Source organism: Paenibacillus sp. VTT E-133280, from assembly GCF_002264385.1.
GTDB lineage: Bacteria > Bacillota > Bacilli > Paenibacillales > Paenibacillaceae > Paenibacillus_AQ > Paenibacillus_AQ nitricinens.
The window spans coordinates 57,672-115,342 of the sequence record NZ_NFUX01000009.1 but is presented as its reverse complement, the minus strand read 5'-3'; the positions used below and the strand labels follow the sequence as shown (position 1 = coordinate 115,342).

Below are 57,671 nucleotides of genomic sequence, written 5' to 3'. Positions count from 1 at the left end.
GTAGCAGCCATTGGAATGATCGGATTTGTCGGTCTAGTTGTACCTCATATGGCGAGATTGCTTGTGGGTTCAGATTACAAATATCTTTTGCCGATGAGTATGGCTCTTGGTGCTTTGGTTCTGTTAATTGCGGATACAGGTGGACGTACCCTGTTTGCACCCCTAGATATCCCTGCGGGTATCCTTATGGCTGTGATTGGCGGACCCTATTTTCTATACCTGATGAGAAAGAAGGCGTTCTAACATGTTTACTGTCGATTCCATTTCGATTCGGTATGAGCAGAAAAGCGTGATTAACAACTTCTCTTTTTCCGTAAAAAAAGGTGAGATCGTCTCCATTATAGGACCGAACGGCTCCGGTAAATCCACTTTGCTCAAAGCGATATCACGGCTAATTCCTTATCACACGGGTACGGTCATACTCGATGGTACGGATCTGAAGACCATGAGCGCCAAACAAGTCGCACGAAAAATGTGCATGCTGAGCCAGAAAAATCAAGCACCGAGTGATATGACTGTGATCGATCTGGTCTCGTATGGCAGATATCCACACAAAAAGTGGTTTGAAAGATTAAACCAAGAGGATATGGACATTGTTCATTGGGCCCTTGAAAAGACACATTTGATAGAGTATAAGGACCGAGCAGTGGCTTCATTGTCAGGTGGAGAATCACAGCGAGCCTGGATTGCAATGGCTTTAGCACAACGCCCTTTGATCATGTTGCTTGATGAACCCACCACGTACTTGGATATCTCGCATCAGCATGAAGTGCTTGAGCTTGTTCGCGAGTTAAATCAAGATATGGGCATGACCGTAGTGATGGTGCTGCATGATCTCAATCAAGCTTCTGCTTATAGCGATAGTATTGTTGTAGTGCAGGCGGGTGAGAAGGCGATGTATGGCACACCCAATGAAGTCATGACAACCGATATGATAAGGGATATATACCGGATGGATGCGGAAGTCCAGTATGTGCCTACAGAGAAGAAACCTCGTATTCATTTGTTGAGTACCGTTCGATAGATTCATAGTGTCATTACACAACCTATTCATGGAGGGATTTTTGTATGAAGAAGCCAGTAGATGTAGAAAAAAATAAAGAAAACTACTTACAATTTATTAATAAACGCAAGAATCTGATTCTGAGTTTAATTGATGATGAAGGAAAGCCCTTTATTAGCTATGCGCCTTTCGTAAAGAAAGACGGCAAGCTGTATATTTATATTAGTAAGATTGCAGAGCACTATGGCTATATGGAAAATAATGATTTTGTGGATGCTTTTCTAATTGCGGATGAGTCTGAAACAAACAATAAATTTGCAACTGAGCGTGTGCGCTGGAGCTGTACCTCAAACAATATCGGCAATGATGGACATGAGGATATCTTTGAATTGTTCAATGCTGATCATGGTGAAGCTATGCTGAAATTGCTGCGCGGACTGGATTTTTCCCTTTTCGAACTGAATCCGTTAAAGGGGCGTTATGTTGTTGGTTTTGGATTGGCCTTCGATATTGATGTAGATGCAAATATATTTAATCACGTTGTTATTGATAAGAAGAAAGATGAAGAAGCAACAGTACAAGGGAGCAAATAGCCGATGACTATAACTTCAATACTGCCCATCTGGCAAGCGGTTCAAGAGCGGTTTCATAAAATGGTGAAGGCATTGCCGGAAGAAGATTTAAATCTTAAATTAGGGAATTCATCCATCGGAGGATTGATTTCTCATAATGCCGAGGTAGAATTTATGTTTGCAGAGTGGTTCTTTGGCAGACCTAAACCTCAAGCCGACGATGCAGCATATACTACATTAAGTGAGCTGGTGGACCTGCTGACGTCTTCTAATGAGAATCTAATTGCAGCGATGCGGGAGCTTCCGGAAGATGCTTGGCATGAAAGCGTAGAGTCGTCTTTTGGCACATCAACTCCGCTTGAAGCAATAAGCAGACTTATGTATCACACAGGTATTCATGCCGGACAGATTTCTATGATTCAGAAAAATGCGGTTCGAAGTGAAGTGCTGTAAGGTAAAAGAGTAGAGTAGACATCGGGAAACGGCAGAAATGCCGTTTTTTTGTGTGTGATACCCTCTGTATGATCTGGATTATCTGGATTTTGGTATAATATAGGCAATCCAAGGGGGCGTAGATCATGACGGAGTACTTGCGAGGCCAAATGGCCAAGATGGCAAATGTGAATATGGAAACACTGAGGTATTATGAGGAACTCGGACTAATTAGATCACCTTTGCGTTCAGAAGCTGGATACCGTCTTTATTCTGAAGAGGCGCTAAACCGACTAACGTTTATCCAAAATGCAAAGCTATGCGGGTTCACCCTAAAGGAAATTAAAAAGGCACTGTTAAAATCGGAAAGCAGTGGCATTAGCATAGATGATTTTGTAAACGTTGTAGATAAAAAAATGGAGCGAGTCCGTAGTGAAATTGCAAAACAGGAAATAAAGCTCACCGCACTTGCAGATTTGAGGAAAAATTTATTAGCCACGGATAAGCATCCAGGCGTGCAATCGACGCTAGAAATACTAAAAATGGAATCTTAACTTGACCTTGTAGTCTCCTACAGGCTTTACAATTCGAGAGGAAGAGATCTGTAGGAGGGATAATGAATATGGACAAAACGAGTATAGAACAGCTTGCAGCGATCAAAGACTATTTAAAACAAACAAACCGCTTTGAAAGTAAATCTGTAGCGCAAATTCGGCAAGAAATGATTGAGGCGGCTGCGAGTCTGCCTAGCCATTCTGATGTTACAGTCGAGCGGGTCAGGATTGGGACATTAAGTGGGGAGTGGATCATTCCTGTGGAATCAGCCCCAACTGATGATAAAGTGATACTTTATTTTCATGGTGGTGGTTTTATTGCAGGCACTTGTGAATTTTATCGGGATCTGGTATCACGAATTGCAAAAGCTAGTGGTATGAAAGTACTAATGATTGAGTATCGTCTTGCACCCGAGTATATCTATCCCGCTGCTAATGAAGATTGTATAGGGGCTTACCGGTGGTTGCTTGCGAATGGATATTCTGCCCGTGACATCCTGTTTGGGGGAGATTCTGTGGGAGCCAGCCTTGCGCTGATGACTCTGATTTCGTTGAGGGATGAGGGGAGGGAGTTACCAGCGGGTGCTTTTTTAATCTCACCTCATACGGATCTTGTCCATCTAGACGGAGAATCGTATCAGAGTCGTGCATCGCTTGATCCGACAGGTAGCTTAGAGGGAAATAAACGTATACTCGATGCATATGTAGGTAGTCGAACCGAGAGGGCTTCAATATTATCGCCGTTAAGAATGAATTTGCAGGGATTGCCTGATTTACTCGTCCAAGTAGGCGACCATGAGGTGCTTTTAAGTGATTCAACGAGATTGGCTGAAGAGGCGAGAGTAGCGGGGGTTCATGTGGAACTGGAAATATGGGAGAAGATGTGGAGTGTTTTTCATTTCTTAGCGTACATGCTCCCAGAAGCAGAGCAGGCGATTTCGAAGATTGGCAAGTTTGTTAGGGCGAAGCTGGACGAGTGAGAAAGTAGATGAAAGTAATGAACCTTCTTGAGAAATCAGGGAGGTTTTTTGTTGTTGGGATATGGTAGGTACTCAGCGGCTGATGAGAATTGGATTGATTCAACAAATGACAAAGTAACGTTATTGTCAGTTCATTTTTGAATATTATATGCTATGATAAGTACCATCAGAAATAGAGCGAGGGGAAATACCAATGTCGAATGATCTTCCATTATCTAAAGAAAACATTTTGGATGCGGCTGAACAAGTGCTCCGGCGTTTTGGCCCGGATAAGACTTCAGTTGTTGATGTAGCGAGGGTACTGAAGGTTAGTCATGGTACGCTATATAGACATTTTTCCAGTAAAGCAGCTTTGCGCGAATCGGTAACCGAAAGATGGTTGCATCAAAATATTTTAGCCCCATTGAAGGACGTTACGGAGCAATTTGATGGGAATGCCAAAGTGCAGCTACGTCTGTGGTTAGATACTCTAGTTCGCAGTAAACGAAGCTATGCTGTAGATGATTCCGAAATGTTTGCTATGTACGCCTCTGTAACTTTAGAAGCCGTAGATATGATTACCCAACACGTAGATCAATTAATTGGACAACTCGCACGCATTCTTGAAAAAGGTATACAAACCGGGGAGTTTAAAGCATTGGAATCAGAGGTTACGGCAAGAGCTATTTTTAATGCAACATCAAGATTTCATCATCCTGCTCACGCGAAAGAGTGGCAGTCGGGTTCGATTGATCAGGAGTTTGCCTCCGTTTGGGATTTGATGCTTTCCGGAATTTCGTCATAAATTGTTATAGCATATTTCATAATAGAAAAATGATGGACTAAACCTTTTGATGAAGATCGGAAGGTTTTTTTGCGTCTGGAGAACAATTATATTGAATGACAAAAAATAATAATTGTCACTTGTTATTTGCGGGTGTTCGATTTATAATCAGACCAACAAGAAAGACAAACGAATAGGGGGAATAAATGATGGAACAAAATTTGGTTGGAAAAGTTGCATTAGTGACTGGAGCTTCAAGAGGTATGGGACGAGAAATTGCGGAGAACTTGGCGTTGCATGGTGCGAAGGTTGTTGTTAATTATGCAAGCAGTTCAGGTAAGGCAGAGGAAGTTGTGAACGAAATTAAGCAAAAGGGTGGAGAAGCTATCGCTATCCGGGCGGATATCAGCCAAGTGACAGAGCTGGAACAATTATTCCAAGCCACATTGGAAGCTTATGGACAAATCGATATTCTCGTTAACAACGCAGGCATTATGATCACAAAGCCGATTGCGAGTATGACGGAAGAAGACTTCGACAAACAGTTCGCCATCAATGTGAAGGGTACCTTTTTTGCTTGCCAGCAAGCGGCTAAACATATGGGTGAGAACGGACGGATCATTAATTTCTCGACATCAGTGACAGGTCAGATGTTCCCAACCTACAGCGTTTATGCGGGAACAAAGGGAGCTGTGGAACAATTCACTCGTCAGTTAGCTAAAGAATTTGGACGAAAAGGAATTACGATTAATGCGGTCTCTCCGGGTCCAGTGAATACTGAGCTATTTACCGTGGGAAAGTCAGCTGAAGAGATTGCGAATGTTGGGAGTATGAATTCTTTTGGACGGTTGGGTGAGCCTGAGGATATCTCGAGTGTAGTGCTGTTTCTAGCCAGTAAGGAATCACAGTGGGTTACGGGCCAGACGATTCGAGTGAACGGGGGATTTATTTAAGACAAAAGTCGATAGCATCTTTATTTATAGCCAGTCTGATGCAACACTCCTTAGAATAAAAGAATATACAAAAAGAGGAGTGAAACCATGACGCAGATCTTATGTTCACCGACTAAATATATTCAGGGGCATGGCGAAATCCGTAAGCTGGCAGATTATTGTTTACAGCTAGGCGTGAAAAGAGCTTTTGCGATTATAGATCCTTATATTTTGTCCATGTACAAGGAGGATATCTTACACAGCTTTGAAATGAACGATATTCCCCTTATGATGCGCGAACTCAAGGGTGAGTGCAGCCGGAATCAGGTGGATGAGATAGTGCTGGAACTTGGCCTGGAGGACGTTGAAGTTGTCTTAGGAATCGGTGGAGGCAAGACCCTAGATACGGCAAAAGCAGTAAGCCACATGGAGGATCTCCCGGTAGTTATTGTACCCACAGTGGCCTCGACGGATGCACCTTGCAGCGCTTTATCAGTGTTGTATACGGACGAAGGTGACTTCGACTGTTACCTTCCATTAAAAAGAAATCCTGAGATGGTGATCGCAGATATCGATATCATCGCTAAAGCCCCTGCAAGATTGCTGGCGGCTGGAATGGGTGATGCTTTATCCACCTATTACGAAGCAAGAGCTTGCCGTGAATCTGGAGCGGTTACTCATGCAGGCGGGACTGGCACAATCGCAGCGTTCTCTTTAGCACGTGCTTGTCTGGACACACTTCTTGCTGGAGGTGAATCCGCACTCCTGGATGTTAAACAGGGGATCACCTCTTCTGCAGTGGAACATATTGTTGAAGCAAATATTTATTTGAGCGGCGTTGGGTTTGAGAGCGGTGGGCTTGCTGCAGCCCATGCTATTCATAACGGACTGACCCTGCATGAGGGATGCAGGAATGTGCTACATGGTGAGAAGGTTGCCTTTGCTACGATCGTGCAGTTGGTCTTGGAGAAGGCTTCAGAAGATGAGATCGCTCAGGTCATTGCTTTCTGCAAAAAAGTCGGCCTTCCCGTTACACTTAAGGAGCTTGGGATTACCAGTAGCGAGATCGATAAATTAATGGTGGTGGCAGAAGCTAGCTGCTCCCAGGATAGCCCAATGAAGAATATGCCATTTGAAGTTCAATCTGTGGATGTGCTGGAAGCAATCCTTGCCACAGACGAGCGCGGGCATTAGCAACAGCTCGATTGTAAATTATTGCGAACCCTCCTCGTACATATTTAACCTTCGTGAACCAAACAATGAGAACAATTGTTTAAGACGAAGGAGGCGTTCCTCTTGATGAAGGACAGTCGAAAGGTTAAACGTTACTTACTGAATTGGCTTGCTGTTGCTGCAGTATTGATTACCACAATTGTTCCGGCTACGCCGGCTGTCTCTGCTGCCACGTCTAAAGACAACGCTACAACTACGCAGCTTGAAGAGAGTGCACCAAAACGTGATAAGGTCGCTATCATTATTGACGATTTCGGCAATGGCATGAAGGGGACAGATGAAATGTTCTCGTTACCGATAAAGCTTACTGTAGCCGTCATGCCTTTTTTACCTACATCGGTAAAGGATGCGACCCGCGCCCATGAACGCGGAGATGATGTTCTGGTTCATTTGCCGATGGAGCCGCGCCAAGGTAATCCTAAATGGCTTGGACCGGGAGCCATATTGGCCAAAATGTCCGATGAGGAAGTGCGACAAAAGGTTGAGGCAGCACTCGATAATGTTCCTTATGCGATCGGGATAAATAACCATATGGGCTCGAAAATTACCGGGGATGAGCGGATTATGGCGGTGATCTTATCTGTATGCAAAGAACGAGGATTATTTTTTGTAGACAGCAAGACCAACTACCGTTCTGTTGCTGGTAATATGGCTTATCGAATGGGTCTCCCACGCGTAGAGAACCATATCTTTTTAGATGACACACATACAGCAAGTCATGTTCTGAAACAAATGGGTCTCGTCAAAGACATGGCAAAGGATCAACGATTTTGTGTAACGATCGGTCATGTTGGTGTATTTGGGAAAGAGACCGCCGCAGGAATCCGCAGCGGTATTGAACAGATGAAAGACAATGTTGAGTTTATAGGGATCTCTGATCTGGTTAAAAACGAGATGAAATGGAGCTCCCAACTTAAACTTCCATAAGATAAGCTACAATACCATCAGCGATGGCTTCAGCGATTTGTTGCTGCCCTTTAGGGGTGCATAACTTTGCTCGGTCAGTCGGACTGCTTACAAAACCCGCCTCAACGATAACCGTTGTGGCGGTTATTTTGTTGAGTAAATAAAAGGGCTTACCTGGTCGTGGATGAGCTTCGACATCATAAAGATTATTTAGCTGATGCTGAATGGACTTAGCAAGGATGAAGCTACGGCCCTCTTGACGGTACAATACAAGTGGACCATGTTTGGATGGGGAAGGCGCCCAGTTAATATGGATGCTTACCACTACAGTAGCAGGTAATGTCTCAGCAAGTTCTTTACGCTGTGCAAGATCCCGCAGATGTCGAGATTTACTACGCAGCCAGCGGTTCTCATCACTTGGGGCATAATCTCCATTGCGGTTTAAAGCAACGTCAAAGCCATCGCTACCCAGAAGTAGAAATAATCGACGTGAGATATCTAACGTGATATCTTTTTCAAGAATATTACCGTAGGAAGTTCCACCATCGATGCCTCCGTGTCCCGCATCAATTAGAATCATACGGTGACCGTGACCTAATAAATGCTGACGGTCATCCTTCATCACGGGTTTCTCTGGTGTCGCAGAGGCTAAGGAGCTGCCCATAAACAACATTAGTAGTCCTAGGGTAGTTAAAGTGATTCGAAAGCCAAATATAGCAGCTGCTGTTCTGGGAAAGGGTTGTTTTCTCCAGTTGTTCAAGTGAAACGCCTCCTTGCAAGTGAATAACGTCTTCTGGATTCTTTGTTAGATTGTGCTTTAATAGGTAAACCTATTCGACAAATCAGAAGTCTGTAGTTTAGATCCAAGTGGAGTGGTGCACACTAAGACCATGGAACGGATGCTGATAATCTGAATTTACGTACATTTTAGGAGGTGTTAAAATGGCTTCCGGTGGCGATGAGCTTGTAAAGTATATAACGGAGAAGGTAGTCGTATATATCGAGGATCCGCGTGCCATTCATGCTCGCAGAGCGGCTACGAAGCAGCCGTGGTCACAGAAATGGTTCGGCATGCTCCCGCTTGGGTGGTCTATCTGGCGAAGCAAGTGGAGTCATGGCAAAAAAGAATAAACGTTTAAATAGCAAATAACCTTCCAGTGCCATTATTCATGGGTGGCAGTGGAAGGTTATTTGCGTTTGTTTAAATATAAGAATTTATATGCTTACGTTATAAATTATCCTTCTATTTCTCGCATAAACACTTACCGTCCTCATAAGGACGCCGAAGGCATTTATGCTTGTGTTAACGATTATATCCGAGTGCTTTGGTCGTTCTGGTTGGGAGCTTATGCAGTGTTCCATTATTTTGTAGTGAAGCGAGTGGCAAGTATCGTTTTCCTTCAGGGCCTGAGGCCGCATATACGGTAGTTTTATTGTTCTCAGCTTGACCTTGAGAAGACTGCCAGCTCTGATAGCCTGTAATCATAAACGGTCCTCCGACTAGGTCATTTCGTCCGGCAGCCTGATAAGCGATGCTTTCCTTGGGTCTAATCAGAAGCGCGATATTGTCGCCGCTCACTGTAGTTAGTTTAGGAGCCGTCAGCCATAGGATATCTTCGTAAGGATCATCTGACCCTCCACTATTGAAGGCCGATAGCGGTGATACGTCAGGATTAAGATTAGTAATTACATCTGTTGCAGGAGGCTGCTCTTTAAGAACTTCTTCCGCCTTGCTTAGTGTCCAAGGTAAAATTTGCGGCACGGAAGCATTAATGTAAACCGTCTTTTCGTCAATGGTTATTTTCCAGACCGGTAGAAGCGGTGCATATAAAGCAGTAAGTTTTATTTGTCCTGAAAAAGATGATGTAATGAGACCCTTCTGCACCAAAAACTGGCGCAGATCATTTAAACTGTATGGGAGTCCATAAGTGCCGGCTCCATATTCACTTAGCATATATCCGCCTGTATCGGTGGCGGAAATGATCATGTATCCGATCCGCTCTTCGCCCTTCATCACATTTACAAGCCAGCCATGAGTACCTGGACCAAGGGGATAATATTCTATCCCTGCATCCTTCCAGGCTGTAAATGGAGCATCTGCAGCGAGCTTGTTCAGTGTAGCCTTAGCGAATTCTTGGACCGTACTGGGAGAAGGTAAGGTACTCATCTTCAATACAGGAATTACATCCTGTGTGACTGACTGGATCACACTTACTCTGGCCAGCGCCAGCGCTGAAGGGGAACCAGAACTGGATACAAACAGTCCAAAGCTTAGAAGCAGGAGGAGGCATCCTTGTCCCGCAAGTTTCAGCCTCCGCCGCAAACTTATTTTCATGGCGTCGATCACCTTTCTTTGTTAAGAAATGTCAGGAAAGTTAAGCTTTACTCTATTGTAGTGGACAGGCTATAAAAAGGCTGTTGCTTGCTGTCGCGCCTCAAGGCAAAAGTTCTCTTGTTTTTTTGCCTGCTTTTAGCGAGTAGGGTCGCATTCTATAGGCTTCGCAGATGAAACAGTCCGTAGGTTATCGCAGAAACTGCAATTTGGGGCTCATATTGCCAGATGGTCTCCTGCCGACGACGGTTATACTGCTCCTGAGTGCCTAAACGCTTTTCTTCATCAGGCTCTTTCAGCAGCTCTCCGTAATAAATATCAATGATAGCCAGCTCGATTCTAAGACGCTCACGTGCCTGTTCTGCCCAAGTGTAATCGAGTTCGGCCAGATGTGAGGTAAGATGAGCCTCTAATAAATCTGTAGCGACTGTCACTGTTAATTCATAAGGCTGAATATGGACGTTTTCTGGTAAACGGGGGATCATCTCCAGAGAGGCTATCTTAGCGTTGAAGTCATCAATGATGGTCCCTTTTGTCAGAGAGATTCCAAGATAATGCAGTTCTTCCCGTTTCAAATCGCAGCTCATCTCCACTTTATAGCAGACGCCGAGCCATGGTTCATAGGCTGCAGAGAAGAGTGTATTCCGCTGCCTGCTACCGGGATCTTCAAATAAGTAAAGGCATTTCCCTTCATCTTGGGCCGCACTCCAAATTTGCTGCAGGCGCTTGCTACCATAGATGATATCTTCACGTCTTATCATGCCAGGTCCAATGCGAGGCAGCGCTGGTACAATACCGAAGTAGCGGGCTAGGATGCTATCCTCTGGATTTGAGGAAGGGACATGAACCACATTATTTTCAGGTGTTGCTGAATCTAATAGATCCGCGCTGGCCTCAATATCGGTTGACGCATCTACCACTGGACTTCCGGTAATTGGCGGGTTCAATGCTCCGATGCTGCGATTTACCGCTGGCGGAACTTCTATAGCTGCCTGATTATCGTATTTTTCCGGATCAAAAACAAAGGTGAAAGAGAGTGTCTCCGGATCAACACCAGTACGCTCCACGAATCCCCAATAATAAGGTCGATCTGTAAGCATTTTGTCAGCTCTTGGTGATAGCTTTACAGTTACGTGAATGGGCGATACTTCAATAATGGAACATTCTGTAGCCTCCAGATAATCCATTACATGTTTACGTACTTCCTGTGAGTTGAGGGTCATGTCGCAGTCTCACTTTCCTTTTTGATACCCTGAGTCAACTCACTTAGGGATTCACCGATATGATCAAGCTCATTTCGCAGCTCTTCATCGGAGCGGGATTCGAGCATGATTTTGTATAAACTTTTCTCCAGCGATTCTTTCTTCTCAAAACGCTCCAGAATCACATCCAGCCCGCCAATGACCATTTCGAACATATTGATCTTCTCGTGTAGCAGATGAAGGATATGTTCTTCAATCGTACCTTGTGTGGATAAATTATAGATAACCACGTCATTTTCCTGACCTAACCGGTGCACCCGCCCAATCCGTTGTTCTACTCTCATGGGATTCCAAGGCAGATCGAAGTTGATCATATGGTGACAGAACTGCAGGTTAATGCCCTCACCACCAGCCTCAGTAGCGATCATGACTTGAGCACGACCGCGGAAGAGGTCCATCATCCAGTCCTTTTTACCACGATTCATCCCGCCGGAATAAGAAACACACATTAGCCCATGTTCGCGGAAATACTGAAGCAAATATTCTTGAGTCGCGCGATACTCCGTAAAAACGATGACCTTTTCATTCATTTCTTGAATGAGAGATAGTGTTGTTTCGGCTTTAGTATTGGTCTTAACCGTACGAAGTGTCTGCAATAGCTCCATCATCCGATCGCGTTTCGGCGAATCAGCGGGCAGCTTCTTGATCAGATTAACTAAAGTGATGAAGACGGCATCCCTACTGCTGCACACCTCACGCTGAAGCGTTACCAAGGAAAGCATGCTGCTAAGATTGCCGCCTGATTCCTGATACTGATCTTTAACAAAAGAAGTGACAGCGTCATATAATACTCTCTCTTCCTGTGAAAGAACTAGCGGGATATTACGGACTTTTCGTTTCGTAAAGTTAACTGGACCTTCGCCACGCCGATTACGGATCATCACCTTCGATAGCTCGTCCCTTAGCTGACCTTCATTCTTAGGTTGACGTTTATCAACGACGAAATTCGAAGCAAAATCACCCTGATTTCCTAATTGCCCCGGTTTCAGTAAAGTGATCAAATTAAATAGCTCGCCCAGATCATTCTGAACGGGAGTAGCGGTTAGGAGCAGGCAATATTTTTTACGTAATTGCTGCACAAATAGATAATTGGTCGATTTCTTATTCTTCAGCTTATGCGCTTCATCAATAATCAACATGTCATATTCATTTTCCAGCAGCATTTCTTTATGAGGATCGCGCTTCGCGGTATCCATAGATGCGACGACAATCGCATTCCCCCAGGAATATGCCTTTTTCTGTGCAACAGCAGAGATGCCAAACTTGGCATTCAGCTCGCGGACCCACTGCAATACGAGGGAAGCGGGTACCAGAATAAGCACTTTAGAGACTAGACCGCGGACAAGATATTCCTTGAGTACAAGTCCTGCTTCAATCGTCTTTCCTAGTCCAACCTCGTCTGCAAGAATCGCGCGGCCCGACATCTCAAACAGAACCTTATGCGCGGTATCGAGCTGATGAGGAAGCGGGGATAATCCGGATAAATGCTTCATGCATTGCAGCTCATCGAAGCTTGTTACTAGACCCGTTTGTTCACCCTGCAAGGCAAGCTTGGACAGACGGTAGTCTCCCCACGGACCACCTTTATCTAGTTTAAGTTCAAGATCCTGTAGCCAATTCCGGTCAAAAGAAAGAGGAACAGGCAGTATAGGCGCTGACTTTCCACCTTTGTGAGGTAGAGAATTACGGAATAATTGCGTCATGGTACAGCCTCCTCAGGTGCTAATTTATATCATCATTCGTAGGAGTAGTATGCTCTTAAACAAGAGAATTCATAACCTTCTATTTTTCTTGATAGCCTTTAAAAAAGAGAGTAAAAGCGAGAAAACGCGGCAAGGTTTGCGATATTTCGGCTGCTTGACTCTATTTTCGAAAAAGACCTTCGATACAATATGTGGTATAGTTTAAAAGCTGACGCACACAATATATTGTGACAAAAGCATGAAAATGTGATTTTTTAAAGTGCGTAGCTGCTATTTGTTATTGACAAGATGAACTTCCTACATACACCCGTAAGACGGAAGATAAGTGTAAGGAAGTTTTTGTTGTGGGTCACAAAATGTACGCCCACACCTGAACTGGAACTAATATTTACTACATTGCGGGAGGTTTTTCTATTGGGTAAAGTGGAACGGAAGCAACGCCTTGAAGGGCTAAGTGAAAAAATATTTTTGGATCGTTATGCTTGGAAGGATGCCGACAGCAATAATGCTAAAGTGGGCGATGTTGTACTCGTTCTAACAAAAGATGATCCGAAGTTTCCCACGAAGGAAGTCGGAGAGATCGTAGAACGTAACGGCAGAATCGTAACCGTGAAGACGCGCAGCGGCGAACTTGTGAAATCAGATGTTGAAAAGCTGACGCTTAATATAGAAAAAACACCAGAGGAAATGTGGGATCGTCTGTCTACAGCTATGGCTTCTGTGGAGAAGACGCCTGAGCTTCAAAAAGAATGGGCGGGTAAATTCCGTTCGATTCTGGATGATTGGAAGCTCGTACCGGGTGGGCGGATTGCGGCTGGTGCAGGCGCTAGTGAAGAATTAACATTGTTCAACTGTTATGTAATTCCTTCTCCAAAAGATAGCCGTGGCGGCATTATGCAGACGTTGGCTGAAATGACAGAAATTATGGCTCGTGGCGGCGGTGTAGGGATTAACCTATCCTCTCTACGTCCACGCCGGGCAATTGTGAGAGGTGTTAATGGTTCTTCTAGTGGTTCTGTATCTTGGGGCGGTCTGTTTAGCTATACGACTGGACTAATTGAACAAGGCGGTAGCCGCCGTGGTGCACTTATGCTCATGATTAATGACTGGCATCCAGATGTGGAGGACTTCATTACCGTAAAGCAAACGATGGGTCAAGTTACGAATGCGAACCTTTCGGTATGTGTGAGCAATAGCTTTATGAAGGCTGTAAAAGAAAATCTGGATTGGGATCTCGTATTCCCGGATACTACAGATCCAGAGTACAACGATGTGTGGGATGGCGATCTAGACAAGTGGAAGGCTGCGGGCAAAAACGTTATTCATTATCGCACCGTTAAAGCGCGTGATGTGTGGCGCACCATTATTGAATCCGCTTGGAAATCCGCTGAGCCAGGCGTTGTGTTCATGGAATACTACAATCAGATGTCCAACAGCTGGTATTTTAATCCGATCATTTGTACGAACCCATGTGGGGAGCAAGGACTGCCAGGCTGGGGAGTCTGCAATTTGTCCGCTGTGAACCTGTCCAAATTCTACGATGAGAAGAATCATGATGTAGACTGGGAAGATCTCGCGACTACGACGCGTTATTCCGTACGTTTCTTGGACAATGTCATTGATAAGACGCCTTATCATTTCCCGGAAAATGAAGCGAATCAGAAAAACGAACGCCGTGTGGGTCTCGGAACGATGGGTCTTGCTGAGCTGATGATCAAATTGAACATCCGTTACGGTAGCCCGGAATCTCTGGCGTTTCTGGACAAGCTTTACGGCTTTATGGCTCGTGAAGCGTACCTTGCTTCTGCAGAGATTGCTGGTGAGAAGGGATCCTTTCTAGCTTTTGACACAGAGAAATACTTGATGAGCGGATTTATGAAAAATATGCTCGAATCGTATCCAGAGGTTGGTGAAGCGATTCGTAACCATGGCATGCGTAACGTTACAGTGATAACACAAGCACCTACAGGTAGCACAGGTACGATGGTAGGCACCTCGACAGGTATTGAGCCTTATTTCGCCTTTAAATATTTCCGTCAAAGTCGCCTTGGCTACGATGAACAGTTCGTTCCAATCGCCCAAGAATGGCTTGAAGCTCATCCAGGTGAAGAGCTGCCAGATTATTTCGTGACTTCGATGGATTTGTCAGCTAAGGATCATATCCGTGCCCAAGCAGCGATTCAACGCTGGGTAGATAGCTCGATTTCCAAGACAGCCAACTGCCCGTCTGACTTCACAGTAGAAGAGACGGCTGAGCTATATGAAATGGCCTTCGATCTGGGCTGTAAAGGGGTTACGATCTACCGTGATGGTAGCCGTGATGTGCAAGTTCTGCAAACCTCGAAGAAGGAAGATGCAGCAGAAGAGGTTGCTCCAGCTGTTGAAGTTGCAGCTGCACCTGAAGCAAATGTTGTAACGGCAAGCCCAGCACTTCAAGCTCCTACTAAAGAACTGGATAAACAATACAAAAAACGTCCTCAGGTTCTGCGCGGAGCGACCTATAAAATCAACACACCTTTTGGTATGGCGTATATTACGATAAATGATCTAGATGGCACACCAGCAGAAATCTTCCTGAATGTAGGTAAAGCAGGTTCTGACGTCTTTGCGATGGCAGAAGCACTCGGTCGTGTCTGCTCCTTGTTCCTCCGTTATGGAGATCATGGTGAGAAGGTAGAGCTGTTGATCAAACATCTGAAGGGCATCGGCGGATCTGGCGCTATTGGCTTCGGTGCGAACCGAGTAGAATCCATTGCAGATGCAGTAGCTAAGGCATTGGAGACTCATGTACTGAATAACGCTCATGATGATCATTTACCTGCACCAATTGCAGCAACTTTGGAGCTGGAGGATTTCAATGAAGCTTTAAATGCGGAGTTGAAAGCGAGTGTTCCTGCGGCAACATCTACCGATGATGGTCATGGCGGACATGGCGCGCATAACCACACTAGCGCTTCACGTGATCTTTGCCCATCTTGCGGCGGCGCTTCGCTGATTAATATTGAGGGTTGTAAGACTTGTGGCAATTGCGGGTATAGTCGCTGCGGGTAAACGGTAGAGCCAATAAATGTTTTATGGGAAAATGTGATGTGCCACCAAAAACGGGATATCGCCATAAAAAACGGGATATCCACAGGCAAAAACCTTGGATCTGTAAACAAATGTTAAAATACAGCCCTATTTTAGCCTAAAATCGGCTATTTCAGACCAATCTTAAGTAAAACATCATTCTTGCACAGATTTTACAGATGTAACTCTATTCTTAAAAAATCCGTATTTTCCTTATGCAATAATAAACATTGTGAGGAGGAATTTCAATGCGTGATCGTAACAAGGATGGGCAATATCGTCAGAAGCGTGCAGACACAAAGGTTGGGAATATCGAAGCTAAGTATGGGGTTGATTTTGGGGTTCGAAGTGATATGGAGCTTGGGACCTTAAGAAAACGTCTTGGCGACAAATCTCTAACTCAAATTCTTAAAGATCAAAACAAGTAACCGATTAGGGGGAGCATCGCTTGGCTCCCCCTATACTTATATAAAGGCAGCAAGAAACGCATAAGGTTTCCCGTAACAACCAACAAGGGGAGGTCATAATGTATGCCGTCAGATAATAAATCAAGTAAACTGCTCCACGTTCAAAATGGAGCAATTCGTAAATTGCTGTATACCCATGTAAGAGAAGAAGACTTAAAAAATCGATACCGCGCAGTGATCGGAAGAGAAGCAAAGAAGAGTATTAAAGAAGCGCTCCAACGTGTTGAAAAAGCTAAATTGATTGAATTTATTAATAAGAGTCCTGAAATCACTGAAGAACACATTGAATTATGCTTTGAAGAAAATCGCTATAGTAATCGCCCTAACTTTCGTCTTTTTCATCTCCAGTCCTTAGACCCGCAAACCACTTCCGCATCATTTTTACAAGCCCACAGAGAAGATAAAGCCATCAAGAAATTAAACCAACGCCTTAGAGATGTCCCCTATTCGAACGACAATGTAACTTCATTATTTGCTGTTGATCAGACACTTATTGATCCTCAAACTTTGGAGATAGCGTTCAAATATAACGAAAAATATAATTTCATTGATCCTGAGACTGAACAGAATGAATTTATTTATGAGTTAAAGTACGGATTTATGTGGATCAATTTTGACCAACGGTATGTAAATATTAATCTTCCCAGTGATCTGTTAGTTGGGACCCTTTCTAGTGTGGCTGAAGAAGCTTTTGCCTGCTTATTAATTCCCGTGAATATTACAAAGTCTGTTGTTGAACGTGTGTTTCCTAAAGACTCCATGAAAAGAACGACTTTCAGTACTAATTCCTCTGATGCTTCGGGAAAAATTGAAAAAATTACGTTAGCAGATAAGGAATTAGGGAATAAAATTAGTCAAAATCCTGAGTATGAGGGATATGACTCGCCAAGTTCTGTTTACCAAGAGGCCATTGATGAGGATGGAGAGTTGTTTTCTACCTTGGGAGTAAACTGTGAAAAGGGCAAAATTTATTTGACACGACAATTGAAGGCGACGGATATGAGACGATGGGGACTGTGGCGAATTGGCCAGATCATGAACCACATGAATACCATCCATGCTAATGGTGACATTGAAGAAAAATTCAATTCATTTGGTATTGCCGATGACAGTGAAGTTAAAACATTCGCATATGGCCAAGACGAAAAGAAAGCCATTGTAGAACTGATGAAAGCTATAGTTATCTGCAAAAAGAAGGGTATCGAAAGCTATAAGTTACTGAGCGAAAAGCCAGGAAAACTAGTAGCAGCACTAAAGAAACATATGAACTTACGGTTTAGACCTTATTGTGAGGGCTGCCAGGAACATGCGGATCTGGTATGCCCATCCTGCGGTAAATTTGAGATTATGGTATTGAGCAGAAAGGGACAAGTCACAACCGTAAAGTATGGATTCTGCTTGGAAAACTTAGAACTGGATCAACTAACATGTCTGATGAGCCATAAAGTAAGGGTTAACTCTTGGTATGACGGTGTGTTGATGTATCCTAATACAGCTCTGACATCTTTGATGCAGCGTATGATTAAGAAATACTTCCCTGAGGTTGATTTTATGGCTGAGGAGGAGCAATTCCATCTCTCTAATAACGTTGTACACTATTCTGCTAATAAAGCCTCCAGAGTCATGTACCGCGTGGAGGATATCCCTGAATTTGAAAAAGTATGGGGGCGTAGAATTTCAAAACAGCGGAGAGAAGAGTTACAAGAAGTTATGGAGCTCCTAAAGGAAAAGTGTTCAAAGCAAAGCTCAGATGGTTGTAAGGCTTGTCAAAAAGAACATAGCGTTCGCTGTGTAATGAAACCGTTTGTTACCTTTACAAATCATCAGCTACATCCCCATCATGGTCAAGAATATGGTGATATTAGCTTCAAGATGAAGATGTTAAATATGGATGATGCTGTTTTTGTAGGCATTGCGAAGAGCTATGAGAAGAAAGAAATTACAAGCGCAAGTGATAAGGGGCGGGAGATGCTTGAGCAATTCCATGGCAAGTGTACAGATACGATGACACATGTTATTGGTATTGTGGTTGCGGGTGAACTTGAGCAAGGCTTTACCGCTAAACTACAGGATTTAGCTAGAAGGTATAATAAAAAAGTTGTTATGTGGACTTATAATGAACTGTTAATGGCAGTTGATTATTCAATTCATAAATATGGCCTGGGCATTCCAGATGTTATACGTGACTTAAAAGCTGATGTTCCTAAAAGGGGCAGGCGCAGGCCCGATAAAAGCGCAAGTTGATATAAATAAATTAAAAATCATAAAGGATGAATATTAAATGCCTTCGGAAAATTACTCTTTTCAAGCTGGTAATATTGGGGATGTTATTAAGCATACAGTCTTACTTGACATACTTGAAATTTTAACAAAAGACAAAAACAATTTCTTTTATTTGGAGACTCATGGTTCTACTTATATTCACAAATTGAAACCTTTTTATAAATATAGAACTGGGGTTGGTAAGCTTTGGAAAAATAATATTATCGATAAATCACATATTTATTTTGACTTTCAAAGTGAAAATGGAAGCAACAACTATTACTAGTCTTGGGCAATAGTCTCACAATACTTAGAAAGTAAAAAATTAAATTGCTATGTAGAAGTTTATGAGAAAAATGAAAATGTGTACAATGAAGCTAAAGCTCAATTGCCGTCAAATAACACTAATATAAAATTAAATAATGATAGTGGGTGGTTAAGTATAAAGGATGAGAGGATAAATTATCCTGATTTAGTACTCATTGATCCATTTAATAAAGAAGGAATCGATCATTCAGATATAGTTTCATTTTGTAATCAATTAATTGCTAGAAATATTCCATTCCTGCTTTGGTATGGACAAACGCATGGGAAACTTGAAAGAAGAAATAAAATTATTGAAGATCTTAACCTACCATACATTGAACTTACTGACAATGTGGGTGGCTCAAGAAATCTTGCCAATACAGGTGTTTTCATAAGTGGAAGTGAGATAGAAAGATATATTGATGTAATTGTAAATAAATTAAGTTTCCTTAATCAGATTTCAGGCTGGAAAATAGAGGGGTATTATAGTAGGCCCAAAATGGAGGTAGTTATGAACTCAATTCAAGAAACATATATTATTAACAGTATTAAAGAATATATCAATTGGAAAAAAAGCGATTATGCTGTATTAATCAATGGCGCATGGGGGAGCGGAAAAACATTTTTTTGGAATAATGTAATAGTTCCAGAAATAGAAAAGTTGTGGATAGATGAGTCTAAGGATAAAAAATATAAGACTATTTACATATCTTTATATGGTATAAACAGCATAGAAGAGCTTAATAAAAAGCTTTCATATGAAATTTTTGCTTCAATGTTACCGAAAAGAAATAATCTTAATAAATCAAATGAGAATGAATCAAATGGGAACAAATATACTGAGATAATTAAAACAATTTTTAGCACTGGCTTAGAAGTTACAAAGGGGTTATCAATCTTTGGACTTGAAATAGAAAATTTGAAAAGCGGTGCCCAAGAAGCTATATCAAATTTTGATTCAGTTAGAGGAGGCTATGTATATTGTTTTGATGATATGGAAAGATCAAATATTCCTTTTAACGAAATAATGGGATATTTAAATAATTTTGTTGAACATGATAATGCTAAAATAATTATACTTTGTAATGAAGAAGAAATTACAAAAAGATCTACAACACACAATAAAGAATTAAAGGTATTAGCTGCAACAAATTTGATAGATAAACATGGCGACCAAACAAAAGAAAAGTATTACGAAGAAGTTGAAAATTATATACAAAATTTTGATGACGTAAATTATGGCGTTATCAAAGAAAAATTAGTTGGTAAAACATTGAAATTTGAATCTAGCTTGCAAATTATTTTTGAAAAAATAGCAAACAACATAAAAGATGACGAGTTTAAAAAGATTCTTGCAAACAAAGACTCTTTTATATTTAAAATAGTAGAAATTTCGAAATTAACTAATATTCGAATCTTCAAACAAGCTTTAATTGATGTCGAGAACTTATACATAAAGATAAAGAATAAATATATAGATCTTTCTTTTGAACCTATGTTAATTTTTTGTTTTGCATACTCTATTGAATACAAATTATATCCTAAAAAATATACTACTTTTAAAGAGATAGAAGACGATAAAGAGTTTGAATCTTTACTCTTGCAGAATGATCAACAATGTTGCCAATTTAGAAATAAGTATTTTAAGAACTTTAATTATGGTTATAATAATATTTTCTTTAAATTTATTGAAAAGTATGTACGTGAAGGAATCTTGGATGAAGTGAAGTATTCCGTAGAAATGGATAAATATATTGAGAGGATTAAAAGCAAAGAAATTAATGCTTATGAAAAAATTTTAAGTGATACATTTATTAACTTACAAGATGAAGAATTTTCGAGTATGGTAAATGCAACTTTTACAATTGTTAAATCAGGAAGACTTCCATTATACAGATATCTTCACGCTTTTTTAATGTATAATGATTTTAGAACTTTGAATCTGATTAGCATGAGCGAAAATGAAATTTATGATGGATTTATGTTGGGATTAAAAGGTATAGAATCATCAGATATACCTTCTGATATTAATATTATGATGAGTAATGAGTTAAAAGCTCGGTTAAATAAGTTCGATTCTGAGTCCTCTCATTGTAATAGTGACCATTATAAAAAAATAAAATTGGAAATAATTAGAATATCGGAAGTCCAATTTCACAAACGGGCACGTAAAAAAAGTATAAAGTTTTTTGAAAAGTTATTTAATGTAAGCGATATTTCATTTGATATATTTTACAATGAATATGGAAATGTACCTTTCCTGGAAAATGATGACATTAAGGTTTTTTTTAATTATATAATTAATTTAAAAAATATAAGAATTAATGAATTAATCTCTGCACTACGTATTCGTTATCAGGAGAATGAAAAGTTACTTGAGGTGGAGAGAGAACCACTTAAATACTTAAATGACCTAATTACTCGATACACTTTTGATAAAGAAACGACGTTGAGTATATACTTGCTTAATAATTTTAAAAAGATGCTTACCGAGCTCTCTATTAAGGATTTATAGTGTTTAGATACACCGTTTATTTGCAGTCTGCATTTAAACGGTGTTTTTTTAAGGGTTACTTTAACCTTAGAAACATAATTATCAATAGCTTGTTTTATAGGAGTGTGATCATGAAAAAACAAAAATAATAGAATTGAAAACTCATATTCAATTGCAATATTGTATAGACATTTCAGTAGAAGTGGAGATGGGTGGATAAAAAACAAATTGTTAATGAGAAGCTTGTGGAATTTAGTTCCATATCTATTAAATTACTTCATGATCGATACTTACGTTCGAATATTAGATGATTTTCAAGAAGCAATTGTCTAACAAGAAATAAATGAAAATGTTTTTTAGAGATTAAAGTGGCTTTTGTTTTGCAATGATAATTTCAGAGATATTTCTTAGGAGTGAGTGAACAAAATGAATGGTGCAGAACTGGCGCAAATAATTCTTAAAGAAGAAGGGATCGGAGAGAATCATTATGAAATAAAAGTAGGACGAAGTAGGGTTGTTTATAATAAAATAAATTCTCAAATACATTTAAAAACTGAGGTCTTAGAAGGAACTGGATTGGAACATTTGCTTATTTCGGCTCATGAAGTGAGTCATTTATTAAATAATGAAACAAACTTTAAAACGTATCATTTTTTTAAGATTATCAAATATATGTATGGAACCGCTTTAGTTTTCGTAGGGCTAAATATAGTTCTGTATTTTTTTGGTTTGTTTTCATTGAGCTTAACGATCTTTTTGAATATACTTCTCATATTAATTACACCAATAATGGTAGGGTTGTATAAAAAAGATGAAAGGGATGCTGATAAAAGGGCAATTAATTATATACAAAAATATAGTAATCATAAAAATGATCTAGCCACGTTAATGAAAGAAAGAGAAGCAAATCTAATATTGGTATTGATGATGGAGTATTAAAGAAACTTCTACAAACCTCTATAGAACTTATTCGCAAACCCAAAGAAGAGGAAAGGAAGTTAGCATTAGATAAACTATGGGATGCATTTGAAAGAATGAAAACAATTTATATCCCTGAAAACAAGAAAGATTCACTAAAAGAACTGATATCTAATGTTAAAGAAGAGTAACGTACAGATTGTCCGTAAGGATGTTCTTCAATAAGTTAAGCTGGGGCTGATTCATCAAAAGAAGAAACGGCGTTTAAGACTTTACTGCCTAAGTCTTGGGCGCCTATTTCCATTAAACTAATGTTTCTCGTTAGCGCAACCTTGAACATACTTTGTTATTTTCCTCCAACATGAAACACACCAATTATAGTTTCACCATCTACGTCATAAAGCGGAATATCGCGACCACTTGGTGATCTACTGTTCTGTATCGCATTGGCTTCTTCGGGCGTTTTGGGTTGTTCACCGTCCAAGTATTTTTTATCACATATCCCTCAATGCCATCCTTACATGTAGCACTGATTAATTCAGGTCCCGTTTCTGGGGAGGTAGCATATGCGTCAGAACCGTATGTCTGTCCATTTTCATTTAGAGAATAGGTTTTCGGACTAACGCTACTTTGAGTAGTTGCACTTTTTGCATATACATTCTGGTATGCTACTGCACCACTCACTCCGACATAAACGAAAACCACAGCACCAATCAAATTTCAAGCCTCTAGAGTAGCTCATTTTCTTTGTTCACTCCCTAAAAGCTTCTCACTCAAAATTCACCACATTTTACCACATAACCTTAAAACGTAAATACTAATGAGTTTGTTGCATTTAACTGACCGTTAGGCTTAATGATCGCAGCCGTACATAACTTATCTTATGTATTGAAAAAACAGACTCTCTCATCGAGGTCAGTTGGGATGGGTAAATTGGACAGGATTGTTCCGACTCCCATCAAAAAAGGAACTTCCCAAGTCCAAATACTAACATTTATTTACAAACGTTGTACCTAGTGTCAGTTACGCTGGTACAGGGCCAAAACGCGGATTTACGCATGGAGAATCGTCACTTTAATTGTCGCCCCACTCTAAGAGTTGCCACCCTTTCCAATGGTACGACTTATTCTTCCGTTTGCCCTGCAAGGAGTATTTGATCTTTCTTATACCGTCCGAGGCTTGAGTGACTGTACCATCAAGCAAATGTTCGTGCTCACGCAGCCAGTGCTTAAGATTGCTGCAACGATAGGTCTTGCCGTCTGGAGACACGATAACCCACTCCTTGGCATGCATGTGGGTCTCAACCCTTTCGAGGGGCGAATGAACACCTACAACATAAGTAGCTACCTCTTTTATCAAGGAAGAATCAATCTTTGAATTTTCTAACAAATAGGCTATGTTAAGCCTTGGATTGTAGATGCCTAATTTTTTTATATTTTGGAACTCCAAATGAATTGAGCAAAGACCCAAAATATAGTAGACTAACAATTGCAAAGTATGCGTACTTGTTGGAGAATTCTTAGACACCTTTAAATCCCACAAAGTATCTTCTGTCAGATAATCCCCGTCGCCGCACGTAATCGTCGGTGTATAAGCTAATTCAAAAGTGAAACCTTCCTTAATAATTGGTCCTGAATGTTCCCAGAAAGAAAGGCTCCTATTCACCATTGTACGAATGTTAGACACAGTATTTTCATCTGGATTAATGTCTTCTACTGGCTTATACCTGAATGTGCCCACTCTAGCGCACACGTCATAACCTACGAGTTTACAGGTATAAATTATGGATTGATCATCCAAGCCCTTTATGTGCTTTATGAATTCTTTTGCTTTATTTTCTTGTTCCATGTATTGAGAACCAATCAGCGAAATCTTAAATGCCTCTTCCGCAGAGGTTCCAGTCATGAAGCGAATCAGATAATCTACCGCTATCCCGACTAAACCAGCATATATATTCTCCTCTGAGTACAACTCGATCCCGTCATCGAAAACTGTTTTAGTAAAATCGTTTGGTCTTAAAAAGCCTCCATAAGGCTGCTTGAATTTCTCTACTCTTTGTGTGACGGATGCCATGAGACACACTCCTTAGTACATTTTCCGCTACCCCTTATTATTGTAAGTTAACATTAACACATATTGTAAGTGTCAGTCCGTTAACTCAATTCTGGTTCATCATTTCTATAGTGTAAACCAAGTGCAGTGTTTTTCATTATATAGAGGGCAGAACGTGTTATGATGCACTATTTAAAGTTAGAGGTCGATCCTTAGCGACAAGCCCCTGCTGATATGCAGGGGCTTGTCTACTGTCAAACTAAAATCCTAATTTTTTGTAAACCACTTCGGCAAGGGCAGCCTGGGACATTTCATGAAACGTTGAAAATTTCGTCGTAGAACGAACATAACTCTCTAAGTCCTCCTGGGGAAGGGCCGCAAAGTCTTCTTTTGATTTAACGCCAACGCCTTCTAGAAAATCAGAGATATTTTCAGACTGGGTGTGTTTCTGAATAAAGGAATCTGGGAAGAGCTCATCAAAGGACATTTGTTTTTGATCACCAAGTTCCTTGGCACCTTTACTTATTTGATTCAACCTGTTGTTTAATTCTTTTAATCCAGTTACTTTTACCATCTGGATCACACCTTTACAAGTATTTTTGTATGATAAACCTTATGTGTAGAAGCTATGGTTATTTTCGAAAAGAAGAGTATGAATATATGATTAAGAACCACTCTTGGAGATGGGGGATATGTGATTCGGGAGAGGATTAACTCGACAGAAATGATCGAGAATTTATTACCTGGGAGTTAAGAGTTCTCCTTCAGATGTACCCGCATCTGAAGGAGGAGAAATTAAGGTCATGACGCTTACTTAATTTTTTTTATTAATTTATCAACTTGCTTGTTCATTTCACGCGAGACTTCTCGTTCAAACTTTTTTAGATCATTTTTGGTTTGTGACTTCGATCCGCCGACTAATGTTTTACTCATAGATTCCTCCTTGATTTGGTATTTAACATTATTTGGATTGAGAGAGTACCCTGGCAGCTAAAGACTTGGTTAGTTTGCTTGTTTGTTTGCTTTGCAGAGCTTTCGAAGCAACAGTAGACATCTTGGGACTAGAAGTTTTTTGATAACTAGGTTTAGCCATAATGCAGACCTCCTTTTCTGTATATTGTGATTACATATATAAAGTACCCCAATATATTGTGTTTGTAAACATATTTTTCTATTAACAGTTTGTCCACAGGATATTAACGGAAAGTACACATGTTCTCATGTATTTATCCACAAAAAGGAACAAAATTCAATGTGGAAATAACAAGAAGTAAACGAACGTATGATTTGATTTGGGGAGATGAAGATAGATATTTTTAACTCTCTCTATGAAGTAGGGGAGACAAAGATGTTTTGTTATGTTAAGGGTGAAGTAGAGGGGCTTATACACGGGCTTAGAATAGGGGGAACTGTAAGACTAAAGGAATCTTCGCAACAGAGGCGAATTGGTATCGCTATAGACATATGGATAGGAGATCAAAAAATCGAATGATAGCAGTTTCAGCTTATCAGCGATTCAAAGTAATAGTAGTTCTTATTTGCGTTTGAAGTTACAGAATGTTCGGAAGGATATTTATTAAGAAAAGAAGAAGCGGGGATCAAGGCTTTATTACCCAAGCCTTGGTCCCCGCTGTTGCCATTGAATTAATTTTTGTCGTTAGATTAACAACCGAACTTCTCGATAATCTAATTCAGGTGTTCTTCTTCATTTGATCCATCATTGCTTGAATTTCTTCTCTACTAGCAATACCTGTTCCGTCAAAAGAACACATCAAGCATGAACGCAGCTCAAATTCTTTTCTATTTTCATCAATATCGGTAACGGGTTCGGTCCAATCTACCTCTTTACCACAAAAATCACATATTCTTTTTCCGTAATCACCTTCATGAAATTCGTCTTCTTCTTCAAATTCATGCATTGAAAATAGCCTCCTCAAGTTCTCTTAGTTTTATGGCTTTGCCCAATAATCAGTATGAAGTAAGGGCTGTTGAAGATTCCCCTTTAAATAAGGCTGAATCCAAATGAGCTTGCGAAGCAAGAGCTTTTCGCCGTGCGCTTGGTTACGCCAGTGACCTCGAACGAGCCATTGCTTATCAAGAATTTTATCTGTTTCTTTCTGAATCATGTTGTTTTCAGAAGTAGGCTTTCCGCCTTGTTTTGAAATCACAATGGTTTTCCCAACGGCATAATAGGGAATCTTGGAAACTCTAGTTGAACGATTCTCGTCTGTTTTCCCTTGCTCCACTTCATGCTTCAGTTCGATGTAATCGACCTCTTGTGATGACGAATTCAAATAAAAAATAGCGTTTATGACAAATGAAAAGATTTCAGTTGCTTGATCTGCAAAATCCGTCAGTCCTGCTCGCTTAAAGTTCTCCTCCAACTGTTCAAATACGTTGCCACGCTTAAATCGTAAATTGAGAGTGATGTAGTTGTAGTCCTCAATTGAAGGTTGCTCTTCACAATCTACAGGGGTGAGTATAGTCAAGATTCGTATAAATTTAGTAATCCCTTTACCAAGTTCTTTAATTACTTGATCCCTTTCAAAAGTAGCCAGGTTTACTTCGTGAATATAGAATCCTTCTACATAGTATTGCTCCTGTTCAGCGGTTAATTTAAAGCTGTTTGTAGGTACGGAAATATAGATGCTTTGAAACGGCAAACGGATGAAAGAAGAATCGACATTTTGTAAATCGGTCTTAAGCAGCATAGCCGTCAGATTTTCTTCAAAACGGAAATGTTTTTTATGATGTTTATGAAAGTTGTAAGTATGAAAGAGTACATTGTTTAATATTTCATGCTGTTCTGTGCTTTGATCTGAAAAAAAGGAAGCATAAGACTTCCCATATTGTTTATAAATGAAACTGTTGATTTGCTCTTCTACGACATCTAAATGCTCCACTTGATGCTGAATTTCATATTCTAATATCCGCTCGAACACATTGTCACTGTAAGATATTGCAAGACTTTTCTTTACGATTTCATAATGAATGGAGTTCACGTACAACCAATCCTGTCCGTTAGATTTGATATTCATGGGAGTTCAACATCATCTGAAGCTAATCAACGCTTCTTTTTTAATAACTTATAGATAAACACAATGGAAATAATTAAAATACCAATAATAATTATTGGTAACCAAGGGTTCCCAGCAATAAAGTAACTTTTATGATATTGGTAGTCTTCACTTAATGAAAACACATCCATCCTCCTTGTGGCAATGTTAAACTACCCCTTAGTCTAATCAACTATTTCTGTGAAATCCTGAATTAACCCTGTTGCGTTACCGATGTTTTCGAGTCCCCAACGGGCGAAATTGGCAGCTTCTACAGCATTTCTGAGAAAAGCATGTGTACGTGCGATTAACAAGGCTAATCTTAAATCGAAAGGTGCTCCATAGCTATCTAGTATCTTCGTACGTTGAGATAACTCGTTCGTTGTTATTGAGGTTATTACATGAGGGAAATCATTGAATTGAGCGAAGTACATTGTCCCTTGACGAACAATCATTTCTTTCATTTTATGTACTACAGCGATTGACTCATCTTCTGTATCGCCATATCGAAACCAAGCTTCACTTTTCATTTTGCGAAGAATATTTGACTGAAACCAGGTTAACTCATGAACTATGCGGGTTCTAAATTCACAGTCATAGACGGTTAGTTTGTTGGCAGGAACAAAGTCCCCCAAAGGGTTTGGGAGGAAATCAAAATGAACCCCTAGTTCAGCAACGCAAGAGCCACCATATTTATCAGCCTGGATAACAATAGCGTGTATTACATGGTTCATATCAACTTTAAAAAAATGATGATCTGTTCCTGAAAAACCAAGTTCATGTAATACAGGCGCTAGATATTTCTTGATTAACTTTCTAAATTCACTTGTTTTCATTTGTGATTACCCTCTTAGTAATAATTCCCCACATAGGGGAGACTTTCAACTATATAAGTCAAAGGATTTAAAAACTATTCTCTCCACATCCCATCAGAATTTGCATTTTCTCTCACACGATCAGGGGAGTAGTTAGGTCCTCTTTTTAATGTTTGAGGTACCATCATGAAATAAGTAAATCCCTTCCTGATGGTTAGTTCTAATAGGCCGTGTTCTAATAATTCTGTAACAGCGGCAACTGCTTCATTGACTTCACAGTTAATAAGAATGGTTATTTCATTTATCCAGTTCCAATAGGGAATTTCCTTGTCTGGCTTTACATTGTCCCGTTCACATTTATAGAGGTAGATATCCATACTTGAGAGGTCTGAATACGCGTCACCATGTATTGCAAGCTCCAGAAAAAGTCTTGATGAATGTATATATTTCAGTTGATATTGATGGTAAGTCACAAAGGGGAAGATGTAATCCCGATACAAATTGGCGAGTTCTATATTTGATCCATGTAAGAATATTCCTTCGGTATTTGTTAAATCGCGACTAGATACACTGTCTAAGCGAAGTCGTATGTTTGAATCTAACTGAGATCTGAATGATTGAAATGACTTATCACAAACCGATATACACGCGCTGCAATATAAGTCAGATCCTTTGTTTTTTGTTGTGAGCTCCATTGAACAATTACGGCAAAAGGATAACGAATGGTGAGACATAAGTGAACCTTCTTTCTATAAGATTTATCCAAATAAAAAACAAAGATCATAGAGAAAAAGTGAATACAGAAATTTTCTAATGAATACGTTGGTTGGAATAAGTTTTGTCTCAATATATAGTTGATAAGACTTCTATAATCTTCTTTATACAGGCTAGTTTATCATGCTAAATAAGCTTTATTGCAAGTTTTGAATAAATAGCGAGAAAATGTCTTTTTTCTATGTAAATGAAGGAATTATGTGGAAGAATATGATTTTGCGTAGTAAAATAGTACTAAGCGATTTGCTATTTTTTGATAATGTAAAGGAGTAAAAAAATGTCGTTAACCGTGGCAATCCTAAGTATAATAATTAGCTTTATAATCGGTTTAATTAGTTCTACTTATATTAAAGCGTTTGCAATGAAAAGGAATCCACTTAAAAATAAGGGACCTGAAGAGATCAAAGCACTTATGGAAATTGAATATCGAAAAGGAGTGGAAGAAGGAGAGAAGAAGGCTTTTGCTAAGTTTACACTCATTTATGAGCCATTTGTGGATATATCTGATTCTCTACTAAAAAAACAGCAGAAGCAGGCTATATCATGCAAATGTTCTATAATGGCCTTCCGCTAGGTGATCCAATGAAAAGAGTTACTCATCATGAAGAGAAGTACAAAGAAGAGAATATGAAATACATACTGGATACAATTAATAGAACAATAAATAATTTAATGTTAGTAGCTGATCCACTTGGTATTCCCGTCATAATGAATGAGAACCCGAAGATTGAGAAAAAAAAGACAAAGACAGGGTGAATATTGAGACCAAACGAGAAGTCGGTTTAATATATATCTTTAATTGAAATATAAACATCTGCCAAACGACATCAAGATGTATAGCTTGATGTTTCGGTTGGCTTTTTCATTAATTTCAATAAATCCTTGTTTTTATAATAAATTCATACAAAAACTTGGCAGAGGGTGTATTCTAATGATGCTTCCAGAACCACAATCGAAGGCATTCTCTTCGATCATTGCAGAGATTGAGAGCGGGCAAATAAAAATCCCACAATTTCAACGTGATTTTGTTTGGGATATTCAAAAATCAGCACAATTAATGGACAGTATTGTTAAAGGTTATCCTATTGGAACATTCATTTTTTGGAGAACTAAAGAGAGACTTAGATCTGTTCGGAATTTGGGGAACATTATTCTTCCAGAACCAGTCGAAGGAGAATACGTTAATTTTGTATTAGATGGACAACAACGAATGACAAGTCTCTTTGCAAGCTTAAAGGGGGCGAAGATTCAACGTGATGCTAACAAAGTTGATGATTATTCGGCGATATACTTAGACTTGACAGCGTCCAAGGATGACCAGATTGTGACCTTAGATGTTACAGATAAGGAATCTGGCTCATACATAAAGTTAGCTGATTTGCTTTATGGCGGCTTGACCTTATTAGCTGAGTATCCTTCTCAATATTTACGTCTTCTTGAAGAATATAAAAGACGGATTGAAGCATATAGTTATTCCATTGTTCTGATCAAAGATGCACCTATAGATGTTGCAACAGAGATCTTCACTAGAATTAATGTTGGTGGCAAGCCCTTGTCTGTATTTGAAATTATGATTGCAAAAACTTTTGATGTAGAAAAAAACTTTGATTTATCTGAAAAATTCAAAGAGCTTATTGAAGAACTACGCCCACTTGATTATGAAACAATCTCAGATGCCATCGTCCTTCAGACGGTTTCAGTGATTCTTGAGAAGGAATGCCAAAAAAAGGTTATACTAAAACTCAATAAAGATCAATTTATTTCAGTTTGGGATAAAGCTATAGATGCTATTCATAGAGCCGTTGAATATTTTAGATCATTCTATCGCATACCTGTTTCTCAGCTTTTGCCCTATAATGCGTTGATTGTTCCTTTTGCTTACTTTTTTTATATTCATCCTGATAAACCAACGGGTGATACTCAAAAGCAGCTTCAAGATTTCTTCTGGCGGGTGTCCCTTTCAGGGAGATATTCGTCAGGGGTGGAAAGCAAACTCGCGCAGGACATAAAAAAAATAGACCAAATTATTAGCGGCGAATTACCAAAATATGATTGGCCTATCAATACATCTGAAAAGTTTCTTATCGATAATGGATCATTTAGTGCTGGACGTAGTTTTATTAAAGCGATTCTTTGCTTGTATGCGTATTACAATCCAGAGTCTTTCGTGGATCGTTCGATGGTAAACATCAGTAATTATTGGCTTAAGCAAGCCAACAGTAAGAATTATCATCATTTCTTCCCAAGGGCATATTTGAAAAAGAAGAGTGAGGATGAATTCTACATCAACCACATTCTTAACATAACAATTGTTGATGACTATTTAAATAAGAGGGAAATTGGCGCATTGGCGCCTTCACGTTATATGACCAAATTTAAAAAGACCAACCCTGAACTTCAAGAGACAATGCAGACTCATTTAATTGGGGATCTAGACGAATTTGGAGTATGGGATAATAATTACGATAAGTTTTTTGAGGAGCGAGCAAAGCTCGTTAGTAAGATGTTGAAGAAGCGTATAATTCATCAGGAAATTGATAACAACAATTTTGCTATTTTACCAGATGAACAAGTAGAAGATATTGAATAACTTGGTATGAATCCTAAGAAGCCAAACTGATGTTTGGCTTCTCAATTTGTCGAGAAGAGGTGTTTCCATGGATGATAGAGAAAGATGGCGTTTAGAATTAATTGATCAATTGAACTCAATGCTTGTACTTGCAAAGGGGATTTTTAATAGACCCAATTATCGCTTTAATAGGGGAACTTATTTCGGAAAGACATGGTATGAGACGATGGAAGTTCTTCAGGCAGATGGACAAGCAACAGAAGAATTAGTAAAAGGATTAGCAAAAATTCTTATTCCTCTTGAATCAATACAAAATTTAAGAGGTATAAAGGCATATTTTGATCAAAATAATTCTAAGGCATGGGATGAGAAAGTTCAAAACTTAATTTCAGCTAAAAATGAAGAAGAATACGACAGTTTATGTTATGAGTTTTATATTGGCTCTAGTCTTTCTCAAAATAAAACAATATATTTTTGTAATATGGATGCAAAAGGAGTCACACAAGAAAGCTTGTGCGAATATTTTGTCGAGCCTCGGTTATTTATAGAATGCAAAAATCTTTTTGGTACAACTAGGACGGCCGTTGAAAATAATATAAGAAAGGCAAACGCTCAAATCAGGAGTTCAATTGAGCAAATACCTACTCCCGATCAAGCTATTGGCGCAGCATTTATTGATTTGCCTGAGAAAATTAATATTGAGTCGGCTGATGAGATAAGAAATAAAATGGCAGAAGTAATCTCTCGATTAAGACAATGCAATTACATACACTTTTTAGGCGTTTCATTTATGAATATAATTGATAGTCCTAATGATGCAGGGATTGATGTAATAAGTGAAATGAAACTTATAGTAAATCCTCAGTTTGCTGATTTAATCTTCGATGATTCAATAGTCAGTTTATTTATTCCAACATTTAGATATGTAGCTATTCCTCATGATGGTGTATTTGATGTATTCGATTTTATTGATAAAAGGACTGTTAGTTCTTTGAATTTTGATGAGTTCTTTGGAGTCAGAGATGATATTCCAAGTAGTGAACGAAATGATTAGGAGTGGCCATGATGTTAAAAAAATGTTATTGATTGTTGTCCTTGCTATTACACTGGCTGGTTGTCAGTCTAACGAACCTGAAGAGATTTCTGACTCAACAGCACCGACAGTCCCCTCTGGAGTAATCGCCATAGTAACACCTGAACCTACGCCTATACCACAAGAAAATGCTCTAAAGGGTTATTTATTTACAGAAGAGACAGGCTTGCTTTTTATTAGCTGGACCGAACAGGATCAAGAGTTAAACGGTACGATGCAGCGGACATCAAAAAGTAAAGAGAAAATCGAAACGGAATCGTATCCCTTTACAGGGGTGGTTAGTGACAAAAACATCAGTCTGAATTTTCAAGGGGGGATTTTCAACAGTCTAAACGGGACAACGATATCTGGCACTTTGATAAGGGTTCGTTAACTCTGTACTTTCCAAGTCAAAAAGACGGGAGTTTGTTGCCTGCTTCGTTCACTTCTGCAACAGTTGATGATTATAACCAGGCTGTGAGTATCATACGAAACGAAATAAAGCAGAGCAAAGCCTTGGCGGCAAAACAGAAGGAAGCTGAAGAGCACGAACTTGCTAATAAAAAACAACAAATTGCTGTGGAACATGCGAATCAACGCTTATCCGAAGCTATTCAACTATTAATAAAAAATATGGAATCCAATAAGAATATTGCCAAGGAATTTGAGGCCGTATTTCAGAGTTATGAACAGCACTGGGGAGAAATGAAAAAGCATAAGCAGGATCTCCTCAACGCAGCTAAAGTTACGCCGCTCAATTTTGATCAGCTTTATATTGTTCAGGACAAGATCTACATCCTTGGAAATGATGAATATCAAATTCAGAATGATGCTTATCAAATTGGAAATGTGGAATATGACTTTAATAATTATTTGGATGCTTTGAAGAGCCAAGAAGAGGGAATTAGGGTGGGTTGGGAGCAGCTTCAAACAGCAGCAGCCCAAAATAGCTTAGGGACTCCGCTACCTAAATACACAGAGGTTGAGGTGAAAGGGTATCTAGAGGATGTAGAACAAGAACTGACTGAGGTAGAATCCACTTTGCTGGCTAAAAAGAAATCAGCTAGTGTGTATGATGATAAAGCGAAGGGCTTGCTTCAAGAGATGACGGACTATGTGGATGGGTTAGTCGCTATGGAGGATGAATAGCTAGGATAAATTGGAGGGTGAAGCGTGCTTACGATTGAAGAGAATATGGCTCGTAGGAAGAAAGAAGATCAGATAAATGAATTCAGTTTAAAAGATCGAACCGCTAACATGAAAATATGTGTCGATTATGTATTTGAGTATTCTAATCAGTACCTCGACATCACGAAAATGGACGAACAAACCGTATTAAATGATGAGCGTCTGTTCAAGAGTGGTTAGTGCAAATTTATGATGATCATAACAAGCAAATCGATCGTTCGATAGGACGCTTACTGAAAAAAGATGATGAAAGAATGTTATATCCATACGCAGATAAGTTGAAATGTTTTCAGGACGATAGGAAAAGAAAGCCTAGACATCCTCGTGATTATTCTGAAAGCTGGTCTTTAGTTGATTATGATTTTATGTATTTATAGCAAATAAGGTGGAGGCATTAAATTTGAGTATACCTAATATTCCTATAGAAACTGTAAGTCGTATTTTAGAACGGAATTTAAGCAAAATTGAGAAAATGGAGTCAAATGTAAAGATAGGAAGGATGATCAGTTCTGTAACTATTCTTCCATTGATAATAGGTCTACTTAGTCTAGGAGCTTATTATACTTACAATGTATCAGGAGTTCAGTATACTCCTTGGCTATTTATTATTTTGCTGATTCCATTATTACTATTTATTTTCTTTTCATATAGAAAAAATCGTAAGCTGACAATGATTAGCCTCGCTATTTTTATTATGTTGCTTTTTTTCACCTCAGCAGTGAATGCCATTAGGGTTTTCAATTTAATATTTCCTTTTAACATAAAAACAGTCGATCCATCACTTCCTGGTTTCTTATGTTTGCTCATAGGTTTTTGCGGTATTTCATGTGTGCTTTTGTGGATTATTGTTCAATTTACGGTTGATTTAATACAATCAAGATTCTTTAAGAAGGTTGTTTTAGAGATTCAGTTGGTGGGAGAAATACCTCAATTATATAAATTAATAAATATTACGCATCGTGGAGATTATATTGTTAATTCTATTAGTAATAAAAATTATCAAACGAGGGAGTCTCTGCTCAATCGAAAGAACATAATGAAAATAACATACATAAGCGAGATAGAGGATACTGATAAATAGTAGAGATTTAAAACGACCTTCGTACATTGAGCAAAGGTCGTTTTAACAATTCTTATTGAAATTAAATAAATAACACTCATACTAACTTAATTGGCATTCAATCCGAATGCGCGTGATCCTAATTTTTGTTTATAAATATTTTCAAATGCAAATATTTGTACAGGTGTCATAGATCTCGGTAAAGTATGTAAAATAGAAAATTTAAAAGATTTGTATCGTTCAGGGTCATCTTTCAATAGCTGAATTAAGCGAAGATTGTTTCCATGTAAAGTCTCTACATAGCTTTTCCATCTTCCTAAGATACCATATTGTCCACTAGCTGACCCGACATATTGATTTCCTGTTTCTGAATCTAAAATAAGATATACTCCCGCAACAGAGGAGAGCATAGTGTGCCATATCCGATGTGGATCGGGGTAGAGGATGATTTTACTTAATTCATCAAATGATAAATAAATCTCTACAAAACCTGGAAATTCTTTTGTATAACCAGTGGGTAAAATTTCTACGACAGGCTTTGGGCGATCTTTAACTAACCATTGGTGCCAGCTTCGGTTTGACGGTCCCCAGTCTATTACCAAGCGTTCAATTAAATCGTTTAGCAAATCAAGTGTTTTGAACTCATAATGAAAGAGGGGCTGGCTTAAAATATCCATATACGGATATCCAGAGGGGACTTTTGTGATAGCTAAATCAAAGATTGAATTACTCAATTTTTCGTAAGCGCCGATAAAGATTGCTTTACCTCTTTCATCGCCCAAAAAGGAGAAGATATAATTGCAGTCTCGAAAAATATCATTACTTTGAACACTTTGATAAAAATCAAGCATTCCAATTTTATATAGAAGTTTAGTATCATAATTTGAGTCTTGATGGCGTACTAATTTTATTTTCTTGTTGGATATATCGAATCCGCGCATTTTAATCAATTCATTAAGATTCATCTTCGTCCCCCTTAATTCAGAATGTGAATTGTATTAATAGCAATTTACCTAATCATTTTAACAGTAATATACAAGCATTGACATGAGATATTAACAATGTAATGAGCATAGCACAAAGCGGATCATTCATAGGTGAATGTCCGCTTTATCTGTATATATTTATTTTTATGGCGCATTTGTCCTAAAAGGACAAATGCGCCGATTGATTATGGACTCAAGATTATGCCTGAATTTAAGGCGGTATTAATCTTTACTTCTAGAATGATTATCAAATTCAAAATTGAACTTTATTCGAAACAAAAAACTCAGGTTTTTATTGAAAAGCATAACGATGATCGTAATGATCAACAGAACTTTACTTCCTATAATAATCATGTATATCCTCTCCTTATAAAAGAGGCCATGAATCAATGCGGCGTATTTCAATTATATGCCCAACGGAGTTAAGTATGTACGATTATGAACGCATATATCGAATAATTCAAATTTAATAAGTATGAAATTGGGATAATTGACCATAATGATAATGAGGTGATCGTTATGTTTAAATTGTTGTTTAAACCTCTTATCCACATGGAAGAAAGTTTGTCCAGCTATGTCTACCGAATTGCTGCCTCTAATGGTTGTTCAGTAACTCAAGATTTCTTAAGTCTCTTTTCAAGTAATATGAGGAACTGTGATAACAATATCTTCTCTTTAAAATCCATCCAAGCCATTGTTGCTTCGTCAGATCAACCGCATCAACTCATCGAAAATATGTCGCTGTATTTATACCAAACAAGAAATATGGAAAAGGGTCTGCTGCTTAAGAATGGCATTAAATACTGCCCTGACTGCTTAAAAGAGGGGAAGTACCACAGATATCACTGGTGTTTTCATCCAGTTACCGTTTGCCTAAAACATCACTGCTATTTACTTGATGAATGCCCAAGTTGTAAACGAAAAATAAGCATGAGATCGTTTATGGAAACCCATTCATGCCCTAATTGTAATCAATCGTTTTTGAAAGTGAAATCAGAGGAGGTTACCGAAAATCAAATCCTTTTTCAATCACAAGTATACATTCAACAATTGTTAGTTTCTGAACAAAGTAAGGATGGACCAGCTTCAGGAGTACCCTTTACTGATGCAATGCAAATTGCTTCGTACAGTTTTTACTTGTTAGAAGGTCTCAAAAGTTTTGTTCATGAAGATTCGTTGATTCATATTTTTACGAATAAAATAGGAACATCATTTCAGAATAAAGTAAACAGTCTGGTTTATACCAATGTGTACTGGATGTATCAAAACTTCCCAGCAAATTTTCACCGCGTATTATCACGTTTCAAAGAAAAACCATCAGCCACTATGTATGAGCAAAAGAAAATGTTTGAAAAATTGTTTGTGCAGAAAGATCGTTCAAAGATTCAAAGTGCATATACCGATTTTTGGATTCAAGAAGCAGATGCTGGCAACATCAGACGTGACTTCTCCGTATTTAAGCAAGAAAAGGCCCTTCTAAAAAAACGAGGTTATGCTTCAAAAGAAGAAGTGAAAAAAAGTACAAGTTTAACATATCAAGCAGTCGAAAGAATATTGCAAATGGTTGATTATAAAACAATTGAAAAAGGCAGAATCACTCGGAAAAGAATTAATGTAAATGATTTCCGAAAAAAAGTAAAGGAAAAAGCCCAGCAAGTCAGCAGAGATGAGGCAGCCAAACAGTTAGGCTTACAGCGTGATACCGTATCCAAATTAGTCAGGGAAGGTGTTTTGCACGCAGACTTTTCTTTCGACAAAAGTGGCCTGATTAAAAGGAAGCAGATTGAAGAAATTATTGGCTTATGCCAAAAGGCTTGGATAAAAAACACAGAAGGAAAACTTTCGCTACATGCTGCCATAACTAAGTATTCAGTGACTGGATTTTCAATAAAATATATTATTCGCTTTATAAAGGAAGGGGAATTAATTCCTTATACTAAAGTTAAAAATCCAAACCTGAGTAATCTTCATTTCGATGTCCAAGATATTCAAGCATGTGTAGAGATCATCAAGAATGAAAGTCGTCAGACCCGTGGTTACTATTTATCAGACGTAATAGAGATCTTGGGGGTAGGTGAAAAAACAATGCATTTATTTATGAAGGCACGGGTACTCGAACCTTCGAAGGTATTGGTACTTAAGAATGGAAGAAAACAGTATTTGTTTGAGAAGAAAATGGTCGATGAATTTAAAAGAAGGTTCATTCCCATCGAACAAGCTGCTCAACAATTTCAAATATCGACATATAAACTTCGCAAGTGGGTCAGTGAGGGGACATTGAACGATGTAGCCAAAGATCTCTCACGAACATGTCTCTTAGATGTTCACCAAATTAAGAAGATGCGTGCGTATATGAAAGAAAATAAGTAATCTATCAATCCCCCTGTTATTCCCAAAGAAAATTTTAGAAGTTTTGTATATTCTGAAAATCTCGGGACATTGTTAATAATAGAGGTGATTATATGACATTGTTTAAACCAAAGCCTTTACCTGAAGAAAGCTTATATAGCTATTTGTATCGATTTGCAAAGGGAAACAATATTGACAGTTTAGCATTGCTTGCTGGTGGAGAAATCATAAGTAACTTAAATTACGTAATTGATAACAAACAATTTAGGGAAATTAAAGACATCGTAGAAGATGAACATATGTTTGAGAGTATGCTCTTGAACAAGTATAACTTTAACTTTTTGAGATTTGAAAAAAATGCTCAAAGTAAAAAGGTTAGAGATTATTACCTTAATAACACCACCAGGTTTTGCCCTGTTTGTTTGGAAGAAAAAAATTATCATCGCATGTTTTGGGATGTTCGCATCATTACTACATGTTCGAAACATAAGCGTTATTTAATTGATAAATGCTCTAAATGCCATTCAAAGGTAAAAATAAAGGATTTACTCTCTGGAACATGTGAATGTGGTAAAGCGTATCAAATGATAGAAGCAACTCATGTAGAAACCGAAGTCATGCGGTCACAAGAAATAATATTTCATTCATTGATATCAAATACACCAATAAAAACTGCACATGGTGAATCATATAAATCAGATGACTTCTTTTCTTTATTTCATTCAATTTGCTGGTTACTTGATGGTGTGGCGGGGAGTAAGAACAATAACGCAAAATTATTATATGGATATCAGGCAAATAATACTGATGTTATAACCAACCTTTCGGAGCTGACCACCTATGTATTTTCAATTATTGATTCATTGAATTTGGAGAAGTTATTTTCTATCTATGATCATTTAAGAATAACAAACTCACGTTTGAAAAATAAACAAATGCGGACCATCTTAAATTTAGATTCAAAGATAAAAAAACATTATTTACATTATTTATTTAACATTAGACAAGACCTTTTTTCATATCCTTTCCAGTTATTTTCGAAAGAGGAGCTTGAGAATTGTGATTTTCGATATTTAACTTTAAATGAAGCGGCTAAATATTTGGGACATTCGTATGAATATATTAAGCAATTATCGAATTCAGGCAAGCTGCCACATGAATACAGAATTTATCGTGAGAAAAAAGTTGTAGTTTTTAGAATTAGTACTTTACGTCTTTGGAAAGAGCAAATTGAATCATTATTAACTATTGAAGATTTAAAGGAACATCTAGGCTTAGGTAGAGATGTAATCCTAAAACTGATTCAAAAAAAATTGTTAACCCCATTTTTATTAACTGGTAAGACACCTGTTTATCTTTTTGAAAAGAGAGAAGTTGAAGAACTTGTTGCGAAGCTGAAAAATAATAATTCCACAGTTGCATCAATGGATAAAAATTTGGTATCGGTTTTCCAAGCATATTCAGAATTCAAGGCTAGCGTGTCGGAAATTATTTCTGTAATTATTGATAATAATTTGGCAACGTACACTAATTCTAAAGAAGAATGTTCATTCAAAAATATTTATACAAGTAGAAATGATCTTAATAATCATTTACTAAACACCCCTTTCGCAAATCAAACCCATACATATCCAAGAAAGGGGATGATAAAAATATGAAAAGAATCATGATTGACGTAGGTACTCATCAAAAGATGCGATACAAGATCATTCGTAAGTCGTATACACCTGATCAAGAAAGTGAATGCGTATATACTGCACTTGCAGAAGCTTTCAATGTCGAACGTGAGTTTACCTCGGATGAAATTCTGGAATTGTTAAACACGATGGATTCTAGTCGTTTAATACTTCTTAGTAAAAATGACAAGACAGTTGATGAAGAGATCGAAATTAATGATTATGAGTCCATGACTGAGAATGAGAAAGCAGCAGCAGAAAAAAGACTGAAGTGTATCGAACCATTATTAGAAAACGATCCTAATGAACCTAGCTTTCCAAAGCGGGTGAACCAACGGGTGGCAGAATTGAAAAATCAAGGAATCAAAACTTCGCGAACTCGGTTGTATCATTGGCTTAAGGAATACGTTGACAGTGAAAACGATATTCGAAGCCTTATTGATGATAATAACAAAAAAGGGCCTCAAGAGAGACTTATATGTGAAGAAGTTAGGAACGTAACAACTGATATTTTGAAAAAATATTATTTAGTAAAAGAAAAAAGAAGTATACCAAATATTCATAAATTAATCTTAGCAAAACTCCATCATATTAACGAGGTAAAAGTGGTGAACGGAGAACCAGTATTAAAAATGCCTAGTTTAAGAACACTGTATCGTGTGGTTTCGGAAATAAGTAAATATGAAATTGCAAAGAAGCAATATGGAAAACTATATGTACAAACTAAAATGGGATACTTCGGTGTGATGGAGAAGCCTACGAGACCACTGGAAATCGTACAAATGGATTCAACTCCAATTGATGTAATTCTTGTTGATGATGAAACGAGATTACCCTTACCAAGGGCTCATTTAACTGTTGCTGTGGATATGAAAACTCGTTATGTCGTTGGTGTAAATATTGGAATGGATTCTCCTGGGTATGTGACGACCATGCTGACACTTAGAAATACAATTTGTAAAAAAAATATAAAGGAAAAATATCCGTACCTGAAAAATGATTGGTTGGCGAATGGACTGCCAGAAACTATTCTTCTGGACAACGGTAAAGAATTTAGAAATAAGAGCTTGAGATTGGCCTGCGATCAACTGGGTATTAAGTATCGATACTGTAAGACCAAACATCCCTATTCGAAGGGTATAGTGGAGCGCTTTCTTCAAACTGCTAATTATCAGACTGCTCATCAAATTCCAGGAACCACATTTTCTAACACAAAAATTAGAAATGATAAGGAATACGATTCTGATAAAAAAGCAGTCATGGGATTAAATACCTTTATGAAAATATTTTTTGAGTGGCTGTTGGATGTTTACTCCATCCGATTTCATGAAGGCATTGAAAACTTTCCCCTAGAATTATGGAAAGAAGGGGTTAAAAAAGATCCGCCGCAGCAATACAAGGATATGTTTGAGTTAAGTATCATCCTATTTCCCTATAAAAAAAGAACTGTACAAAATCATGGAATACAATTTCGTAGATTGAAATATTATTCGCCTGAATTATGGAATTTGAAATTAGAACGGTTGCGACTGGGACTTGACAATGAAGTAATTATTAAATATGACCCAGATGATATTTCGAAAATTTATGTTCTTGATGATACTAATGTTTCGAAAAAGTATCTTACGGTTTTATGTTTAGATCAAGAATATTCAAAGGGTTTGAGTTTAGCTGTACATTTAACTATTCGTGATGAAATCAAAAATATTAGACGCCAAGAAGATGTGTTAACGCAATCACTGGCAATAGAGAATGTGATCGACTATATTGAGGCGGATCAGAAAAAACATAAAAAAATAAAACGAGATCAAGCCAAGGCCACTACGAAAGGTTCCAATGCAACTTCTAAAAAGACTCAAAAAGAAGTTCTTGAGGATAAAGTCAAAGCGAATCAAGAAAGAATGAACCATGTTAACGGAAATCTTGTATATGATGATAATGAGGATTGGGGGGATGCTTATTATGATACCAGTGGTGAGTGAAACGTTTGCAGATCGAATGAAGCTTATCGAAAATATCGTCATCCCATACCCTAAGTTTAACGGAGTTTTATGTAAAATTAAGGAGTGTCATGAAAAATCGGTAATCCTTAAAGTGCCACCTTCCTTGCTAATTACGGGTGAAGTGGGATCAGGAAAAACCTATATTTTTGAGCGATATCTTAAGCAAAACTATAAAGAATGGGAAGAAGAGGGGGACGATGGGATTCGATTTAAAAAAAACATATTGGCGGTAACATTAACGCATGCGGTTACACATGGCGAGCTTATTGTTCAGCTTCTCAGCCATTTAGGCGCCATTAAACCAGAACACGGTCGCAATAATGCAGAGCGATTAACACGATTAGTTCAACTGATCAAAGTGACAGGAATTGAATTTATTATGATTGATGAATTTCACAATATCATCGATCGGGACAAGAAGAAAACACTCTTCAAAGTCTCCGAAACATTTAAGGACATTATTAATTTGACAGGCGTTGCATTTGTATTTTTTGGTTTGGATGATCCACGAAATCCAGAACTGAATTCGACCGTAATCTTGGAGAATAGCATCCAACTCAAAAAGCGTGTTCCTGATCACGTAAAGTTAGAGCGTTTTAAATTTGATACAGGTAAACAGCAGGAAAATTTCATACGTTTATTACATGAATTCGATCAACTTCTCCCCTTTGTAAAATTGTCTGGTCTTAGCGAATCGAATACGGCGAGTAGAATATTCCAGGCAACAGATGGTTTAATTTATTCGATCAAGAAATTAATTGAAGACGCTGCTTGGATTGCTATGAAGAAACACGAGAACTGTATTGAACTTGAGCACTTTGCCAAAGCTTTTGCTCAGAACAAGTTCATCAATGAAGATTATAAGGGATATGCTAAGACGAATCCGTTTTTGGAGTAGTTGCAGCGAAAGCGATGAACGGGGGCATTCAAACCCTCGTTTTTTTTGTTATATTTCAATCTAGGATTCAAATTTTCATGGTGCTTGTGGATAACTTATTTCAAATTTTAAGTTATCCTGTTTTTGATGACAAAAAGGCTGTTTATCCCGTTTTTGGTGTCACATCCGTCTCGTTATATGTGGCAAAAAGGGGCCTATTTAGGTTGTTTTGTCCCGTTTTTGTTGGCACATCACAAAAACTAAAAATGTAACTATGCATAGCTACTAAAAGCAAGCGATCATCGAGAGGAAGTGTTAACCTTTAATCTCAATGGATCGCTTGTTTTTTTTCAAAAATTATAGATAATCATTGAGAGGTTTTAACTATATGAGTTTGATAATTAGTGTAATTCAAAAGGGAAGTATAATTGTAGATACTAATTTTTTGGAGGAGCAGGTACCCGCACCACATAATAATTTGTTTGGTTTCGAATCATGCAGAAAAACTCTCTGGGGAAATGATATAATTAGTGAACTCGGATGTGAGTTAATATATTCTTTAAAGAATACGAATATTTTTGCATTTGATGAAGGAATAGAAAAACTGGAAAGTGAATTCCTTATTTTGCTTGATAATTTAGATACTATAGAACTACATACAGACTATGATAAAGAATTTATTGAATTTGGGGTAAGAAATGCTTTGGAAATGATAAAGGTAGTACTTAAAGAAAAAGATAAGGTTGGAATTGCGATTTGGTAAGTCACAACGTATTTACGCGGTGTGTCTGGTCTGTGAATTCTGTGTTCTGACTAAGCTTTTTAACACAAAAACACGCGTACTTGTCTAACACAGGTACGCGTGTTTTTGATATTCCACTATGGTAGGTATTATTTTTACATATCTAAATTTTTGAATGCGTAAGGCAATAAATCCCTTAAACTCAGCTCTAAGATTTCTTTTTTCTCATTGGTTAAATAGACAGGCATGTCGGGCAAACAGAATTCCGATAATACTTGTCTGCAGATACTGCATGGCGGCAGAAAATCCATTGTGTCACCTGCTACAGCTATAGCCTGAAAATCACCTTTAGTATAGCCCTTTGTAATAGCTGTGAAGATTGCTGTTCTCTCTGCACAATTAGTAGCACCAAAAGATACATTTTCTACGTTTACTCCATTAATAACATTTCCATCTTTAAGTAATAAGGCTGCTCCAACTAGAAATTTAGAATAAGGGGCATAAGCAGCTTTCTTTGTGTTACGTGCGCTTTCCATTAATTCTTCTTTATTCATAATACTCACCCTTTTTAAATAAGAATGAACCTTTCGGTCCCCTTATCGCCAACTTTAAGGTTGGCAGGACTTCTAATATTATAGTCAGACCAAATGGTTGTCAACATTAAAATCTAGAAGCTCCGTCTCCATGATGTACTACTCGATAAGTACCAATAGGGAATCATAGCTTTAAAATATAACTAGATATAGTAAATATAAGTTATACATATTAAGCCTGCCATGGTAGCCTTAACTTAAAAGAGACGTGTAGAGGAGTTTTTTAATTTGGGAGCGGCAGGGAGTACATTTAAACAAAAAATATTAAGCAAGAAACCTGGTATTTTAACATATGGGATGACACCACCGAAGGCAAGCCATTCACCAGAAAAGATATCAGAAATTGCACAGAAACAGGTTGAAAGACTTCAAAACGTTGATTTAGATGCTTTAATTCTTTACGACGTCCAGGAGGAAGCAGAAAGAGTTGATCATGAAAGACCTTACCCCTATTTACCAACGATTGATCCGGCTATCTATGGTGATAAATATCTAAGACAAGTGGAGGTCCCGAAAATAATTTATCGGTGCGTCGGTAATGATACAAGAGCTTCGTTCGCGGATTGGATTAAGACTGACGAAAGTGAAGACAGATTTTCCGTGTATGTGGGCGCTTCGTCAAGTAAGCAGGAGGTGAAATTGAATTTACCAGATGCTTATAAACTAAGCAAACAGTTAAATAGTAATTTGAATTTTGGAGGAGTTGTCATTCCTGAAAGACATATAAAAAAGAATGATGAGCATATACGGGTTGTCGAAAAGATTAACAATGGATGCAACTTTTTTATCACTCAGGCAACTTATAATGTAGAGGCATCAAAGAATTTATTGTCTGATTTATATTATTACTATACAAATAAGGGTTTTGAAATGGTTCCTATTTTATTTAATCTTGCACCATGTGGCACAGCGAAAACATTACAATTTATGAAATGGTTGGGGATCAGTATCCCGGGATGGTTAGAAAACGAGTTGAAATACTCGAACGACATTTTGGATAAATCCATTCAGCTATCTCAAAAAATATTTGAAGAACTATTTGAGTTCGGGCTGGAGAAGGGAATTCCAATTGGATGCAGCATTGAAAGTGTTTCAACAACTAAGTTGGAAATTGAAGCATCCATTCAGCTTGCTAAAGATGTAAAGGCATTTCTAGATAAAAAGCTGTTGAGTCCAGAGAGTAGATGATTTATTGTTTTAAGGAAATTAGAAATATTAACGTTATCGCATTGAATAAACTACTAGTGAAGAGCTTACGAAGGGTTTTTAACTATTCATTGAGCCGGTAATCCTTTCTGTTAAGGGTTACCGGTTTTTTATAAGTTAATAGGACATAATCATCATCTCAATAGCTAGTCTAGTGCCTTTCTTGCATTATTGTACTGTCGGTGGTGAGAGATTCTGTACAAGCTACTAGATTTCGGCTACGATTCTTATATAACAGACTGACTGAATGGATGGTAGAAATATGTATTATAAACTGTCAGAAGCATCACCAATCACCATCGGACTGCTAGCACATGTTGATGCCGGCAAAACCACCTTCGCAGAGCAGCTCCTATACCATGCTTCCGGAATTAAGACTCGGGGGAGAGTCGATCATCAGGATGCCTTTTTGGATAGTCATGAGATGGAGCGGGCACGGGGCATAACGATTTTTGCTGACCAGGCGGTGATGAAATATAACGAACAATCGTATCAGCTCATTGACACACCGGGGCATGTCGATTTTTCAGCTGAGATGGAGCGCGCTTTACAGGTCATGGATTATGCGGTAGTCATCTTAAGTGCTGTGGAGGGCATTGAAGGGCATACCGAGACGGTCTGGCAATTGCTACAGGAATATGGCATACCCACTTTTATATTTATTAACAAAATAGATCGTACCGGTGCTGACGTCCAGCGTGTACTAAAAGCGTTAAGGCAGCAATTTTCGCCGGATATGTTGTATTTGGCAAAAGGTCTAGAACAGAGCATGCTGCCTGAAGAGGTCATTACCGCCGTTGCTGAGCGAGATGAAGCCTTGATGGAGGCATATCTCGAAGACAACATTTATCCTGAGCAGGTATTGGCTACGCTGAAACAAATGGTTAAAGAACGGGTGGTTTTTCCCGTTATGAGTGGAGCAGCTCTATTGGATCAGGGGATTGCGGAATGGATGCAGACGATGCAACTACTAATGGAATCGACTTATGAAGTTAACGCAGTGTTCGGGGCACGAGTATATAAGGTGCGTCATGAACTGCAAGGCACGCGACTGACTTTTATGAAGATATTAGCTGGAAAGTTACGGGTACGGGAGGATCTCTGCTATAGCACTTCAGAACATGAGGAGTTAAGCCAGAAAATCACTTCTATTCGTATCTATCATGGGGGGAAATATACTTCATGCGATGAAGCCACCGCGGGACAGCTTGTTGCCGTTACGGGCCTAACCGATGCAGTCATTGGACTGGGTATAGGTAATCATTCAGATCAAGTAGAATCCCGTCTTGTGTCAGCGTTGAAATCCAAAGTTGTATTCAATTTGGGGATATCATCCAGAGAAGTGCTGCGCTATTTCATGATCCTGCAAGCCGAAGACCCTACGCTGCAAGTGACATGGGAGGACAAGCTGGAGGAGATTCATGTTCATGTGATGGGAATGATCCAGTTAGAGGTACTTCAGCAGGTGGTGTTAGACCGTTTCCAGCTCAAGGTATCGTTCTCCAAGCCAGAGATATTATACAAAGAGACGATCGCAGACATTGTGATTGGTTGTGGGCATTTCGAACCTCTAAAGCATTATGCAGAGGTGCATCTCCGGCTTGCGCCTGCGAAACGTGGTGAGGGAATTACCTATCGCAGTACATGCCATGTTGAGCAGCTCAGCACAGGGTATCAGCATCTCGTCGGTCAGCATTTACTTGAAAAGGACCATCGTGGAGTTCTTACCGGCTCTCCCGTCACCGATCTGTATATAACGCTTTTAACCGGGGCAGCGCATCAGAAGCATACGCATGGCGGTGACTTTCGGGAGGCGACACTGCGGGCACTGCGGCAGGGATTGGAGCAAGCAAACAAGATTCTACTGGAACCCTATTATCAATTCAAAATCAAAGTCGATGCGGAGCTTATCGGACGCGTAATGTCTGATATACAGCTGGCCCATGGTGAATTTGACCCGCCAGAAATGCTAGGTGAATCGATGTTTATTCAGGGACGTGCGCCTGTCGCGACGTTCATGCATTATGCAGTAGAGCTTGCTTCATTCACGAAGGGAAAGGGAGCAATCTCGATGAAGTTAGGCGGTTATCAGCCATGTCATAACCCAGAACAGGTCATCGCAAGGATTGGATACGACCGCAGCGCTGATCCTGAGTACACCTCCAGCTCTATGTTCTGTGCAAAGGGAGCGGGATATAGCGTTCCTTGGGATGAAGCGCCTTCGTATATGCATTTGGAGATTCAGGAATAGGAGTGAGAAAGCAGTCTAGGAATTATCCTTCATCCCAATATTTCTTTGTCCCCATTCAACAACGGATTCAATTAAAGGCACTAATTCTTTTCCAGATGAAGTCAGAGAATACTCAACTCTTGGTGGCACTTCGTTATACTGCTCCCGATGAATGATTCCATATTCTATAAGATCCCTCAGTGCGTTGGTTAAGGTAGTCCCTGTTATTCCATGCAGTCTTCTTTTTAACTCGTTATAGCGTATGTTGTCGTTCTCACTAAGAATGGCTAGGATCGGGAGGTTCCATTTTCCGCTGATTACATGGAATGCGAAGGTTGCAGGACATAATTGATCAAGTCTAAATTCGTATTTCATACATAACTCCTCTCCAATAGTATTATTAAAGATACTTAGTATTAAAAATAAACGTACTTGTTTGAATTTGTACTGGTATTATAATACTTCCATACAAAGAACTTCTACAAGAGGGCACTTTCTTTGATTCTCCAGCGAAAGGTGATTGATATATGAATAATTCAAATATGATGTGTGACCTTAAAACCGGTGTCTGTGGGCCAGGGGATGAAGAGCAAATGGAAATGATCGACTTTAATCTACAGTCCCCCAAAATCACACTTTACTATGCAACAGATCCGATCTGTTCCCACTGTTGGGCGCTTGAGCCGGTACTTAATCGTTTTATTCTGCAGTATGGTCAATATTTTAACGTGAAGACGATTATGGGTGGTTTGCTTTCTAGCTGGCATGGTTTTGCAGATGTCTCCAATGGCATTCAACAGCCTTCAGATGTTGCGGAGCATTGGAGAGAAGTTGGTTTACATTCACGTATGCCTATCGATGGTTCTTTGTGGAAAAACAATCCGATTCTTTCTTCGTATCCGCCATCTAGAGTATACAAGGTTATACAAAATATATATCCGGGTAAAGAAAATGAGTTTTTGCGTCAGGCAAGAGAAGCTGTATTCGCCTTTAATCAGAATATTGGAGAGGAGAAAACATTAGTTGATATAGTCAACAACATTGGGCTAAATGGCGAAGAAATAGTGGCGGATGCTGCTCTTGGATCGGCACAAGATTTGTTAGAGCAGGATTTTGAGTTAGCAGGCAGACTTGGTGTACGTGGATTTCCAACCATTATCATGGTGAATGAAGAAAATAAAGGTGTTAAAATTGTGGGGGCACGATCATTAGAAGCCTATGTCGAAGGACTTCAACAAGTTTACAATGGAGATGTAAAAGCTGAAAATGTTCCATCTCTCTCTGAACTTATCAAAGAAGGAAACATTTTGTTCTATAAGGAAATTGAAGTGTTGTATGATATTGAATCTGGTGATATGGAGTCATTTATAGCCACGGATATGATAGAGGGATCATACAGTATTAAGCATATTTTAGGTGAATCATACGTTGTATCTTGATTATAATGAAAGAAGCCAGTAAGCCAAAGGTTACTTTGGAATTACTGGCTTCTTTGGCATTCGAGAGGGTGGATTTGAGATTGCGAGTGCCAAACCGAAAAATAAGCTATTACAACATAAAAAATAGAATTTGATAAACCAAATAGGAGGATAAAATAATGGAAAATGATAAATAAAATAACGGAATTATATTGGGAAGCACCCGTCAACAAGCTAATGGGAAGGTATTCGAGATTTCTTCCGGTAATTCTGAGGCGTCAATCCAGTCTCATTACGAAAAACTGATGAAAAATAGCTCGCACTTTGAAATCCGCAGTTCATTGCAATTTCACTAATCGATCGATTAGTTCCCATCAGCATCTCGGAGCTCTTTTGAATACGATATCGCATCAGATAAGTATTAGGCGTTTGGCCAATGTACGTGCCAAACAACTCGCAACATTTGCTCCTGCAAACAGACCCAGCGGTAGCGATGTCATTCAGGGTCACTTTAAGGTCAAAATGATGATGAATAAATCCCGTCATTTTCCAAACGGCAATCCATGACTGGTCATCATTTATCTGCCCAGGAACCCTCTGTATATGATCTCCGACGTCTGCACAAAGTGAAGTAGCCAGTGAAAGAAGACGTAGTGGCTTGCAAGGAGTGCTGTTCATTTCTTCATAAATCCGATGTAAGGAATGCAGGATTTCCTTTCCCCACGTGCTTTGTGGAGTAATCATAATATAGTCTTCAGTATTAGAACCGAATTTCTCATCCCAATATACTTTGCCTACATGTGTGCTTATTCCGAGTAGTGAAGGATGGACAGCAACGACTATGAATGTACAATCCAATTTTTTAGTGGAAAAACCGTAATGCATACGCTTGCTATTAACGAATATTCCGTTACCACGTTCAATCAGCACAATTTCTCCGTTTACAAAATACTCCATCTTCCCATCTAGCACTAAAATAAATTCCAGGTCCGGATGCCAATGGCATGCTGCTGCATATTTATCGAAATGATTCAGTGCTCCTTTTCGTACGTATAGCGGAAAATCAGGAAGATTATAATTTAGTTCTTCCGATAAATCGGAGAATACTTCCAGTTCTACACTCACAATCACATCTCCCTCAAACAAAATACGATTTTAATAGAATTATATTTGATTTCGGTGGATAGGACTATATAGAAAATATACAATTTTGATATTGCTCGACAATAACACAAAATCCAATAGATTTTATAAGGAGCCAGAAACATGACAATGAGAGAACGTATTGCCTCCGGGAAACTATTTACTGATTACTGTGAAGGACTGCCTGAAGACAGAGTACAGGCAAAAAGAAAAATGCATGCCTTTAATTTAACAACGCCAGATGATCTAGATAAGCGTACACAACTCATGCAAGAGATATTTGGAAGAGAAACGAAGGCGTGGATCGAACCACCCTTTTATTTTTGCTATGGTACAAACATTGAGATTGGTGATGGAACGTACATTAATTTTAATTGTAACTTTGTGGACGACACTAAAATTATTATCGGAAAAAATGTTATGTTCGGTCCATCTGTAACGATTGCTACAGTGGGACATCCAATCCATCCAGATTACAGAGGATATATGTATGCTGATCCGGTGAAAATTGAGAATAATTGTTGGATCGGGGCGAATGTTACAATTTGTCCTGGGGTCACGATTGGAGAAAATACCGTTATTGGTGCCGGCAGTGTTGTGACAAAAGATATTCCGGCTAACTCCATTGCAGTGGGCAATCCATGCAGGGTGATGCGTACCATTAATGAACATGACCTAAAATACTATTACAAGGACAAAGAGATCACTAAAGAAGATCTGGATGAAGAAGCACACTTGAGATGAGAGATAAGCAATTCAATCGCCAATTGCTAAATTTGGTCATTCCGATTGCTTTACAAAACCTCATTTCATCGTTAGCCGTGACAATAGATATATTCATGTTAGGTTTTGTAAACCAGTCTACAATGTCTGCCGTATCGCTGGCTGGGCAAATTACATTTGTTTTAACACTGTTTTATATGGGATTGGCTGCAGGAGTGGGGATTTTGACTGCTCAGTATTGGGGAAAGAAAGATTTGATGACCATTGAACGGGTTTTTAATATCGGATGTACGATGTCTATTATTATATCCGCTATCTTTTTTGGGATATCACTGTTGGTGCCGGATCAATTAATGAGTTTTTTCACAAATGACGACATGTTGATTCGATATGGATCGAGTTTCTTGCGAGTGATCTCGTTCTCCTATCTGATAAGCGGAATATCCCAAATGTACTTTAGTGTAATTAGAAGCATGGAAAATGCCCGTGTGAGTGCCTGGATCAGTTCTATGTGCCTTATATTGAACATTCTCTTGAATGTAATAAGTATTTTCATACTTTATCCGGGTAATTCAGAAAAGGCTATAGTGGCAGTTGCTTTCTCTACAGTTTTGGCACGTATCGTTGAATTTGGTTGCTGTATCATCCACTCGATCAAATCAAATATAAAGTTTAGGTTACCTTTACGTGACATGGTTCAGCGTAATTTGATTAAGGATTTTTTGAGGTATACACTACCTGTCCAAGGAAATTATATGGTTTGGGGATGCGCATTAACTGTGACATCTGCAATTATTGGACATGTTAATGCAGATATGGTCGCTGCAAATTCAGTTGCCTCGGTCGTCAAGAATCTGGTTATTGTATTATGTGGAGGTATTGCAAGTGGTGGTTCCGTGCTTGTTGGTAAATATCTAGGCAATGGCGAAATTGAAATGGCTAAAAAAGCTGGGAAAATATTAAATGTATATGCTATCTTGTTTGGTATCGTTGCAGGTATCACTTTGCTAATACTGAAGCCTATAGTGTTTCTGCTTGTCAATTTGGATGATCAAGCACAAATTTATTTGAGTGGAATGCTTCTTGTCTGTGCTTATTGTTGTCTTCCGAAATCGATAAACTCCACGACAATTGGAGGAATATTTGTTGCTGGAGGGGATTCTAGATTTGGCTTTTGGTGTGACACGATTGTAATGTGGGGCATCATATTACCATTAGGATATATGAGTGCGTTTGTGTGGCATCTCTCCCCTATAACGATATTTATTATCCTCAATTTAGACGAGGTTATTAAAGCCCCGATTGCCTTAATGCGTTATTTTAAATTTAAATGGCTTAACGATATTACGAGGGATTATGTTCGAAACTAAAACATATAGTGACGGAAGGGAGATTTATATGAAAATTGAACATATTGCTATGTATGTACAAGATTTAGAGAGCTGTAGACAATTTTATAGTCAATTTTTTAATGCTGAGTCAAATAGACAATATCATAATCCCAAAACGGGATTAAGAACCTATTTCCTCACGTTTGCGGGCGGCGCGAGATTGGAGATTATGAGCAGACCGGATATGGTAGAAGGAGTTCATGATCTCTTGCGGACGGGCTTAACTCATTTAGCTTTCAGCTTAGGCAGTAAGGAACAAGTCGATCTGCTAACCAAGCAATTGGCAGAAGCGGGCTTTAGAACGTTAAGTGGGCCGCGGACCACAGGTGACGGATATTATGAAAGCAGTATTTTAGGGCCGGAAAACATTCAAATTGAACTTACTGTCTAAAAACTAAAAGAGGTGAACCTTTTGACAGAAGAAGAGCGAATATTCAAAGGGATATTATACAATCCAGGTAACACAGAACTAAAGCGTATAAAGCTTCTCGCCCACAATTTGAGCAGCCAATATAGTCGAACATTTGAGGATGAGACAGAGGAGCGGGAAGCGATATTGTCACGGTTACTTGATAGCATAGGTGAGCATAGTTTTATCCAGGGTCCCATTTTTTTTCATTATGGTGTTCATACAAAAATTGGTGATCATTTTTTTGGAAACTATAACCTTACAGTCCAGGATGATGCACAGGTTACGATAGGTGATCATGTGAGTTTTGGACCTAATGTAACCATCGTTACACCTATTCACCCATTCGTTGCCTCCGAGCGCAGGCAAATGCTTGATCAAAATGGTGATGCTGCGTCTTTATGCTATGCTAAGCCTGTTAGCATTGGTAACGATGTTTGGCTCTCAGCAAATGTAACGGTATGTGGAGGTGTTACGATTGGTGATCGATGCGTAATCGGTGCAGGTAGTGTCGTGACCCAGGACATCCCAGAAAATTCTTTTGCTGCAGGTGTACCGTGTAAAGTAATCCGTAAAATAACCAATTTGGATAGCATGCGCCATAAACTGGAAATACTTTCAGATTGCGATATAATCGAGTAGAAATGTAACATCCTGAACCATAGACCAGATTTTTGATTAAATAGAGACCGCTGAAGAGGGATGTATATTATGCGGAAATCATGAATATTACGAAAAGCCCTTTTTCCTCACACTAAAATGAAAAATCACATTTTTAGATTGTTTGTAACAAGTCATGTGACAGGTTATAATTTAATGGGTATGACTAAGTAATCGTTGCTTAACGACTAATAAAGGAGTTTTAAAATGTACAGAACAGTTCAAGATTTTCTAGGAGATTGGGCAAGTGCTTCTGCAGGGACAATTCGTGTTCTTGAATCGCTTACCGATGATAAATTAGATCAGGTAATTGTGGAAGGTCACAGCTCATTGGGATGGTTAGGTTGGCATTTGGCAACCTGTCCGATGTTCTTTGGGGGTCAGGTAGGATTAACACTTACTCCAGTAGGTAATCCGAAGGAAGTTCCAGCTCAAGCGAGTGTGATTGTTGAGGCTTATAAGAACATTGCGGCTAATATTGCTTCTGAAGTAGAGAAATTAACGGACGAACAAATGGTTGAGAGTGTGCAGACCTTTGCTGGATTAACGCCTCGTGGTGCTATGCTTAGATCGCTGATTGATCATCAGACACATCATCGTGGTCAAATGACAGTTCTCTTACGTCAAGCAGGTCTTCCTGTACCAGGCGTAATTGGTCCTACTAGAGAAGAACAAGCTCAAATGAAATAATTACGGGTACTTGCCTCTGGTGATAGCTTACCGAATAGGGCTGGTATTACGAACAAAAAATCTCGTTCCCCAGACCTTTGTCTCGGAAACGAGATTTTTTGTTGCCGGATGGAGTCGTATCTATTATTGCGTAGGATTGCAGCTTCCTTTGCTGGGTTCGGTGATCACTTAGTGACCTGTTTCAATTTGTTGCATATATTCTCTGGGAGAACTCCCCGTCACTTTCTTGAAGACCTTACTGAAATAGAAGGCACTTTCATAACCAAGTTTTTGTGAAATTTCGTAAATACGCCCATCTCCTCGTGCCATCATTTCCTTGGCTGCAGTGATTTTGGTTTCCGTGATATATTCCACATAGTTGACCTTAGCGACTTTGGAGAACAGATGGCTCAAATAGTTGGGACTGAAATTAAAGACATCTGCCACTTGGTTCAGTGAAAGCTTAGTGCCGAGATTTCTTTTGATGTATTCCTGGACATTTTTGACGATTTGTTCTTTATAGCTTTGTCTTCGAGTAGAGAGAATTTCCGAGCAGCCGTCACGGAACTTAACCAACCAGCCGGCGATTTCTTCAATTGTATGCATCTGATAGATGGACCGGTAACCTTCCGGCTCATTTTCGAAGATATGCTCGACAATGTTTTCTCCATCCGCAAGAAGCGAAGTAGCCATATATAGAATATTGCAGGCAGCATCGGTAGCGGTTACCAATAAGTCAGGCCGGTCTTCGAAGATTTCGATCATTTTGGAGATGATGGTGTACAAAGCAAGGGTATCTAGTTCTTCAAAAGCACGGCGGATCTCCGAACGAGATTCGGAGAAATCAAAGAGTGAATGCTCCTGCTCAAGTGATTCACCTTCTGCAAAGAAAACAAAAGACCGTTCTTTCACGGCAATCGGCAATGCCTTTCGGGCTGCTAGATAGCTCTCCCGCAGCAAATAAGGGTCTTCGACTGCAAACCCTATGGCACCAATAATCGTTACATTGAAATAGTTATGTAGTACAGATGCCATGTCTTTAAGTTGCTTCTCAATGTCAGACATCCAGTTACGGGGATCTACTCCGGGGACAGGCAGAGCAACGGCAAAATTGCGCAAGTCCAGACTGGTTACATAGCAGGGCTTTATAGAAGCCAGTGTGTCCTTTGCCATTTGTACTGTACTTGAACATAAGGCGACCAGCTTATCCCCACGGGGTGGGACAGTATCCGGTCCTAGAATCCGGCAAGTGCATACGAGGTAGGCGGGCTCGGACAAATCTAACGCCAAATCCTCAATCTGCAGAAGGTACTGGTTCTTATTCTCGAACAGGTTGTTGAATAGACGAATGAAGAATTTATCACGCTGCGCCTGAAGATTGCTGCGGTGAACAAGTTTAGGGTAGCTTTCCATCGTCTGGTAGCTTTCAAGAAAGGAGATCGCCTTTCGAATGGATTCGGCCAGTGCTTCCGGTGTGAGTTCCAGCTTTACGAGATAATCGGTGGCCTGTACCTCTATGGCTGCGCGCGCGTATGGAAATTCTTCATAACTGGTCAACATAATGAACAATGGAAGACGACCATATTTTTGGCGTACTGAAGCGGCAACCTCCAAACCGCTTTTTATTGGCATTTTAATATCGCTGATTACAATGTCCGGGCGGAGGGTGTCAATCATTTCTTCTTCTTGGGCACCATTGTGCGCGATGCCTACAATCTCTATATGATATTGCTCCCATTTCAGCATAGACTGCAAGCCGATACAGACTAGAGCTTCGTCGTCGGCGATTAATAATTTGATCAATATGACCACATCCTTGCTAGATTTGCCAATCTACTCTTTTTGCATATAGGGTAGAAGGATTTTCATTCGGGTATATCGGCCCAACGCACTCTCAATCGAAAGACCGTAATTCTCCCCAAAGGCTAGCCGTAAACGCTCATTTACACTACGGAGTCCAACGTTCTCGAACACACCCTTAGCTTCATCCTCCGCATCACACAGAATGGTAGAGATTTGTTCTTCCTTCATGCCAATACCGTTGTCTTCAATTGTGACCAGGATATCGGCAAAACCGCTTTTCTTCACCGTGATCAGTATATCTCCTCTACCTTTGGGCTCGATGCCATGGAAGATAGCATTCTCAACCAGGGGCTGTAGCGTGAAACGGGGAATCAGGCCGGAGAGCAGTCCCTCATTCTCAATTTCCATCACCATCGAGACCGTACTGCCATACCGGTATTTTTGAATCAGAAAATAGTCATCAAGCAGGCTTAGCTCATCTTTTAACGGCATTAGCCTCCGGTTGTCTTTGGCAATGCTGCGCAGCAATCTGGAGAGTGAGGTAGTCATTTCTGCAATGCCGGTGGCATTCTGAATCGTAGCCATCCATTTGATCGAATTCAGTGTATTGTATAAAAAGTGGGGATTGATCTGACTCTGTAACATCCGGTATTCCAACTCCTGTTTCTGCTTCTCGTCTGCAAGTTGACTATCCATGAGTGCAACAATGTCCTGAGACAGTCGGTTGATCCCCCGTCCGACATCACCGAGCTCACTATTCCATTCAATATTGCGGTCCAGTAGGAAATTGCCCTGGGCAATCTTATCAATTCGCTTCTTTAATTTCTCTACCGGGAGACTGATGGTACGGGTTAAGTACAAGGTAATAATGCCGCTTAAGACGATAACCAATAAACAAACGCCGAGCATGACTAGAATCCATATATTTGTTTTGGGTGCGAACAAGTCATTAGGTAAGGTCTGAGACAGAATCACACCGCTGCGTACGGGATAAGAGACCAGGATTTGGCTTTCTTCCTCCTCCAGCTTAATCATGGACAGCTCGGTTTGTGGTCCAACAGGTTTCTCATTGGTATAGGATACCGGTTCATAAGGTTGTGTAATGGAAATTACTTTATCGCCAATGATCTGATAATGATGGTTGCCGAGCGTTAGCAGCATTCGGGAATTCTCTGGCAGGGAATAACCTTTCAGTTTGTCGGTAATTAAGGAAGTATTAGCGAGTAAATAAACCGTTCCAATCCGGGCAGCACCATCTCCGTAAATCGGTAGAATAAATGGGATTCCGTTCGTGGTGGAGAGCGGGTCCTTGATCACTTGTTCCCACTGCTCCACAGCATCTTTGTTAAGACCGGGAATTTGACCGATATTGTGAACAGTAAGTGGAATAGAAGTACTGACGGAATTATCCAACTGGAGGAACTTTCCGTTGTTACCCGTCACAATCAAGCGGCGGACATAGCTATTGGAGCGGTTGATCCGAAAATCCTCCTGCATGGCGTTAAAGACATTAACAGCATCCTTGGCACTTGCCTTTGGAGATACAAAATAATCAGTAAGTAATGTATTGGTGGACGAGTTGGTGCTGCTGGTCATCGCCAAAGAGGACAGATTAATCAAATCTTGTTCAATAATATGGGAAACCAGCTGAAGGTTGAACTCGGTCGCCTGAATGGTTGTTTTACGCTGATAATAGGTGATCAATTCATAGCTGAAAAAAGACAGCAGAGCGGCGATTAGTAGCGCGAATAGAGTCATGATGAGAATAATACGGCTTTTAATAGTGGATTTTCTTACCGTTGTGAACACTCCTCTACGAAATGCGGAAATATATAAAGCGGTTTCAAAAATATCCTTGAATAAATGCATGTGTAAAGTGAATCTTCTATTTATAATTTATAATATGCTTAACTAGTTTACCGATATCCATATTAACAACATAGCATATTCCTGCAATTCCATACAGTGGACGGCAGAGGAGCTGAGAAATTTACATGTTTTAAATAGGATTTTACAGGT

At 39.1% G+C, this 57,671-nt stretch carries 57 protein-coding genes (1 of these 57 only partly in view); 38 read left to right on the top strand and 19 right to left on the bottom strand.

Annotated elements, in window-relative coordinates; translation table 11 throughout:
• The 10 genes from CA600_RS06475 to CA600_RS06430 form a co-directional block, all read left to right on the top strand.
• Nucleotides 1-243, top strand: partial view of a FecCD family ABC transporter permease gene (locus CA600_RS06475; RefSeq protein ID WP_094869441.1) — the 3' end only. It extends 747 nt beyond the left edge of the window; 243 of the gene's 990 nt are visible here — the last part of the coding sequence; its start codon lies beyond the left edge, outside the window; it ends in the stop codon at nucleotides 241-243.
• Nucleotide 244: 1 nt separating this feature from the next.
• Nucleotides 245-1,024, top strand: a complete 780-nt coding sequence (locus tag CA600_RS06470) for an ABC transporter ATP-binding protein (RefSeq protein WP_094869440.1) — start codon at nucleotides 245-247, stop codon at nucleotides 1,022-1,024.
• A 44-nt stretch (nucleotides 1,025-1,068) separates the two neighbouring features.
• A complete protein-coding gene (locus tag CA600_RS06465; RefSeq protein WP_094869439.1) occupies nucleotides 1,069-1,596 on the top strand; it encodes a HugZ family pyridoxamine 5'-phosphate oxidase in 528 nt (175 codons plus the stop codon).
• A 3-nt stretch (nucleotides 1,597-1,599) separates the two neighbouring features.
• Complete coding sequence (locus tag CA600_RS06460; protein ID WP_094869438.1) at nucleotides 1,600-2,028, top strand: DinB family protein; 429 nt, start codon at nucleotides 1,600-1,602, stop codon at nucleotides 2,026-2,028.
• 125 nt (nucleotides 2,029-2,153) lie between these two features.
• Nucleotides 2,154-2,561: a MerR family transcriptional regulator gene (locus tag CA600_RS06455; RefSeq protein WP_094869437.1), complete on the top strand. Its 408-nt coding sequence runs from the start codon at nucleotides 2,154-2,156 to the stop codon at nucleotides 2,559-2,561.
• A 68-nt stretch (nucleotides 2,562-2,629) separates the two neighbouring features.
• Nucleotides 2,630-3,541 carry an alpha/beta hydrolase gene (locus CA600_RS06450; protein ID WP_179281555.1) on the top strand — a complete coding sequence of 304 codons (912 nt, stop codon included), beginning with the start codon at nucleotides 2,630-2,632 and terminating at the stop codon, nucleotides 3,539-3,541.
• Nucleotides 3,542-3,734: 193 nt separating this feature from the next.
• A complete protein-coding gene (locus CA600_RS06445) occupies nucleotides 3,735-4,325 on the top strand; it encodes a TetR family transcriptional regulator (protein ID WP_094869435.1) in 591 nt (196 codons plus the stop codon).
• A 188-nt stretch (nucleotides 4,326-4,513) separates the two neighbouring features.
• Nucleotides 4,514-5,257: an SDR family oxidoreductase gene (locus tag CA600_RS06440; protein ID WP_094869434.1), complete on the top strand. Its 744-nt coding sequence runs from the start codon at nucleotides 4,514-4,516 to the stop codon at nucleotides 5,255-5,257.
• Between the two features lie 87 nt (nucleotides 5,258-5,344).
• Complete coding sequence (locus tag CA600_RS06435) at nucleotides 5,345-6,430, top strand: glycerol dehydrogenase (protein WP_094869433.1); 1,086 nt, start codon at nucleotides 5,345-5,347, stop codon at nucleotides 6,428-6,430.
• Between the two features lie 105 nt (nucleotides 6,431-6,535).
• A complete protein-coding gene (locus tag CA600_RS06430) occupies nucleotides 6,536-7,396 on the top strand; it encodes a divergent polysaccharide deacetylase family protein (protein WP_094869432.1) in 861 nt (286 codons plus the stop codon).
• On the opposite strand, the gene CA600_RS06425 is transcribed toward CA600_RS06430, so the two are convergent.
• Nucleotides 7,383-8,135, bottom strand: coding sequence for an N-acetylmuramoyl-L-alanine amidase (locus CA600_RS06425; RefSeq protein WP_256989766.1), 753 nt, complete (start codon nucleotides 8,133-8,135; stop codon nucleotides 7,383-7,385). The genes CA600_RS06430 and CA600_RS06425 overlap by 14 nt on opposite strands.
• A gap of 182 nt (nucleotides 8,136-8,317) precedes the next feature.
• On the opposite strand from CA600_RS06425, the gene CA600_RS06420 reads away from it, so the two are divergent.
• Nucleotides 8,318-8,506 carry a YqzE family protein gene (locus CA600_RS06420; RefSeq protein ID WP_076283115.1) on the top strand — a complete coding sequence of 63 codons (189 nt, stop codon included), beginning with the start codon at nucleotides 8,318-8,320 and terminating at the stop codon, nucleotides 8,504-8,506.
• Nucleotides 8,507-8,678: 172 nt separating this feature from the next.
• Here CA600_RS06420 and CA600_RS06415 read toward each other — a convergent pair whose 3' ends face one another.
• From CA600_RS06415 to CA600_RS06405, 3 genes are all read right to left on the bottom strand, one after another.
• Nucleotides 8,679-9,710: a hypothetical protein gene (locus CA600_RS06415; protein WP_094869431.1), complete on the bottom strand. Its 1,032-nt coding sequence runs from the start codon at nucleotides 9,708-9,710 to the stop codon at nucleotides 8,679-8,681.
• A gap of 155 nt (nucleotides 9,711-9,865) precedes the next feature.
• Entirely contained in the window at nucleotides 9,866-10,930 is a 1,065-nt protein-coding gene (locus tag CA600_RS06410) for a YqhG family protein (RefSeq protein WP_094869430.1), read from the bottom strand.
• Nucleotides 10,927-12,672 (bottom strand): DEAD/DEAH box helicase, encoded by a 1,746-nt coding sequence (locus tag CA600_RS06405; protein ID WP_094869429.1) that lies wholly within the window; start codon nucleotides 12,670-12,672, stop codon nucleotides 10,927-10,929. The genes CA600_RS06410 and CA600_RS06405 overlap by 4 nt, the downstream gene beginning before the upstream one ends.
• A 414-nt stretch (nucleotides 12,673-13,086) precedes the next feature.
• Here CA600_RS06405 and CA600_RS06400 point away from each other — a divergent pair, with 414 nt between their 5' ends.
• From CA600_RS06400 to CA600_RS06375, 6 genes are all read left to right on the top strand, one after another.
• Nucleotides 13,087-15,723: an adenosylcobalamin-dependent ribonucleoside-diphosphate reductase gene (locus CA600_RS06400; protein ID WP_094869428.1), complete on the top strand. Its 2,637-nt coding sequence runs from the start codon at nucleotides 13,087-13,089 to the stop codon at nucleotides 15,721-15,723.
• Nucleotides 15,724-15,989: 266 nt separating this feature from the next.
• Nucleotides 15,990-16,169, top strand: a complete 180-nt coding sequence (locus CA600_RS06395) for a hypothetical protein (protein ID WP_094869427.1) — start codon at nucleotides 15,990-15,992, stop codon at nucleotides 16,167-16,169.
• Between the two features lie 102 nt (nucleotides 16,170-16,271).
• The gene (locus CA600_RS06390) at nucleotides 16,272-18,452 is read left to right on the top strand and encodes a hypothetical protein (RefSeq protein WP_094869426.1); all 2,181 of its coding nucleotides are present in this window, start codon (nucleotides 16,272-16,274) and stop codon (nucleotides 18,450-18,452) included.
• Between the two features lie 37 nt (nucleotides 18,453-18,489).
• A complete protein-coding gene (locus CA600_RS06385) occupies nucleotides 18,490-18,756 on the top strand; it encodes a hypothetical protein (RefSeq protein ID WP_094869425.1) in 267 nt (88 codons plus the stop codon).
• Nucleotides 18,757-18,834: 78 nt separating this feature from the next.
• Nucleotides 18,835-21,291: a P-loop NTPase fold protein gene (locus CA600_RS06380; protein ID WP_094869424.1), complete on the top strand. Its 2,457-nt coding sequence runs from the start codon at nucleotides 18,835-18,837 to the stop codon at nucleotides 21,289-21,291.
• A gap of 405 nt (nucleotides 21,292-21,696) precedes the next feature.
• A complete protein-coding gene (locus tag CA600_RS06375) occupies nucleotides 21,697-22,209 on the top strand; it encodes a zinc metallopeptidase (RefSeq protein ID WP_094869423.1) in 513 nt (170 codons plus the stop codon).
• Between the two features lie 369 nt (nucleotides 22,210-22,578).
• On the opposite strand, the gene CA600_RS06370 is transcribed toward CA600_RS06375, so the two are convergent.
• From CA600_RS06370 to CA600_RS30880, 9 genes are all read right to left on the bottom strand, one after another.
• A complete protein-coding gene (locus CA600_RS06370; RefSeq protein ID WP_094869422.1) occupies nucleotides 22,579-22,905 on the bottom strand; it encodes a hypothetical protein in 327 nt (108 codons plus the stop codon).
• Between the two features lie 357 nt (nucleotides 22,906-23,262).
• On the bottom strand, nucleotides 23,263-24,261 hold the full coding sequence (locus CA600_RS06365; protein ID WP_256989765.1) for a hypothetical protein: 999 nt from the start codon (nucleotides 24,259-24,261) through the stop codon (nucleotides 23,263-23,265).
• Nucleotides 24,262-24,499: 238 nt separating this feature from the next.
• Nucleotides 24,500-24,814, bottom strand: coding sequence for a hypothetical protein (locus CA600_RS06360; protein WP_094869421.1), 315 nt, complete (start codon nucleotides 24,812-24,814; stop codon nucleotides 24,500-24,502).
• Between the two features lie 236 nt (nucleotides 24,815-25,050).
• On the bottom strand, nucleotides 25,051-25,173 hold the full coding sequence (locus CA600_RS31750; protein ID WP_256989764.1) for a hypothetical protein: 123 nt from the start codon (nucleotides 25,171-25,173) through the stop codon (nucleotides 25,051-25,053).
• A 28-nt stretch (nucleotides 25,174-25,201) separates the two neighbouring features.
• Nucleotides 25,202-25,333: a hypothetical protein gene (locus CA600_RS31745; RefSeq protein ID WP_256989763.1), complete on the bottom strand. Its 132-nt coding sequence runs from the start codon at nucleotides 25,331-25,333 to the stop codon at nucleotides 25,202-25,204.
• 598 nt (nucleotides 25,334-25,931) lie between these two features.
• Nucleotides 25,932-26,159, bottom strand: coding sequence for a hypothetical protein (locus CA600_RS06355; RefSeq protein WP_094869420.1), 228 nt, complete (start codon nucleotides 26,157-26,159; stop codon nucleotides 25,932-25,934).
• Nucleotides 26,160-26,189: 30 nt separating this feature from the next.
• Nucleotides 26,190-27,278 carry a hypothetical protein gene (locus tag CA600_RS06350; protein WP_094869419.1) on the bottom strand — a complete coding sequence of 363 codons (1,089 nt, stop codon included), beginning with the start codon at nucleotides 27,276-27,278 and terminating at the stop codon, nucleotides 26,190-26,192.
• A gap of 203 nt (nucleotides 27,279-27,481) precedes the next feature.
• Nucleotides 27,482-28,132: a DUF4304 domain-containing protein gene (locus CA600_RS06345; protein ID WP_094869418.1), complete on the bottom strand. Its 651-nt coding sequence runs from the start codon at nucleotides 28,130-28,132 to the stop codon at nucleotides 27,482-27,484.
• Between the two features lie 74 nt (nucleotides 28,133-28,206).
• Nucleotides 28,207-28,584, bottom strand: a complete 378-nt coding sequence (locus tag CA600_RS30880; RefSeq protein WP_179281554.1) for a hypothetical protein — start codon at nucleotides 28,582-28,584, stop codon at nucleotides 28,207-28,209.
• Nucleotides 28,585-29,162: 578 nt separating this feature from the next.
• Here CA600_RS30880 and CA600_RS06335 point away from each other — a divergent pair.
• The 8 genes from CA600_RS06335 (at nucleotide 29,163) to CA600_RS06295 (ending at nucleotide 34,795) form a co-directional block, all read left to right on the top strand.
• Nucleotides 29,163-29,459 (top strand): hypothetical protein, encoded by a 297-nt coding sequence (locus CA600_RS06335; RefSeq protein ID WP_094869416.1) that lies wholly within the window; start codon nucleotides 29,163-29,165, stop codon nucleotides 29,457-29,459.
• Nucleotides 29,429-29,641, top strand: a complete 213-nt coding sequence (locus CA600_RS06330; protein ID WP_094869415.1) for a hypothetical protein — start codon at nucleotides 29,429-29,431, stop codon at nucleotides 29,639-29,641. The genes CA600_RS06335 and CA600_RS06330 overlap by 31 nt, the downstream gene beginning before the upstream one ends.
• Nucleotides 29,642-29,816: 175 nt before the next feature.
• Entirely contained in the window at nucleotides 29,817-31,475 is a 1,659-nt protein-coding gene (locus tag CA600_RS06325; RefSeq protein WP_094869414.1) for a DUF262 domain-containing protein, read from the top strand.
• A gap of 67 nt (nucleotides 31,476-31,542) precedes the next feature.
• The gene (locus tag CA600_RS06320; RefSeq protein WP_094869413.1) at nucleotides 31,543-32,508 is read left to right on the top strand and encodes a hypothetical protein; all 966 of its coding nucleotides are present in this window, start codon (nucleotides 31,543-31,545) and stop codon (nucleotides 32,506-32,508) included.
• Nucleotides 32,477-32,920 (top strand): hypothetical protein, encoded by a 444-nt coding sequence (locus CA600_RS06315; RefSeq protein ID WP_094869412.1) that lies wholly within the window; start codon nucleotides 32,477-32,479, stop codon nucleotides 32,918-32,920. Before CA600_RS06320 ends, CA600_RS06315 begins: the two co-directional genes overlap by 32 nt.
• Before the next feature lie 122 nt (nucleotides 32,921-33,042).
• Nucleotides 33,043-33,675, top strand: coding sequence for a hypothetical protein (locus CA600_RS06310; protein WP_218832764.1), 633 nt, complete (start codon nucleotides 33,043-33,045; stop codon nucleotides 33,673-33,675).
• Between the two features lie 24 nt (nucleotides 33,676-33,699).
• Nucleotides 33,700-33,894 carry a hypothetical protein gene (locus CA600_RS06305; protein ID WP_094869410.1) on the top strand — a complete coding sequence of 65 codons (195 nt, stop codon included), beginning with the start codon at nucleotides 33,700-33,702 and terminating at the stop codon, nucleotides 33,892-33,894.
• Between the two features lie 220 nt (nucleotides 33,895-34,114).
• A complete protein-coding gene (locus CA600_RS06295) occupies nucleotides 34,115-34,795 on the top strand; it encodes a hypothetical protein (protein WP_094869408.1) in 681 nt (226 codons plus the stop codon).
• Nucleotides 34,796-34,881: 86 nt separating this feature from the next.
• Here the strand turns inward: CA600_RS06295 and CA600_RS06290 are convergent, their stop codons facing one another.
• A complete protein-coding gene (locus CA600_RS06290) occupies nucleotides 34,882-35,739 on the bottom strand; it encodes a GIY-YIG nuclease family protein (protein WP_094869407.1) in 858 nt (285 codons plus the stop codon).
• Nucleotides 35,740-36,279: 540 nt separating this feature from the next.
• Here CA600_RS06290 and CA600_RS06285 point away from each other — a divergent pair.
• From CA600_RS06285 to CA600_RS06260, 5 genes are all read left to right on the top strand, one after another.
• Nucleotides 36,280-38,130: a TniQ family protein gene (locus CA600_RS06285; RefSeq protein ID WP_094869406.1), complete on the top strand. Its 1,851-nt coding sequence runs from the start codon at nucleotides 36,280-36,282 to the stop codon at nucleotides 38,128-38,130.
• A gap of 92 nt (nucleotides 38,131-38,222) precedes the next feature.
• Nucleotides 38,223-39,767: a TniQ family protein gene (locus CA600_RS06280; RefSeq protein ID WP_094869405.1), complete on the top strand. Its 1,545-nt coding sequence runs from the start codon at nucleotides 38,223-38,225 to the stop codon at nucleotides 39,765-39,767.
• The gene (locus tag CA600_RS06275; protein ID WP_094869404.1) at nucleotides 39,764-41,767 is read left to right on the top strand and encodes a Mu transposase C-terminal domain-containing protein; all 2,004 of its coding nucleotides are present in this window, start codon (nucleotides 39,764-39,766) and stop codon (nucleotides 41,765-41,767) included. The genes CA600_RS06280 and CA600_RS06275 overlap by 4 nt, the downstream gene beginning before the upstream one ends.
• On the top strand, nucleotides 41,748-42,686 hold the full coding sequence (locus tag CA600_RS06270; RefSeq protein WP_179281552.1) for an ATP-binding protein: 939 nt from the start codon (nucleotides 41,748-41,750) through the stop codon (nucleotides 42,684-42,686). Before CA600_RS06275 ends, CA600_RS06270 begins: the two co-directional genes overlap by 20 nt.
• 367 nt (nucleotides 42,687-43,053) lie before the next feature.
• Entirely contained in the window at nucleotides 43,054-43,428 is a 375-nt protein-coding gene (locus CA600_RS06260) for a hypothetical protein (RefSeq protein WP_094869401.1), read from the top strand.
• A 134-nt stretch (nucleotides 43,429-43,562) separates the two neighbouring features.
• On the opposite strand, the gene CA600_RS06255 is transcribed toward CA600_RS06260, so the two are convergent.
• Complete coding sequence (locus tag CA600_RS06255) at nucleotides 43,563-43,961, bottom strand: cytidine deaminase (protein ID WP_094869400.1); 399 nt, start codon at nucleotides 43,959-43,961, stop codon at nucleotides 43,563-43,565.
• 267 nt (nucleotides 43,962-44,228) lie between these two features.
• Between CA600_RS06255 and CA600_RS06250 the strand changes: the two genes are divergently transcribed.
• Both CA600_RS06250 and CA600_RS06245 read left to right on the top strand, forming a co-directional pair.
• Nucleotides 44,229-45,188, top strand: coding sequence for a methylenetetrahydrofolate reductase (locus CA600_RS06250; protein ID WP_256989762.1), 960 nt, complete (start codon nucleotides 44,229-44,231; stop codon nucleotides 45,186-45,188).
• A 280-nt stretch (nucleotides 45,189-45,468) separates the two neighbouring features.
• On the top strand, nucleotides 45,469-47,457 hold the full coding sequence (locus tag CA600_RS06245; protein WP_094869399.1) for an elongation factor G: 1,989 nt from the start codon (nucleotides 45,469-45,471) through the stop codon (nucleotides 47,455-47,457).
• 15 nt (nucleotides 47,458-47,472) lie between these two features.
• Here CA600_RS06245 and CA600_RS06240 read toward each other — a convergent pair whose 3' ends face one another.
• Complete coding sequence (locus CA600_RS06240; protein ID WP_094869398.1) at nucleotides 47,473-47,811, bottom strand: winged helix-turn-helix transcriptional regulator; 339 nt, start codon at nucleotides 47,809-47,811, stop codon at nucleotides 47,473-47,475.
• Between the two features lie 152 nt (nucleotides 47,812-47,963).
• Here CA600_RS06240 and CA600_RS06235 point away from each other — a divergent pair, with 152 nt between their 5' ends.
• Complete coding sequence (locus CA600_RS06235) at nucleotides 47,964-48,875, top strand: DsbA family oxidoreductase (RefSeq protein ID WP_094869397.1); 912 nt, start codon at nucleotides 47,964-47,966, stop codon at nucleotides 48,873-48,875.
• 213 nt (nucleotides 48,876-49,088) lie between these two features.
• Here CA600_RS06235 and CA600_RS06230 read toward each other — a convergent pair whose 3' ends face one another.
• Nucleotides 49,089-49,979: an AraC family transcriptional regulator gene (locus CA600_RS06230; protein ID WP_094869396.1), complete on the bottom strand. Its 891-nt coding sequence runs from the start codon at nucleotides 49,977-49,979 to the stop codon at nucleotides 49,089-49,091.
• Nucleotides 49,980-50,120: 141 nt separating this feature from the next.
• Here CA600_RS06230 and CA600_RS06225 point away from each other — a divergent pair, with 141 nt between their 5' ends.
• The 5 genes from CA600_RS06225 to CA600_RS06205 all read left to right on the top strand — a co-directional run bounded on the left by CA600_RS06225 (nucleotide 50,121) and on the right by CA600_RS06205 (nucleotide 53,870).
• Nucleotides 50,121-50,741: a sugar O-acetyltransferase gene (locus CA600_RS06225; protein WP_094869395.1), complete on the top strand. Its 621-nt coding sequence runs from the start codon at nucleotides 50,121-50,123 to the stop codon at nucleotides 50,739-50,741.
• The gene (locus CA600_RS06220) at nucleotides 50,738-52,090 is read left to right on the top strand and encodes an MATE family efflux transporter (RefSeq protein ID WP_094869394.1); all 1,353 of its coding nucleotides are present in this window, start codon (nucleotides 50,738-50,740) and stop codon (nucleotides 52,088-52,090) included. Before CA600_RS06225 ends, CA600_RS06220 begins: the two co-directional genes overlap by 4 nt.
• Before the next feature lie 28 nt (nucleotides 52,091-52,118).
• The gene (locus tag CA600_RS06215; RefSeq protein ID WP_094869453.1) at nucleotides 52,119-52,502 is read left to right on the top strand and encodes a VOC family protein; all 384 of its coding nucleotides are present in this window, start codon (nucleotides 52,119-52,121) and stop codon (nucleotides 52,500-52,502) included.
• A gap of 12 nt (nucleotides 52,503-52,514) precedes the next feature.
• Entirely contained in the window at nucleotides 52,515-53,162 is a 648-nt protein-coding gene (locus tag CA600_RS06210) for a sugar O-acetyltransferase (RefSeq protein ID WP_256989761.1), read from the top strand.
• A 225-nt stretch (nucleotides 53,163-53,387) separates the two neighbouring features.
• Nucleotides 53,388-53,870 carry a DinB family protein gene (locus CA600_RS06205; protein WP_094869392.1) on the top strand — a complete coding sequence of 161 codons (483 nt, stop codon included), beginning with the start codon at nucleotides 53,388-53,390 and terminating at the stop codon, nucleotides 53,868-53,870.
• A 168-nt stretch (nucleotides 53,871-54,038) separates the two neighbouring features.
• Here CA600_RS06205 and CA600_RS06200 read toward each other — a convergent pair whose 3' ends face one another.
• On the bottom strand, nucleotides 54,039-55,652 hold the full coding sequence (locus CA600_RS06200; RefSeq protein WP_094869391.1) for a response regulator: 1,614 nt from the start codon (nucleotides 55,650-55,652) through the stop codon (nucleotides 54,039-54,041).
• A 30-nt stretch (nucleotides 55,653-55,682) separates the two neighbouring features.
• A complete protein-coding gene (locus CA600_RS06195; RefSeq protein WP_094869390.1) occupies nucleotides 55,683-57,521 on the bottom strand; it encodes a sensor histidine kinase in 1,839 nt (612 codons plus the stop codon).
• Nucleotides 57,522-57,671: the final 150 nt, after the last annotated feature.

Bases quoted from the DNA above. Each gene is read 5' to 3' on its own strand.
- CA600_RS06395 (WP_094869427.1), top strand. From the start codon at position 15,990: ATGCGTGATCGTAACAAGGATGGGCAATATCGTCAGAAGCGTGCAGAC.
- CA600_RS06365 (WP_256989765.1), bottom strand. From the start codon at position 24,261: ATGGCATCCGTCACACAAAGAGTAGAGAAATTCAAGCAGCCTTATGGA.
- CA600_RS06195 (WP_094869390.1), bottom strand. From the start codon at position 57,521: ATGCATTTATTCAAGGATATTTTTGAAACCGCTTTATATATTTCCGCA.
- CA600_RS06415 (WP_094869431.1), bottom strand. From the start codon at position 9,710: ATGAAAATAAGTTTGCGGCGGAGGCTGAAACTTGCGGGACAAGGATGC.
- CA600_RS06345 (WP_094869418.1), bottom strand. From the start codon at position 28,132: ATGAAAACAAGTGAATTTAGAAAGTTAATCAAGAAATATCTAGCGCCT.
- CA600_RS06205 (WP_094869392.1), top strand. From the start codon at position 53,388: ATGTACAGAACAGTTCAAGATTTTCTAGGAGATTGGGCAAGTGCTTCT.
- CA600_RS06275 (WP_094869404.1), top strand. From the start codon at position 39,764: ATGAAAAGAATCATGATTGACGTAGGTACTCATCAAAAGATGCGATAC.
- CA600_RS06355 (WP_094869420.1), bottom strand. From the start codon at position 26,159: ATGCATGAATTTGAAGAAGAAGACGAATTTCATGAAGGTGATTACGGA.
- CA600_RS06385 (WP_094869425.1), top strand. From the start codon at position 18,490: ATGCCTTCGGAAAATTACTCTTTTCAAGCTGGTAATATTGGGGATGTT.
- CA600_RS06220 (WP_094869394.1), top strand. From the start codon at position 50,738: ATGAGAGATAAGCAATTCAATCGCCAATTGCTAAATTTGGTCATTCCG.
- CA600_RS06470 (WP_094869440.1), top strand. From the start codon at position 245: ATGTTTACTGTCGATTCCATTTCGATTCGGTATGAGCAGAAAAGCGTG.
- CA600_RS06285 (WP_094869406.1), top strand. From the start codon at position 36,280: ATGTTTAAATTGTTGTTTAAACCTCTTATCCACATGGAAGAAAGTTTG.
- CA600_RS06240 (WP_094869398.1), bottom strand. From the start codon at position 47,811: ATGAAATACGAATTTAGACTTGATCAATTATGTCCTGCAACCTTCGCA.
- CA600_RS06410 (WP_094869430.1), bottom strand. From the start codon at position 10,930: ATGACCCTCAACTCACAGGAAGTACGTAAACATGTAATGGATTATCTG.
- CA600_RS06455 (WP_094869437.1), top strand. From the start codon at position 2,154: ATGACGGAGTACTTGCGAGGCCAAATGGCCAAGATGGCAAATGTGAAT.
- CA600_RS06330 (WP_094869415.1), top strand. From the start codon at position 29,429: ATGCAAATGTTCTATAATGGCCTTCCGCTAGGTGATCCAATGAAAAGA.
- CA600_RS06465 (WP_094869439.1), top strand. From the start codon at position 1,069: ATGAAGAAGCCAGTAGATGTAGAAAAAAATAAAGAAAACTACTTACAA.
- CA600_RS06450 (WP_179281555.1), top strand. From the start codon at position 2,630: ATGGACAAAACGAGTATAGAACAGCTTGCAGCGATCAAAGACTATTTA.
- CA600_RS06375 (WP_094869423.1), top strand. From the start codon at position 21,697: ATGAATGGTGCAGAACTGGCGCAAATAATTCTTAAAGAAGAAGGGATC.
- CA600_RS06435 (WP_094869433.1), top strand. From the start codon at position 5,345: ATGACGCAGATCTTATGTTCACCGACTAAATATATTCAGGGGCATGGC.
- CA600_RS06315 (WP_094869412.1), top strand. From the start codon at position 32,477: ATGATATTCCAAGTAGTGAACGAAATGATTAGGAGTGGCCATGATGTT.
- CA600_RS06280 (WP_094869405.1), top strand. From the start codon at position 38,223: ATGACATTGTTTAAACCAAAGCCTTTACCTGAAGAAAGCTTATATAGC.
- CA600_RS06405 (WP_094869429.1), bottom strand. From the start codon at position 12,672: ATGACGCAATTATTCCGTAATTCTCTACCTCACAAAGGTGGAAAGTCA.
- CA600_RS06445 (WP_094869435.1), top strand. From the start codon at position 3,735: ATGTCGAATGATCTTCCATTATCTAAAGAAAACATTTTGGATGCGGCT.
- CA600_RS06260 (WP_094869401.1), top strand. From the start codon at position 43,054: ATGAGTTTGATAATTAGTGTAATTCAAAAGGGAAGTATAATTGTAGAT.
- CA600_RS06270 (WP_179281552.1), top strand. From the start codon at position 41,748: ATGATACCAGTGGTGAGTGAAACGTTTGCAGATCGAATGAAGCTTATC.
- CA600_RS06440 (WP_094869434.1), top strand. From the start codon at position 4,514: ATGGAACAAAATTTGGTTGGAAAAGTTGCATTAGTGACTGGAGCTTCA.
- CA600_RS06460 (WP_094869438.1), top strand. From the start codon at position 1,600: ATGACTATAACTTCAATACTGCCCATCTGGCAAGCGGTTCAAGAGCGG.
- CA600_RS06325 (WP_094869414.1), top strand. From the start codon at position 29,817: ATGATGCTTCCAGAACCACAATCGAAGGCATTCTCTTCGATCATTGCA.
- CA600_RS06245 (WP_094869399.1), top strand. From the start codon at position 45,469: ATGTATTATAAACTGTCAGAAGCATCACCAATCACCATCGGACTGCTA.
- CA600_RS06255 (WP_094869400.1), bottom strand. From the start codon at position 43,961: ATGAATAAAGAAGAATTAATGGAAAGCGCACGTAACACAAAGAAAGCT.
- CA600_RS06215 (WP_094869453.1), top strand. From the start codon at position 52,119: ATGAAAATTGAACATATTGCTATGTATGTACAAGATTTAGAGAGCTGT.
- CA600_RS06350 (WP_094869419.1), bottom strand. From the start codon at position 27,278: ATGAATATCAAATCTAACGGACAGGATTGGTTGTACGTGAACTCCATT.
- CA600_RS31750 (WP_256989764.1), bottom strand. From the start codon at position 25,173: ATGAGTAAAACATTAGTCGGCGGATCGAAGTCACAAACCAAAAATGAT.
- CA600_RS06390 (WP_094869426.1), top strand. From the start codon at position 16,272: ATGCCGTCAGATAATAAATCAAGTAAACTGCTCCACGTTCAAAATGGA.
- CA600_RS06420 (WP_076283115.1), top strand. From the start codon at position 8,318: ATGGCTTCCGGTGGCGATGAGCTTGTAAAGTATATAACGGAGAAGGTA.
- CA600_RS06335 (WP_094869416.1), top strand. From the start codon at position 29,163: ATGTCGTTAACCGTGGCAATCCTAAGTATAATAATTAGCTTTATAATC.
- CA600_RS06430 (WP_094869432.1), top strand. From the start codon at position 6,536: ATGAAGGACAGTCGAAAGGTTAAACGTTACTTACTGAATTGGCTTGCT.
- CA600_RS06235 (WP_094869397.1), top strand. From the start codon at position 47,964: ATGAATAATTCAAATATGATGTGTGACCTTAAAACCGGTGTCTGTGGG.
- CA600_RS06360 (WP_094869421.1), bottom strand. From the start codon at position 24,814: ATGGTAAAAGTAACTGGATTAAAAGAATTAAACAACAGGTTGAATCAA.
- CA600_RS31745 (WP_256989763.1), bottom strand. From the start codon at position 25,333: ATGGCTAAACCTAGTTATCAAAAAACTTCTAGTCCCAAGATGTCTACT.
- CA600_RS06290 (WP_094869407.1), bottom strand. From the start codon at position 35,739: ATGAATCTTAATGAATTGATTAAAATGCGCGGATTCGATATATCCAAC.
- CA600_RS06320 (WP_094869413.1), top strand. From the start codon at position 31,543: ATGGATGATAGAGAAAGATGGCGTTTAGAATTAATTGATCAATTGAAC.
- CA600_RS06225 (WP_094869395.1), top strand. From the start codon at position 50,121: ATGACAATGAGAGAACGTATTGCCTCCGGGAAACTATTTACTGATTAC.